Raw genomic sequence first — 57,671 nt, 5'->3', positions numbered from 1 at the left:
ACGGATTCCCGCCTGTTTACATTCTGCAATGGAATCAATTACCTCCGGACGAGGCGGATCGATCATTCCTACCAAACCTCCAAAAATCAGGTCGTTTTCCATCTCTTGGGAGGTAGGCTCGGCAGGAACCTCTTTGATTTCCTTATAGGCGATAGCTAACACACGCAAAGCCTCTCGCCCCATCTGTTCATTTACCGCCGCCGCATTGGCGAGATCGCCTTTGACACAGCGGTCCATGACGATATCAGGGGCGCCTTTGACAATAACAATATTTTTTCCGCCAATCCGGTTAATGGTGGTCATCATTTTTCGATCGCTGTCAAAAGGAATATCCGCCAGACGAGGATACTCTTTTGCAAGCTCTTCCTTGGCCATGCCATTTTTCAGCGCCGCCGCGATAATAGAGGTTTCCGTCGGGTCTCCGATGTGTTTTTCCCTACCGTCTGTCACTGTTACCGATCCGTCGGTACAAAGGGTCCCCATTTTAATCAGATCTAAAATCTTTTCCGGAATTTCTCCATCCAAATCTACCATGTCCCCTCCGGCGTACGCTTTGACCAGCGTCATCCGGTTCTGGGTAAGGGTCCCGGTTTTATCGGAACAGATTACCGACGCGCTGCCTAGAGTCTCTACTGCAGGCAGGCGGCGGATCACTGCGTTTTTAGCTACCATTCGCTGTACGCCAATCGCCAAGACAATCGTCACGATAGCGGGCAGGCCTTCCGGTATTGCTGCGACCGCCAGGGATACGGCAGTCATAAACATATCCATAATAGGCAGTTTATCTATCAATCCGATAGCAAAAATAACCACACAGATTCCTAGCGCCAAAAAGCCAAGATATTTTCCCAGCTGAGCAAGTTTCTGCTGCAAAGGGGTATCTCCCTGTTCTTCCCCTTCCAGCATAGCGGCGATATTCCCCATCTCTGTTCCCATGCCGGTACTTACTACTACTGCCCGTGCCCGGCCGTAAGAAACAGCGCATCCGGAGTATACCATGTTAATCCGATCGCCCAGGGGAGCATCCTGCCGAATTTCGGCCGCCGGCTGCTTATCCACTGGAACAGATTCCCCGGTTAAGGCCGATTCGTCGCATTTTAAACTGGAGCTGGAGATCACACGGCAGTCCGCCGGGACCAAATCTCCCGCCTCTATTTCCACAATATCCCCTGTTACCAATTCTGCGGATGGAACCGAAGCTACCGAACCGTCGCGCACCGCCTTGGCAAAGGGGGCGGACATATTTTTTAACGCTTCCAGCGCCGCTTCCGCCTTGCTCTCCTGAACAACTCCTAAAATACCGTTGATCAGTACGATCAGGACAATCACAATGGGTTCGATCCAGTCCGCTTCCTGACCGATGGACATATTATAAAAACTTAATGCTAAAGAGATCCCCGCCGCTACAAGCAGGATAATAACCATAACATCCTTCATCTGGGCCAAAAAGCGTTGCAAAAATGTCTTCGGGGGTTTTTCATTTAATTTGTTCAAACCATCTCTTTCCAGACGCTCCCGCGCCTGCTGAGAAGTAAGGCCTGTGTCAAAATTAGTATTTAATTCTTTTTCCACTTGAGTAAGCTGTTTGCTGTACCAGTCCAAAAAAACGTCTCCTCCTTAAAAGGCTTTTCTTACTACTTATAATTATGTCACCAAAAAATCCCAAAATACCATTTGGATTTTTCAATATACAAATTATACCATAGGCCCCGAAAGCCATTTATTAATAGGACGTAAACAATTTAAGACCATAAAAAAGTTTTTTGACATAAAAATAAGGACGGATGACACATCCGTCCTTATTTTATAGATTATTGTTATTTAAAGATAGCAAGAAGAAGTTTTTTCTTTCACATGTTCTAATGCGACGTCTTTCTTCTCACGGGATTTTTCCTTCTTCTCTTCCTCTTCTATACTGCGGCAGTATCCATATTCCTCCGCATAGCGGATAGTAAAGAAAATAGAAAACGCTAAAGTTGCTACTTCCGCAAACGGAATAGAAATCCATACGCCGTCTACGCCCATAAACAGAGGCAGAACCAGAATGCCAAGGATTAAAAATCCAAAAGTACGCAGGAAGGAAATCAGCGCAGATACTCTTCCGTTAGAAAACGCGGTGAACATGCTGGATGCAAAAACGTTCACCCCTACAAACAGGAAGCTGATCGCGAACAGGTACATTCCCCGCAGCGCCAAAGTATAAACTTCCGTGCCCGGATCGGAGAATACCATAACCATTTCTTTGGCTCCTAAATAGGAGATTGCCAATACTACAACAGAAGAGATGATAATAAAGACATAACTTGCCCTTACAATCTTTCTAAGCTGCGGCCAGTCTTCGCTGCCATACTTGTAACTGATGATCGGCGCTATTCCGGAAGAATAGCCTGCATACACAGAAACCAACAGCCACTGAGCGTAAAGAACGATAGTAATCGCCGCTACACCGCTTTCTCCAACATATTTGAGCATTGCCAGATTAAACAGCAAGGTGGTAACGCCTTCCGACAGATTGACTACCATCTCGGAAGCGCCGTTTCCACAGCTCTCCAACAGGACACGCCAATTCCAACTTGGCTTTACAAAATAAAGCAGGGATTTTTTGTGGAAGAAATACGCTACCCCCGCAAACGCCGGGATTAAGCATCCCAGGCCAGTGGCCAGGGCCGCACCCGCGATTCCCATCTGCATAGGTTCAATAAAGACATATGCCAAAATCAGATGAGCCGCGCCGCCAAACATACTCAGAGCCAAACCAAGTTTTGGTTTGCCGGCGGTGACCATAAGGTATTCAAACATACTTTTTATGATAATGATTGGTGAAAATAGTAGTAAAACAAATGCATATTCATAGCAATAATCATAAAGAGATGGAGTTGCACCCAAGGCGGTCACGATTGGCTTTAAAAATACCAAACCAACCACCAACACTACAACGCCTATGAGAATCGCAAACAAAACGATCAAAGTAAAGTCTTGTTTCGCCTCATAATCATTGCCTTCCCCCATCTTACGGGCTATAATTGCACTTCCGCCCGTAGCGAACATAATTGCGACACTCCAGAAAACACTGTAGAGCGGCATAATGATATTTACTGCCGATAATGCGTCAGCACCGACGAAACGTGCTACGAATACACCATCTACAATACTGTATAGAGCAGAGATAAGCATCATAATGATGGTGGGTGTCGCGAACTTTAACAGTGTTCCGAAACTATAATTTTTGCCTAATGTGGTACTCATGATTAAAAACTGCCTTTCCTCCGGCGGCGTAAATTTGTATTAATAATTGTTTATCATAACCGCCGGTAAATGATAAACAAAACGACAGGGCCTAGTTGCCCGCGTCTCATTCCCCTTAAAAGTTCCATATTAGATCTTCTCTATTCTATTTTTTGAAGTTAACTACTCTCCTTACTTGATTTATTTCTGCTCTAGGTCTATTATAAAGTATATGGTAACCATACAGTCAAGGGGGTTTTTAGTAAAAATGAGTAAAAAATCAAAAAAAGTTTTTACGACCGGAGAATTTGCCAAGCTGTGCGGCGTCAAAAAACAGACCTTATTCCATTATGATGATATCGGCCTTCTCAGCCCGGACCTAAAAGAAGAGAATGGATACCGTTATTATACCTATCAGCAGATTGATATTTTTGGTATTATCAGCGCGTTAAAAGAGCTGGATATGTCCCTGATGGAAATCAAGGAGTATATGGACCACCGTTCCCCCCAGTCTCTCATCGATCTGTTCGAACGCAAAAGCATAGAGTTGGAAAAAGAAATTATTAAAATGTATAAAATCCGCTCCCTCATGCAAAACCGTATCGAGATTACAAAAAAAGCGGCGGATATCGATTGTGATCTGATTACTATACAGCATCTTCCCCGACAGAATATCGTATTAAGCACATCCTTACAGGATACTAAAGGGAAAAGTTATTTTGATATTATTTCCGAATATATCAGTCGGCAGGACCAGAGCGACGTATACAGCGACTTTTATTCCGGTGGTATGGCGGCTACCAAAGACGTAATCGCCGGCCAGGACGACCCCATCTCCTATTTTTTCGCCAACGCTGCGGATCAAAGCCCTTTTTATCCCGGCTTTTATAAACCGGAAGGCGATTATGCTGTCGCCTATCACAAAGGAAATTACGATACCATCCGTTCTTCCTACCGCAGGCTTCTGGCTTTTTTGAATAAGCATAAATTATCTATTGGCGATTATTTTTATGAAGAATACATCATTGACGAAGTAGCGGTGGCAAATGTAAACGACTACATTATCCAAATCGCAGTAGAAGTAAAACCGCAGCCTGGAGTATAGTGAAAAATATCCTTAAATGATTTTTTGGATAGCTATTAGGTCTAACGTTTAGCAAAACTACCTCCTCTGGAAACAGTCAATCATTAAGCAAAAAACCGGCGGGCTCAAAAATCCGCCGGTTTTCTTTTAACCTTTTATTCTAAATTCAGTTTTTTTGTTAGCAGATAGTTAATTACCAACACAAAAATGGCCACACACGCAATGTCTATTACAATCCCAAGGGGCATAATCCAATTTACAAGAAATTTCAGCGGGTCATATTCAAAGTTTTTTTGTACCCAAGGCATCATGAAAGCTAAAGACAACAAGCTTCCGATAAAATTCCCAGCCACATTGATACCAATATAAGCCCCAAACGAACCTAATATCCGATGGTTATTAAACTGCTGGCCGATGGACATCGCCATATAAATTGCTAAAATTGTGGAGAACATACTGAGCACTACCAACACAATCATTTCGGCGGTAAACGCCCCCAGCCTTGGCCCCATTTCCGCCATTAATTCTAAAATCTCATCCCAGACATATCTCAATCCATAGAAAAATTCTTTGTTGGCGAACCAGATCAAAAGGGAAAGCCCAGTAGTCAGACAGCTGGCTACAATCCACATAACTGAAGTGATTAATTTTGCTATTACATGCTCCATCGGCCGCACCGGCAGGGTGAACATCAAATATCCTTCGTCCCCTAGCAGGCTTTTATAAAACCGCTGAATCATAATCACCAGAGTAAAGATAAAAATAGCAAAGATCATCAAAACATAAGCGGTGATTGTTACATTGGCTGAAACACTAAGAAAGTTGGCGTTCTCTTCCAGATAAAAAGGAGTTTTCAGCATACTGAAAATTCGATTGATAATCGCCAGTAAAAAAACGATCCCATACAAAGGAATAAAAACTCTTGCCGTAGCCTTTATCTCATATTTTAAAAGTTTTCCTAACATCTGAACACCTCCCGGAAAAGCTCATCCACCGATTTCCCCTGTTCTTCCCGGATTTGATCCAATGTAGCGCTCATAGCGATATCCCCTTGATTGATGAATACCACATAATCCAATACCGGTTCGATATCGGCAATCAGATGAGTGGAGATAACCACCGTACTGTCCTCGCTGTAATTGCCGATAATCGTGCGAAGAATATAATCTCTGGCTGCCGGATCTACACCTCCGATTGGCTCATCTAAAAGATAAAGTTTTGCTTCCCGGCTCATTACCAAGATTAGCTGTACCTTTTCCTTGGTTCCCTTTGACATAGATTTTAACCGGTCGTTGGGATTGATATTCAGCCGGCTAAGCATATCATATGCTTTCTCTTTATTAAAATCCCCGTAAAAGTCACAGAAGAAATCAATGATATCCCGCACCTTCATCCAATCGTTTAAATAGGTGCGTTCCGGCAGATAGGATACCAACTTTTTAGTTTCGATGCCCGGCTGTTTTCCATCGATCAATATCTCCCCGCCGGTAGGGGTCAGCAGCCCGCTGGCCAATTTTATCAAAGTGGTTTTTCCGCTGCCGTTTGGCCCTAGCAGTCCCACGATTCTTCCCCTGCCAAGGCTTAAATCAATCGTTTTCAAGGCCTGTTTTCCGCCATAGAATTTGTTTAAGCCTTTACATTCTAATATAGGAGCCATCACTTCTCCTCCTCCATAAACTTATTAATCAGCTGGACCGTTTCGGTTTTTTTGAAACCAAGCTTTGTCATGCTCTGGATAAATTCAGAGATCTGCTCCTGCGCCAATTCCTGCCTTACCTTCTCTATCATCCCGTTATCCTCCGTTATATATCTGCCATTGGTGCGCTGTGTATGGACAAGCCCCTTGCGTTCTAACTCTGTCAAGGCCCGCTGCATTGTATTGGGGTTTACCGCGGCCTGCGATGCTAAATCCCGCACAGACGGCAGCTTTTCACCTATTGGATAATTTCCCGAAACAATACCTATCGCTATCTGTTCGACCAGTTGTGTGTAGATAGGACGGTCATTCTTTAGGTCCCATGCCATATCTTCGCCTCCTTTGTACTATTGTATTAATCAATTAATACAATAGTACAACTACAAATTTCAAATGTCAATACCCTATTTTTAAATTTTCTCAAATTAAAAAATGCCCTGTGCTTCGCAGCACAAGACATTTTTTCAGTTTCATTTGAGCATCAGTGCCTGAACAATCGCTTGTTTAGCCTGTTTTATCGTAGAGAAAGATTTTTCTTCATTTAAAATATAGCTTGCCGCCTCAGTATAGTCTTCAAGCGAATAACTGGTTTCATCCAAATTCATCAGCTCCTGTATCTCCCTGGAGCTCACATGAAGGCTAACAAGTTTCAGGTCTGATAAATACTGGCAGCCAAACAAGTCTGCCAGCCGATCCAGCAAATCCATCCTATCACGTCCTTTTCGACATAATTCATCACATTTCTACCCAATGTGTCAATTTTACCACAAGAATCAAAAATAATCAACAATTATAACTTTAATTTTAGTGGTAAGTATCTGTATATTTGAAGTTATTACTTATAAACTAAGAATAGGTGATAGTGATGAGTGTTGATTATCGCGCTATTGGAAAAAGAATTAAGCAAAGGCGCAAAGACCTGGAAAAAACACAGGATTATCTTGCGGAATCCTTATCGGTATCTGTAGGATATATCAGCCAGATAGAACGAGGAATTACCAAAGTCAGCCTGGACACCTTATCCGAAATCGCTACCCATCTCAACTGTGACATTTCCGAGCTTATTACAGGCGCCGTACCCTCTCATCAGGATTATCTCAACGAAGAATTTGCTCAGATATATGACCGTATGGATACCCATCAAAAGAATATTCTTCTCGAAATAGCCCATGTGATCCTACACTATTAATATTAAAACAGCGGGAGAATGTGACTCACCACATTCTCCCGCTGTTTTCTTTTTTGCTAAATTCCCTGTAGTTCTTCTATACTTTTTTCTACCGAAGGGGAAAGCTCTCTTTCCTCTTCTGATTTTTCTTTTTTATTCTTTTTTCTTTTTTCCTTCTTGGGCTTTTGCGCCTTTGGAAGGAAGATAAGATAAAATACTGGAATCAAAATCAGCGTAAGGAAAGTGGAACTGGTAAGACCGCCAATAACAACAACTGACATTGACTGCATCATTTCCACATCTCCGCCAATTCCCAAAGCCATCGGCAGCATAGACATAATAGTGGTTAAGGTAGTCATCAGAATAGGACGCAGACGGGTACGTCCGGAGGTGACCAATGCTTCTTCCGCAGACATGCCGCTTTCGCGAAGCTGATTGGCGTAATCGATCAGAACAATGGCGTTGTTAACCACAATACCTACCAGCATAATAAAACCAAGCAATGAGGTCATGCTGAAGGTATATCCTCCCAACAACAGCAGGACAAAAGCGCCGATACAGGAGAATGGAATGGAGATCATGACTACCAGAGAAAAACGCATGGATTCAAACTGGATCGCCATTACCATGAATACCAGCAGGATCGCCGTGCCCATAGCGCCGAAGAGATTCCTAAATTCTTCGTTCATCATTTCCGCGTCGCCGCCCATAGCTATGGAAACTCCCTCGGGCAATTCCATTTTATTGACCGCCAGACTAATATCTCTGGAAAGGGTTTTGGGAGCATTCGAAGACGTCTGACCGGAAATTTCTACAATATATTGACGGTCGCTGCGCTGTATCGCTTCCGGCGCATTGGAATATTGAAGCGTCGCCACATCCAAAAGCGGAACCTGTCGGCCGCTGGGAGTAGTAAGCATCAATCCCGAAAGATCTCTCACCTGGTCATAACTGCCCGACGGATATTCTACACGCACTTCATATTCACGGGAATCCTCTGTCAGAGTAGTAGCCTTCGTACCAGTAACCACGCTGTTTACATTGGCCACTACCTGTGCTGGAGTAAGCCCTACTGCAGAAGCTTTTATGGGGTCGACAATCAATTCCGCCTGCGGTGCGCCGTCCGAAAGATTAGAGGAAACGGAGACAATATGCGGATAATCCTGCATGATCGCTTTTACCTGTTCCCCGGCTTCTTTCAGTACGTCTATGTCCTGTCCTTGAATCTGTACTGAAACCTCGGAAGCGCCGCCCATAGACATCATAGAGCTTTGCGACACATCCACATAACAATTTTGCAGCCCTTGTGTCTGCTGGCGCAGAAGATCTACCAGCTGCGCCGTCTCCAACTCCCGGTCGTCTTTCAAATAAACAGAAATGGAGGCGTCCCCTCCTTCGGTAAGGGTCAGCAGGTAATCCTTAACATCCGGCTGCTGAGCCACCAGCTGTTCCACCTGAGAAGTAATCTCATTGGCTTTTTCCAAGGTAAGTCCCTTTTTCATCTGTACCGTTACGCTCAGGGAACCCTGATCCATGGAAGGAATTAATTCTGTTCCGATAAACGGAAGCATACCAACCGAGATCACTAGAAGCAATATAGCTATCAAAACTGTAAGTTTTTTATGGGCAAAGGTTTTTCTTACAAATTTACTATATGCCTGCTCTAATTTATTAACGCCTCTGGAAACCCGGGTGCCAATGCGTTCTTTTGGCTCCAGCTTCATAAACAACAGCGGTACCAAGGTCAGCGCGGAAATCAAAGACGCCAGCAAAGAGAATACAATGGTAAAGCCCACGTTACTGAACATCTGCCCGGAAAGGCCTTTTATCAAGCTGATGGGCAGGAATACCACCACAGTGGTCGCCGTGGAGGCGATAACCGCTCCGGTCACAACCCTGGCGCCTTCCAGCGCGGATTCTTTAAAAGAACGTACCTCATCCCGGTTTCTGAAACAGCTTTCCAGTACAACGATCGAGTTGTCCACCATCATACCCACGCCAATCACCAGGCCGCCTAAGGACATCACATTCAGCCCTATTCCAGCCATAGACATCAGCACCAACGCCGCAAACACTGACAGCGGCATGGATGTAGCTATGATCGCGGAGGCTTTGATATCCCCCAAGAAGAAAAACAATACAAATACAGAAATTACAATACCTAAAAGCAGCGAGCTTACTACGCTTCCAATCGCGGAGTTGATCATATCGCTGGAGTTATATACTACGCTTAGTTTTAAACTAGGATTCTCCTGATTGATCTTTTCCATCTGTTTTACGATGGCTTTGGTAACATCCATCGTATTCGAACTTTGCCGCTTTGTGATCGAGATACCTACGGCGTCGTTGCCGTTATAGCGGCTGATAGTATCTGTGGATTTTATGGATTTGCTTACGTTTGCCACATCCGAAAGATGGATAATATCACCGGTGCGCAGCGGAATAGGGATTGTTTTCAGCCGCTCTACACTGTCATAGGTAACCCCTCCCCGGAAAATCAGCGACTGGTCCCCCATTTGGATATCCCCTGCCGGAATAGAGAAATCCGCCGCTCCTACGATCGAATTGATCGTACTCATATTCAGCCCGTATTGCTGCATACGTTCCTCTATCAACTCTACGCTGATATAATCTTCCTGACCGCCGGAAACGGTGACTTCCGCCACCCCTAAAAGTTTTTCAAACTCAGGCACTACCTCATCTTCGATATAGGTAAGGATATTGGACGTCCCCAAGTTTTCCGCCGCGATCATAATCACCGGCATAGCATTCATGCTCAGTTCCATTATGGTAGGATTCATTGCGGTTTCCGGCAAATTATTGTAGGAACCGTTCAATTTTTCCTGCACATCCATATAGGTTTGATCCATGTTGGTGCCATACTCAAACTCCAACATAACAATAGAGTAATTTTCCTGAGAGATGGATGAAATATTTTTTAATCCACCCGCTGTGGAAACTGCGCCTTCAATCACTTTAGTGACATTGTCTTCCACTTCCTGCGGACCGGCACCCGGATAAACCGTACTGATAATGTACATGGGAAATTCCATATCCGGGGTCAGTTCTACCGGAGTGGAGATAATCGAAGACATTCCAAAGATAATTAACGCCAAAACGCAAGTCAGTACAGCAACCGGTCTTTTTATCGAAATCTTTGTTAAGTTCATAAACTGTCTATTCCTCCGTGACGGCAGCGTTGACTTGTGCCGCTTCCCCTATGGTTCTGATTTTCGCACCGTCGCCCAAGCTTGGGTGCCAGGAGGAAATTACCTTATCCGCCGGAGACAAACCGGAAACTACCTGCGCCTTTTCCCCATCGGTTACGCCCAGTTCAATAAATACCTTTTTCGCCGTATCCCCGTCTGCAACATATACAAAAGGCTTGTAATCTTCATAGTAAACATTGCTTACAGGAAGAAGAAGTCCATCTTCCGCCCGTTCGGTATCCACACTCACTTTAACTGAAATCCCGGAAAGCAAGCTGCCGTCCCCGTCATCGATACGAGCTTTGATTTTAAATAAGCCGCTGGCCTGATCCACCATTGTCGCTACTTCAATAATAGTTCCCTGATAGGCCTGGGAGCCATTTTCCACCGTAACCTTATCTCCTGTTTCCAGATTGCCTACTACATTGGCCGGCACGCTGAAAGTAACCACCATAATCTCTTTGTTGGATACCACGTAAGCCGGGGACTGAGGGGAAGTCATATCCAACGGGTCTACATTTTTCGCTTCAATAACGCCGTCGATAGGCGAATAGATTTTTGTGTTTTCCAACTGCTGTAAAGCGCTGTCATAAGACGCTTTTGCTTGGTTGATCTGGGCCTCCGCGGTCGCTTTTGCTTCCGGAGCGGAACGTTCTTCCAAAATCCGCAGCAATTCCTGGCTGCTCTGGTAAGCAATGCTGGCGTTTTTCTTGGCGGTTTCCAGCTGTTCATAGTTGGAATCATACCCCTCGTCTAACGCTTCATATGCCTTAACTGCCGCTTGATAAGAAGCATTGGCAGCAGTAAAATTATCCTCTGCTTTTTTACGGCTGGCATCCTTTTCCTGCAGATCTTCCCATGCCGCTTTCTGATCAGGATTCGCGTCTCCCGGATCGCTTATATCCTCTCCATAGGTTTGTTTATAATCCGAAAGTGCGGTTTCATACTCCGCTTTCTTTTCTTCCTTTTCCCTCTGTGCCAGATTTACCCCGCCCAGGAGCATATCCTTCTGGTCTTCCAGCGCTTCCAGTTGGTCGTCAAACCTGTCATCATACTCGTGATAGGCGTCCGATGCGTTCAGATAGCTGTTTTTCGCGGACTTAGCCGACGCCTGCGCCTGGACCATCTGACTGTCGGTACCGGTGAGCTGCTGTTGGACGGAAGCCACTGTCAAATTATAGGCCGCCGCGGCCACATTAACCGAAAGTTCAATATCCTGCGGGTCAACTTCATAAAGAAGATCCCCTTTTTTTACGGTCTGCCCCACCTCAAAATAAGTATTCAATACCTGGCCGGACACTTTTGGCAGTACCGACACCGATTCATTTGGTTCAATTTTTCCTATGTACTCTGTGGTTAATACCAAATCTCCCTTTTGAGGAGAATCTGTTTGCACCTCTATGGTTGAATCCACCGCTGCAACCGCATCATTCTCTAATCCGCTTGCGATACGATATACGATCAATCCCAAAACGCTCACTACAATGACGCTTGCCACCGCGACGATGATCTTCTTTTTCTTATCCATTTATAAATAACCTCCATTAGACCAAACTGTTGTGCTCAGGAATGCTGGATAGAATTTCCGTAACCATGTTTCTTTCCTGATCCTTACTTATTAAAACCGATAGATTATGTCGTATGTGCTCTAAAAATCTGCGCAGCAGGACAATTTCTGTCTCAGAAAATTGGAATAACAGCTCCTGCTCCATCTGCATCATCATTCGTTTTACTCGCTCGGCAATTTTCCGCCCTCGTGCGGTCAAATAAATGCGATAAATCCTTTGATCGTTTTCATCATGTTTGCGCTCAATCATCCCCAACCGTTCCATACGTTTAATCATCACAGTAACAGTGGGCGCTTTTACGCACAGCAAGTCTCCCAACTCTTTTTGACTTAGGCCGTCGTGCTTCTCCAAGACATGCAGCACCGGAAGCTGGCCAGGGTGGACATCTACATTTTGAAGCAACACATACGCCCGGGCAAAATATAGCCGCATTATCTGTGAAAGCTGTTCGGCAAATACATAACCGGAAAGGGTATTTTCTTCCATAGAAGGCGATCAACTCCCGCAAAAATTAGTTAGAATGCTAAACATATTTTAATCTCACGTATACAGAAAGTCAACATATTTACATCAATTTTCTATCACATATGGCGAAATAACAACAAAATAGTTTATGCTTAAAACTATTTTGTTCATACCGACGAACACGCTTCCCTCCTTGGTGAAAATGATAAAACAAGCAGGATTCCCCCTTTTATGGTACCATGGGTGAGCGCCAGCCGCAACCGGAAAAAACTTTAAAATATCCTGGTTATAAATGTAAAAGCCTGTGTAAACAAAGGACATTTTTTCCAAAATAACTTCTCTGCTGCGACAGGAAAATATTGGCGCCGAATCTCTCTCAACTATGCGTTTTTTGAGTTTTTACAAAAACGGCTTATATCGTCCGCTCCTTTCATATATTGAACTATAAGGAGCGAACCGCCATCATGAGAAAACTCAAACTTTTTTTAATCAACGCTGCGATTTTAACCCTCACTTCCCTGGTAATACGCACCACCGGGGTTTTCTTCAGCGTCTATATTTCCAATAAAATCGGCGCCCTCGGGATGGGACTGTATCAGTTAATTATGTCTGTTTATTCTTTCGCCATTACCGTGGCCTCTTCCGGCGCCGGCCTGGCCTCTACCCGTCTGGTAGCGGAAGAATTGGCCCATGGCTCCCATACCGGCATTAAGCGCGCTATGCGGCGCTGTGTTTGTTACAGCGCCTTTTTCGGGCTTTTGGCGTGGGCGCTGTTATTTTTTAGCGCGCCTTTTATCGGAGAGGTGTGGCTGGGGGACCACAGAACGATATCATCCTTATATCTTCTTTCTATTAATCTGCCTTTTTTAGCGGTGGCCTCCACCTTCAGCGGATATTTCACCGCTATGCGCCGAATCAGTAAAAATGCCTGTGCTCAGATTGTGGAGCAGTTTATTCGTATTACCGCTACTGTCTGCCTTCTGCAGCTGATGGTTCCTTCTGGACTGGAATATGGTTGTATCGCAGTTGTACTGGGAGGTTCCATTTCAGAAATCGGCTCGTTTTTCTATTTACTTCTGCTCTTTCTTCGCGACAAACGAAAGCTTCCCAACGATGGAAAAAGCGGCAAACGACTGACCCCGCGGTTATTGGGGATCGCTCTTCCCGTAGCTTTAAGCGCCTATATCCGCACAGGTCTTTCCACCATAAAACATCTTATGATTCCTAAAGGCCTGCAAAAACACGGCGGCTCTCCAGAAAGCGTTCTCGCTCAATATGGCATGGTCAGCGGCATGGCGATGCCGGTAATCATGTTTCCCTCCGCTTTCCTGTCTGCATTTTCCAGCCTGCTGGTACCGGAGGTTACCGAATGCAACGAACAAAAGCGCTATGAAAGAATCGATTATATTATCTCGCTGGTTTTCCAAATTAATCTGTTTTTTTCCATTGGAGTGTGCGGTGTTTTGATGTGTTTTTCCAACTCGCTGGGGGATATTATCTATCACAGTCAGGAGGTGGCCGGATATATTAAAATTCTTGCTCCTTTGGCAATTTTGATCTACCTTGACAATTCGGTTGACAGCCTGTTAAAAGGGCTAAATCAGCAGATCAGCGCTATGCGTCATGATATTTTTGATTTGATGGTGAGTATAGTGCTGATTTGGTTCCTGCTTCCCTTATATGGAATTAAGGGATATATTATCGTTATGTTCACCAGTATGCTGATCAACATCTCTCTGAGCATCAACAGCCTAGTCTGTGTCACCAGCTTCCGGATACGTATCTTTCAATGGATTTTAAAGCCTGCCTTTGGCATCATTGGTGCTGTAGCAGTGGTTGAATTGATCGAACGTTTCACCTTTTTAGGAAAAGTACATACCGCCGCTTCCCTCACTTTATCTATTCTTCTGACCTGTCTGATCTATTATTTTTTTCTGCGTGTCACCGGCTCTATAACCTCTGATGAGATTAAAACCATCAAAAAAATGCTCCGATAAAAAAACCAGGATGCTGCGCATCCTGGTTTTATTTTCTTTGTGAGAATATACATCCGCAGTACTCCTGCCGGTAAAGGCCGTATTCCTTGGAAAGCTCCAAGGAGCGTTTGTATCCATTCTTTTTTTTGAAATCAGAATATAAGTAGCTTACCCCCAGTTCCTCTTCCAGACTCCTGCCGATCTCATTGAGCTTTTGCGCGTTTTTATGAGGACTGATTGATAGAGTGGTGGTAAAATAGTCAAAACCATGCTCTTTTGCCAGAACAGCCGCTTCCCGCAGGCGCAGCGCATAACAGCAAAAGCATCGTTCTCCGCCTTCCATTTCCTGCTCCAATCCCCGTACCGCCTCATAAAACCGGACGTCCTCATACTCTCCCGCTATAAATTTTACCGGATATTTCCCTGGCTTTGCCTGTGTTAAAAAGCGCTCCTGTTCCTGCCGCCGGCGGTCATATTCCTCCCGGGGATAGATATTGGGATTATAGTAAAACACGGTAATCTGAAAGAAATCCGACAGGTATTCCAGTACATAACTGCTGCATGGCGCACAGCAGCTGTGAAGCAAAAGAGTCGGCGCTTCCGCCTTCTTTTCCAGCGCAGCTAAGGTCTTGTCCAGCTGCTGTTGATAGTTTATCGTCATCTGCATGAAAGTTCGTCTCCTAAACATATAAAAGCGAAGAACACGGCATACTCCGGGTTCTTCGCTGATTTTTCTGGTTTATATAGCAGCCGCCGCTTCCTGCGGTCTAAGTTCCGGGAGCAGCTGCAGCACCAAATCCACACAGGCAGTTAGTGAATATACGAAATCCACCCCATAGGAAGGCGCCACCTTCACATATTGATCATGGAGATTGTTGATCTGTTCATATAAGGTCGCCTGGCAGTCCAGCTCCGCCGCATTTGCAATTAAATCAATCGCATGCAACATATCCCGCCGTTTATAACCGTAAAACTGCATTTTTACTTCATATTTTAGATGGCCGATTTTGCTTCCGTCAAAATATTCCGCATGGGCATAACAGAAAAAATCGGACATGAAATGACAAAGAATTCCCAAATGTTTGCTGTATTCCTCTACCGTCATATTCCCTTCGTTTTCAATTAAGTCCTGTGCCCGTTCCATTACAAGATCATAAATATCCTTCTTAAAATGGGACAGCTTTAACAGAGATGGAGCAATATCCGGCATGACATTCCAAGTAACAAACGTCTTTTTATCCAGCTCCAAACCCATGGTATGGGTAAAATATTTATACAAATATCTACCCATGGTTACATGTGAAAACAAGTTCAAAATCCATACACCGCTTTCATTGATAGTAAAAGGGATTTATTCCAATTTCGGCGGGAAGCCGCAGGCAGGCTCCTCCTGAAGCACTACCGGTCCAACTATCGGCGCCGTTAATTTCTTTTTTGGCAGGCAGGCCAAGAAACTAGTCACCAAATCCTGTACGCCGTGCCTGTAAAGTATCCGTACCGAGATCCACAAAGTAATTAAATAAACCGCCAAATTAATCATGGACATAACAATAATAATCATATCATAATGTTCCATCCATGTGGTCCATGGGTAAGAGATCATATTTTCCATCACAATAAAATGGCTGATAAACGTAATCACAGTGATCCCCATATAGCTTATAAAAAGCAGAAGGCTTTTGTGTATAAAGCAGGCGATCAGCCCAAACGCTAACACCGGAATTTGATACCGTTCGTGCATCCGGGTGGTAAACATAAAGATCGTCTGCATAAATATAAACCCTAACAGCCAGACGCTTTTTTCACTGGCGGTAAAATAAAAGAACAAGAGCATCATCAGACTCAGCCCGATAATCATCATGCTCAAATTTTCCGCAGTAAGATTTCCAAACAGTACTACGTCTGCATACTCATAGTTCAGGCCATTAGCGCCATAATAGTTAAACGCATTGAGGCAGGCGGCAGGATACTGTTCAAAGCCGCCCATATAAATTTCAAACGGCAATTTCCAGCCGCTTCTCATCATAAACGGCGCAAATATGCCAATCGCTACGCCCGCCCCTGCCGTAATCGTCTGTCCGATCTTTTTTCCGCGGTAGCTGGTAAGAAGATATAATGCGTACAAGGGCGCAAAATACAGCGACTGAAATTTCATCAGACAAGCCAAAGTCATCACAATCCCTGACCATACAGGTTTATGGCCGGTCAAAAGGAAAAATGCCAACAGCAGTAAAAAAATCATAATACTGTCTGTTTGTCCCCAATAAGAGGAGTTCATAATAATTGTTGGATTTACCGTCCAAAGGCTGGCGGCCATCAGCCCAGCCAGTTTGCTGTGCCTGCGGAGAACCAGGTAAAGCAAAGGAATCGTAGCAATATCGAACAGCATCTGCCAGCCTTTGAGCGCCAGCATTTTAAAAGATTCCAGTTCATAGACCCAAGGCATTTCCAGCAATTTTCCCGTGATATAAAGGGGAAAAATAAACAGAGGCGGATAATCTAAATTGGAAACGTTTTCGTATACTCCGAACAGGTCCTTCACAGCCCCTGCGGACCAGTCTACATAAAAACTCAGATCAAAATAATGGACCCTGTGATAAGCCGCCGCAAAACGCACTAACGTACCAGAGAGCACCAAAGCGGCTAAAAACCAAAAAATATGTTTTTTCGTTAAATGAAAATTTAAAACATCTTTATTGTCGTTTAATTCCAATTCTATTCCGCCATTCTTTCGCAGATCTGAAAAAATCCCAGACCTCCGATTATACTGATACTAACATAGGTTTGTGTTAGTGTTCAATAGTATATATGTATTTTCTGTAAACTTTTTGAACGGTTTTACAAATATGCTTAAATTCACGACTGCACAAAGCAAGTTGTTGTGAATATGTACTCATTCTCATAGTTGAGATAGCCATCTATTTCCACGCTGGAAAAATATTCTTCCAACCGCATGCTATCCCGGAAATTCTGCGCCGCTTGCTGGCTGTCCGCCTTGCTTTTGATATAAAAATGACTTCCGTCCTCTTCAAATTCAAAATCCTCAATCACAATATCATTTTCTCTGGCACAGCGGGAAATCGAGCCAAATTGAGCGACGCTCTGTCCTGGAATAAACTCCATGTTGCTCACAACTCCCGCCAGAGCGTCTATATATTTTACAAACAAGTCGGCCGTCTGGGGATCTGTTAACAGCTGGGTTACCTTACCTTTTTCCTGTTGGGTGAAAAAGCGCTCCACAATCTGGCTTTTCATCAGCTCGTCCTTCATTCTTTCCACATGCCACGCAAGAAAGGAGCCGGCAAAAATTATTATAACCAGACATAGCAGCGCAATCCATGGGGCGCCTTTTTTATGTCCGAATATTCCCGCGGCTTTTTCCGCCACTGCGCTTTTGTTCAGCACCAAACACCCTCACCCTTTGCGTTTTGTCTTAGCTTAGGTATTCCTCCAAGCAAAGTCCCTGCTCCTTGATCGCTTTTGCCGCCTGCTGTCCCACATATCGGTAGTGCCAAGGCTCATAATCAATTTTAGTAATTTCCACCTTGTCTGCAGGATAACGAAGGATGAACCCATACTCAACCGCGTGCTCGCTCAACCACTGGAACGCCTTGGTCTGCTCAAATCCGCTATCCAAATTTTGATAGGAGGGCGTCACAATGTCTGCCGCCAGCCCGGTCTGATGCTCGCTGGTACCTGGTTTAGCAATCAATTTAGCGGTTTCTACCACCGCCTGCTCATAGCTTTTCCCGCCGTTCATATAGGCATCCACGCTGTTGTTAAAAATTCTTTCCTGGGAAGAGTAAGGACGGTAAGCCGAACAAACCAACAGATCTACTCCGTCCGCTTTCGCATCGGCGATCATCTCTATCATGATATCCGCCACCCGCTCTTCCATCTTATATCCATTTTGTACTTCCTTGAGTTCCGGTTCATACCCGTCTGGCAACGGATTTTCAAAATTGGCCAAGACCAGCATCCAATCCTCTGTTGTTTCCGGGGCCAGGTCGGTTTCTGAGGACGAGTCTGCCTCTGGCGGCTGAACGGGTTGATTTTCCTGTGAACTGCTAAAGGGCGCTTCCTCAGGTTCACTCTCCGGCGGACTTTGAAGTTCCTGCTTTTCTTCCCCCTGGGAAACAATAAATTCCGAATCAGAAGAAGTTGGCAGCTCCTGTTCCTGGGGGATAGAGCGGAAAGAACAAGCATTCAACGCCAGCATTATTAAAATTAAACCTGCAATTTTCTTTTTCATATTTTACTCCATTCCATTTTCCATGGACAGCCTGGCGTCCATCATTACATTATCCCCTGATGCTGAAATTTTATGTCAGATATTGTTTGTTTCATACATAATGGCCGAAAGAGCGCACAAAGGCGCCGTTTCACACCGTAAAATCCGCCTGCCTAAACTCAGGCATAAAAGTCCCTGTTCTTTGCCCAGGCGGGCCTCCTCTTGGTCAAAACCTCCTTCGCTTCCCACCAAAATGGAAATTGCCCCCTCGCCGCGCTTTTGAAGAGCAGCTTTCAAAGGCTGGTCTGCCAGCTCATAAAACATAATCGGCAGAGCATCCTTTTTCATCTCCTGAACCGCGTCGGAAAATCCCAACAGGGGATCTACCGGCGGCACTTTTCCTCTGCCGCACTGTTTTGCCGCTTCCAGAGCAATCTTGTTATACCGCTCCAGTTTCTTTTCCATAGACTTTTCATTGGGCCGGGAAACACACCTTTTGCTCATCACCGGTACAATCCGGGAAACTCCCAATTCCACCGCCTTTTGAATGATCAGTTCCATTTTCTCTCCCTTGGGCAGCGCCTGGTACAATGTAATATGGATATCCGGCTCCCCTCGGGAAGGGCATTTTTCTTCTAACGCCACTGTTACCTGATTATGCTCAAGCGCAGAGATTTTCCCCTTATAATCCCAGCCCGCCATATCGCACAGGGTAATCTCCTCCCCTGCGCGCATACGCAAAACACGGGAAATATGTCCGGCGTCCTCTCCGGTAATTTTTGCGGTGCCGCCCTCAATATCAGTGGTAAAAAACCTTGGCATTATTGCACCTTCCTCTTAAAGAAGATCTTGCGGCGCGTCGGCAATTCTTTTCACCGCCAGCGCTACCCAGCCGCCTGACTGCCTGCGTTCATCTAAAATATAACCCGCCCCGGCCAGCGCGTCAATCACATCCATCTCCCGGGTATCAATAATACCGGAAGCGATAAACGTCCCTCCTTTTTCTAAAAGGCCGTCCAGTTGAGGGACCAAACGGATAATTACGTCCGCTACTATATTGGCAGAAATCACATGAAACTTTCCGGTAACTTTCTGGGTCAGGTCGCCGCAATGAAACGTAGCTCGCTCCTCCACCTGATTCAGACGAGCGTTCTCTTCGGCCACTTTGACCGCTACCTGATCGATATCGCAGCCTACAGCGCTTTTCGCTCCCAACAGCAGAGCCGCCACCGCTAAAATACCGCTGCCGGTGCCGATATCCAACAAATTGGTATCCTTATCGACATACTGTTCCAACAGCTGCATACACAGCCGAGTGGTATCATGGGTACCAGTGCCGAAAGCCATTCCCGGATCCATCAGCAAAACTACCTCTTCTTGCTCAGGCGTATATTCCTCCCAGGAAGGGCAAACCACCAATCGATCACTGACCTTCGTAGGATTATAATACTTTTTCCAGGCAGTCGCCCAGTCTTCTTCCTCTATTTTATCTGTCTCAATCTCATAAGGAATCTGCTCTTTGTTCAGCCGTTCTTCCAGGAAGGAGATGGCCTCCAAAGGGCTTTCCTGCGGACTGATATATACATGGATTACAGCGGTCTCCCTGTCCCGATCCAAAAGTTCCTGTTCAATCAGGTCCACATGAGCAATCTGGGGAACCTGCTGCTCAATATCAGAATAATCTTCGATATAAATGCCATAGGGCACCACCATGTTAGCAATAGCCGATGCGGTTTCCACCCTCTTTGCGGGGATTTTCACTCTAACTTCACTGTACTGCATAAATTACCTCCGATAATTCTGTCCTGATTTTCATACGCGGCACAACAACCCATAGGATTGATTTTTATTATAGTACAAAACCTCCCGTTAGACAACGGGAGGTTTTGTAAAATTATTTCATCGCGTCCTTTAACTTGTCGAAAAAGGACTTGCGCTTTTCATAGTTTTTGTCGGTCGCCAGCTTTTCAAATTCTTTTAAAGCGTCCTTCTGTTTTGTGCTCAGATTGCGGGGAACCTCGATATTTACCTTCACATACTGGTCTCCCCGGCCCTTGCCGTTTACATATTGGATTCCTTTATTTCTCAGCCGGAATACCGTTCCTGACTGCGTTCCTTCCGGAACATTATATTTCACCTTGCCATCAATGGTGGGTACCACAATTTCATCTCCCAGTACCGCTTGGGTATAGGTGACCGGAATATCGCACCATACGTCGAATCCATCTCGTTCAAAAAGCGGGTCCGGACGAATGGTAACCATAATATTTACATCCCCTGCGGGCCCGCCGTTTAAGCCCTGATCCCCCTGCCCCCGCAGGACAAAGGTCTGTCCGTCGTCGATCCCGGCGGGAACGCTTACTTCCAGGGTTCGGGTTTTTCTAACTCGGCCCATACCGCGGCAGTCGGGACAAGGTTCTTTGGTTATCTTGCCCTTACCATTACATTTAGGGCAAGTGCGGGTAGTCTGAATTACGCCGATCGGTGTTCTCTGTTGTACTCTTACCTGGCCGGTACCGCCACAGTCAGAACAGGTTTCCGCAGTTGTCCCTGCCTTAGCGCCGCTGCCGGAACAGCTGTCGCACTTTTCCAGCCGCTGTATCGTTACCTTTTCTTTGGTGCCTTTTGCGGCCTCCATAAATGACAGGCCAATGGTAATATTTACATCGTTGCCCCGGATCGGCGCATTGGGATTACGTGTACGGGTACTGCCGCCAAAGCCGCCTCCGAAGCCTCCAAAAAAGCTGTCAAAAATGTCACCCATATCAAATCCGAAGCCTCCGGCGCCGCCAAAGCCTCCGGCTCCTGCCCCGCCGGCACCATAGGACGGATCTACACCCGCATGGCCGAACTGATCATATCTGGCACGCTTTTGTTCGTCAGAAAGAACCTCGTAAGCTTCATTGACCTCCTTAAACTTGGCCTCTGCAGTCTTATCCCCTGGATTCATATCCGGATGATACTGCTTGGCTAGTTTCCGGTAGGCCTTTTTCAGCTCGTCATTGGAGCAGCCCTTTTGGACTCCCAGCACCTCATAATAATCACGTTTTTCAGCCAACTGCTTCACCTCTATTTCATACAGGAAATTCTCAAATTAAGTAAACTCGGCGATAAGGCGGAAGCCAAGCTCCGCCTTATCTCCTTTAACTCAGACCTGTTTATTTTATTCTTTCTTGCCATCCTCGTCAACCTCTTTGTAATCAGCGTCTACATAGCCGTCGTCGCCAGGCTGCCCGGAGGTCTGTTCCCCGCCGGCCGCCTGCTGGGCTTCCTGCGCCTGCTGATAGAGTTTCGCGGACATATCATAGAAGTCTTTTTGCAGTTCTTCCTGTTTGGATTTGATCGCTTCAATATCCGTACCTTTCAGCGCTTCCTTTAAAGCTTCAATCTTCGCGGTTACGTTGGTCTTTTCCTCTTCAGACACTTTATCTCCCAGGTCTGTCAGGGCTTTTTCGCTCTGGTAAACCATCTGGTCCGCGCCGTTTCTGATATCAATCTCTTCCCGGCGTTTCTTATCTTCTTCCGCGTACGCTTCCGCATCCTTTACCGCTTTTTCCACATCGTCTTTGGACATGTTGGTAGAAGAGGTGATGGTAATATTCTGTTCTTTGCCGGTACCCAAATCTTTTGCGGTTACATGAACAATACCGTTGGCATCAATATCAAAAGTAACCTCAATCTGGGGAACGCCGCGGGGTGCTGCCGGGATACCGTCCAAACGGAACATACCTAAAGTCTTATTGTCTTTTGCCATCTCGCGTTCGCCCTGAAGCACATGGATTTCTACCGAAGTCTGCCCATCGGCTGCAGTGGAGAATATCTGGGATTTTTTGGTCGGGATTGTAGTATTTCTTTCAATGATTTTGGTGCATACGCCGCCCAAGGTTTCCAATCCCAAAGAAAGCGGAGTAACATCCAAAAGCAACAGGCCTTTTACATCGCCGCCCAGAACGCCGCCTTGGATCGCAGCGCCAGCAGCAACACATTCATCCGGGTTAATTCCCTTGAACGGATCCTTGCCAATAAAGCCTTTTACCGCGTCCTGTACCGCAGGAATACGGGTGGAACCGCCCACCAGCAATACTTTATCAATTTCAGAAACTTTCAAACCGCTGTCCGCCAACGCTTTACGCACCGGTCCCATAGTGGCTTCCACCAGATCGGCAGTCAATTCGTTGAATTTCGCTCTTGTCAGAGTAACTTCCAAATGTTTTGGACCTGTGGCGTCCGCCGTGATAAACGGCAGGTTGATATTGGCGGTAGTCATGCCGGAAAGTTCAATCTTGGCTTTTTCCGCAGCTTCTTTAAGCCTCTGCATAGCCATTTTATCATTTCTCAAGTCAATGCCGCTGGATTTCTTAAATTCATCCGCAAGGAAATTAATCACACGTTCATCAAAATCGTCGCCGCCCAATTTGTTGTTCCCGTTGGTGGCCAACACTTCCTGTACGCCGTCGCCCATTTCGATGATAGATACATCGAAGGTACCGCCGCCCAGATCGTATACCATTACCTTTTGTTCATGCTCTTTATCAATTCCATACGCCAAAGCCGCCGCGGTTGGCTCATTAATAATACGTTTTACATCCAGCCCGGCGATTTTCCCGGCGTCCTTAGTAGCTTGACGCTGGGAGTCGGTAAAGTAAGCCGGTACGGTGATGACCGCCTCCGTCACTTTCTCGCCCAGATAAGCTTCCGCATCGGATTTTAGCTTCTGCAAAATCATCGCGGAGATTTCCTGCGGGGTGTAAGATTTTCCGTCAATATTCACTTTATAATCGGAACCCATATGACGTTTGATAGAAGATACGGTGCCGTCCGGATTGGTGATCGCCTGACGCTTTGCCGCCTGGCCTACCATTCTTTCACCATTCTTAAACGCTACGACAGACGGGGTTGTTCTCGCCCCTTCAGGGTTTGCAATAACAACTGCCTCGCCGCCTTCCATGACCGCTACACAGCTGTTAGTTGTACCAAGGTCGATACCAATGATTTTTCCCATAATCTATTCCTCCAATTAACTTAAATAAAATGTACTCGTTTTATCCTTATCGGCTTTGCGCCGGAAGATACATCAGTTTGCTACTTTTACCATCGCGTGGCGGATAATTCGCTCGCCCAGTTTGTAGCCCTTTTGAAACACTTCCGTGATCGTATTGGCTTGGAGCGCCTCGTCTTCCACATGCATTACCGCATTGTGAAGATTAGGGTCAAACTGTTCTCCCACCTCTCCAAATTCCTCCGCTCCCAACCGGCTGAAGGTTTCTTTAAAAGAGGTTAATATCATTTCCACGCCTTTTTTATATTCCCCATCGCTGCACTCGGCGGCCAGGGCGCGCTCCACAGTATCCACTACCGGTAAAAACTGCGCCAGCACGCTGGCGGTGGTAACGGGAGCCAGAGCATCTTTTTCCCTCTGGCTGCGCTTACGGAAGTTATCATATTCCGCCAGAGTACGCAGAAGCTTATTATTTAAATCTGCAATTTGTTCTTCCAAAAGCTGCTTTTCTGTTTTTTCTGGCGGTTCAGGAGCCTGGGTTTCTTTTGGCTGCTGCGAGGAGTCCTGTTCCTCCATTTGCTCTGCCTGGGGAACCGTACTCTCCGTCTCCTGTTCTAATTCCTCGTTCTTTTTCTTATCAGACAATCTATTCGCCACCTTAATTTATAATTGTAACCTTATTCCTGTTCTTCAAAAGTTTCCGCCAACAATCTTCCCAGGGTGCGGGAGAAATATTCCAAATGAGGAATAAGTTTTGCATAATCCATTCGGATCGGTCCGATAACGCCGATAGCGCCTGAGTTTTGCTCGCCGATTTTATATTTAGTAACAACCACGGAAGTATCCGAAAGCTCCGAGCGGCTGTTCTCCTTGCCGATGGTGATAAATACCGCATCCTGTTTGGATGCGATTACCCCCAGCAGCTCCTCCCGGTTGGACATGGTCACCAGGAGTTCGTGGGCGATTTCCCCTAGTTCCCGGTAGCTTAACAGGTTCTCTGCGCCGGAAGTATAAAACTGTCCGTCATTGATCTCCTTGCACAATTCATAGATCGCCGCCAGAAGCGGAGTAAACAATCTGGAATAATCCCCTAAAGTCACCGCAATGGAGTTGATGTACCACTGAGAAATGTCGTTTAAGGATTTCCCTGCCAAGCGTCCGTTTGCAAAATTATTAATAAAGTTAACAATGTCCATGTTGACATTGAAATCTACCCGGCACACTTTGCTTTTGATAACACCGTTGGTAGCGATAATTAGTATCAGTACGGTCCTAACGCTTACCGGAATGATCTCCACCCGTTTCACCAGCACGGTTTTCGGAGTGATGGTGGTGGAAATAGTGGCGCAGTTAGTATAATCCGCCAAAGCAGCCGCCGCATCTTCCAGCAATTTATCCGGGTCAGGATCGCGTACGTTAAACAAAGCATCAATTTCGCTTTTTTCTTCTTCCGACAGGGGTTTACAATGCATCAGCTGGTCCACATAAATTCGGTAACCCAGATGGGAAGGCACCCGCCCCGCAGAAGTATGCGGCTGTTCCAGAAGTCCCATATCAAACAGCGCGGCCATATCATTTCGGATAGTAGCCGGAGACACCTGAAATCCCAGCTTGGCGCTGAGAGTTTTGGAGCCCACAGGCTCGCCGGTATCAATGTATGTTTCAACGATAGCGGTCAAAATTTGCAGTTTTCTGGGATCAAGCTTCATTGAATACCACCTCGCAACTTCCGCCGCTTGCCCAAGCGTTTCTTAGCACTCCATCATTTCGAGTGCTAACAATTATAATGTACCACACTTTTATAAAAAGTCAAGGGAGTTCACAGAATATTTACACAAAATTAGCACTCGATGTATTCGAGTGCTAATATAGGGCGTTTATAACATTTTTGTAAAAAGTTATTTGTGCATATTGACATTTACCAGGAAATGTTGTTTAATATAAGCGTACAGAAAATGTATATTATTTATTAGGAGGTCGTTATTATGTTTATTAAATCCGTAAAACTAGATACTGCGGAGGACCTTCGCCAGTTTATGTATCTTGCTATGCAGACTCCAGAGGACGTAGGCGTACATACCGCAGACGGAAAAATTGCCGATGCGAAATCCATTTTGGGGCTCATGTCCCTAGATTACACCAAGCCGGTCAAGGTGGTAACCGAAGACTCCCACTTTGTGAAAAAAATAGGCAAGTGGATCGTGGAAGAGTAATCTCTCTTTCATTCATTTCGCGCAACAACACAAAACAGGTATCCCGCATCAGCGGCGATACCTGTTTTTTCACGATGTTCATCAGCATAACTTTTACCTTACCATACAGAACTGTTTGACGTCGAAGTCTTTCTGTACGGTCTCGAAAAGCCGAAACCCGTAATGTTCGTAAATCCGTACATTTTTTTCATTATGAGTTTCCAATGAAGTCGCTAGCTCATTTTGGTCGGCGTATTCAAGCACCGATCTCATAAGCTTACCCGCGATACCTTTCCCCTGCATAGAAGGACGTACCGCAAAGTATTCGATGTGCACGCGTTTGTCATTTTCGATGTCGTCCGTCCATGCGGAATTCAAATAATCTCTGCCTTTGGCAAAGTTCCACAACGTCCGCAGGGAAGTGTCATCTTTAATGAGGGTACGCATGGTTTTGAGCACATAAAGGAACGAAGAATAGCAGTACTTGAGTTTGCTGTACGGCTCAGACTCATCAACAACGACAATTACGCCGTTTACGTCCTTACTATCCGCATATACCTCGCAGTTCTCAAAAATATCGTCCAAATCACAACTGAAAATATCCGGCAGCATTTTTTTTCTTAACTCGCGCTGTGGAATAAGTTGACAGTACAACGGATCTTCTTCAAAACATTCGGTCAATAAAGCCTTGAGTTTCTCCGCATCGTTTCTGTCCAGTTTGACTAGTTGGTCTGTTTTCACAGTTTCACTCACCTTTTAAAATTTTTGGAAAATTGTAATGCTGAAAAGTTAGGCGAGTATTGTTATACCATAGTTCCACCCCTAATTTGTATTACCAGATTAGAGTTGTTCTTTGGACATTAATATTATATCATTTTTTCTTTAAAATGGGCAACTTGCTAATCGTGCAATTTTCCTAAAAAACCTTTACAAGCCTGGACACACTTCCATCTCTTTTTTAAAACCTTTGTTTTTCTCTGTTTTTCCCTGTATTCCTTTTAATTATGTAGATTTTGTGTTTTAATTAGAGAAGGCCGCTAAAATCTTTGGCAGTTTTTCAGGCGCTATTTTAGATAAGAATATAATTTTTCAATATTCTGGCGAATTTCCCTCACATAAGGCGCATAATCCGAGCTTATCAAGCCATGCTCTAATTGAGCGGCCGCCTTATCCATGTTGCAAACACATTCTTTTAATCCTTCTATAGTCTGTCTGCCAGTTCTCTCATCACACATAGCTTATTCCTCATTTTCCATTTCCAGCATAAATAATGCGTCAATAATATCCAGTAACTGCTTTTGTTTTTCTTTAGGCACCCGCATCAAATAGCTGACATATTTTTTAACAAGCATACTTTCCTCCTGAGAAAGTTGCTGAGCCTCATTTTCCACAAGGAATATACTCGCTTCTACATTGAGAACATGCGCTATTCTGTTTATTGTTTCCACCGTAGGATTGCTCATTCCCCGTTCAATGCTTCCAAGGTGGGAAACACTCATTTTCGCGCGGAAAGAAAGCTCTTCTTGGGTAATCCTTTGAGCTTCCCGCAGTTTCTTTATATTTCTACCTATTATTCGCACCATATTCATCACTTATACCTTATACTTAAGATGATTATTCTCCCCTTATAGTATAAGTGAATTAAAATTACCGACCAGACTATATATTACAGGTGATATATAGTGTCCTTGCCCGAGAAACTTTTCTCATTTCACAGCCAAAAAAAATCAGTGCAATCTATTGACAAAATGGGACAAACTAGATATAATTAATAACGCACTGTTTAAGCCAGATACCTTATTCGGGAGCTTAGCTCAGCTGGGAGAGCACCTGCCTTACAAGCAGGGGGTCACAGGTTCGAGCCCTGTAGTTCCCACCATTGTTGGCCTGGTAGTTCAGTTGGTTAGAACGCTAGCCTGTCACGCTAGAGGTCGTGGGTTCGAGCCCCATCCAGGTCGCCATTTTGCCTTTGTAGCTCAGTTGGTAGAGCAGAGGACTGAAAATCCTCGTGTCGTTGGTTCGATTCCGACCGAAGGCACCATTTCTGCGGGTTTAGCTCATCTGGTAGAGCGCCACCTTGCCAAGGTGGAGGTAGCGAGTTCGAGCCTCGTAACCCGCTCCATAAAAAAGAAAAGGGCGCCTTTGTAATTATAAGACGTCTTTTTTCATATAATAGCATATGGCGCCATAGCCAAGTGGTAAGGCAGAGGTCTGCAAAACCTTTATTCACCAGTTCAAATCTGGTTGGCGCCTCCAAAAAAACCATGGATTTTTCCATGGTTTTTTATTTTTGCGGACAAATGAAATGATCCCTTCCTTAAAAAAGCCCCGCTCCTCTCACTATTTATTGATGCGCTCCAGTTCCAGCAAAAATTTTTTCATTTTCAGCCCGCCTGCATAACCGGTTAAAGAACCGTCCTTTCCTATCACCCGGTGGCAGGGCAGAAAGATGGAAAGGGGGTTTTGGGAAACGGCCCGTCCTACTGCCCGGCTGGCGCCGGGGCGCCCCAGGGCCTTTGCAATTTCACTGTAGGTTTTTGTTTCCCCGTAAGGAATTTCTTTAAGTGCCCACCAAACCTGACATTCAAATTCCGTCCCTCGCGGACACAAAAAAATATCAAATTTCTGTCGTTTGCCTGCCAGATACTCTTTTAACTGAGCAGCCGCCTGCTTTAAAAGAGGAGTTTCTTCTTGCGTAAACTCTTTGGGCGATACCGTATTTCCAAAAAACACATTGGTAATTGCCCCATCTTCCTCTGCCAGTCCGATCTTGCCGCAGGAAGTGTCATAAAAATAAGCCCGTTTCATAGAAAACGCCTCCCAATACCTATTCTATTTTCATTATAGTTTTCCGGCGTTAAAAATACAAGATCCCTTACAGCGCCAGAATTTGTTTTCAAATCTCTTCCAATACCGATATTCCATATTCCGTATTTTCTTTTTTATAAATTCCCCTGCGCCCCCGTTGGTAATACCATTCATATTATAGGTTAGAAATCGATTTCTCAATGGAAATTTAGTACAAGATTTACAAGACCCCACGGGTACTTTATCTTCCAATAAGAAGCACCGCTGCCTGGGGGCAGCGGTGCTTCTTTCGCTATTCTTTTTTTAGCGCATTCTGCTTCCACTGAAATTCATATCCTACCTTGCGAAACGTCACCAGACAATTCTGATAATCCTCCAGTTTTTTTCGAAGACATTTTATATGCGTATCGATGGTTCGTTCGTTTCCTATATAGCTTTTCCCCCATACGGCACCCAGTATCTTTTCCCGAGGCACAACGATATTTTTATGACTTACCAGATAATACAGCAGGTTAAATTCCCGCGGAGTAAGCGAAATCTTATTTCCGTCCAAAGAAAACTCATATTTTCCCCGATCCAGGGTAAGTCCGCCAAGGGAGATCCTTTGTTGAAAGTTCACTCCGCTTCTGTGCAGTAGTGCCTGCAGCCGTACGGATAGGATTTCAAGGTTAACGGGTTTTTTTAGACACACGTCCGCTCCGCTTTGGTAACAGGCATATTGCTCTTTATCGCTGTTGGAATTGGTGAGCATAATAATGGGAATCAACGATTTTTTCCGAATTTCACTGCACACGGCACAGCCGTTTCTTCCCGGCAGCATATCGCTGATAATTGCCGCTTCAAACGCTTTGTTCTTTTCATATTTTTCCAACGTTTCCGCGCCTTCCTGGGTCTGTACTACATAATATCCCTGCATAGACAGGTACTGGGATATTTTTTTCCGGGAAATTTCTTCCTCTTCCGCGAACAATATCGGCGCAAGTCGTGCCGGGGTCATCGAAACTCCTCCGGTATCACCGGCATATCGCTGGTTTGAGGCTGTTCTTTCTGGTTGCGGCGAAAAAGGGATTTCCTACCGGATTTATAGCCTTTTTTCCTTCTGTCCTCACCGTCAAAAATCAGATACATCGTAGGAATTAACACCAAGGTTAGCAGCGTGGAAACCGATAATCCGCCGATCACAACCACTGACATGGACTGCATCATTTCCACCTCGCCGCCGATTCCAACGGCTGTAGGCAACAGTCCAAGAACGGTAGTTAAGGTGGTCATTAGAATTGGCCGCAGGCGGGTTCTTCCCGAGAACAGGAGTGCATCCCGGGCGCTTAGGCCCTGTTCCTTACGTAAGATATTGGTATAATCAATCAAAATAATCGCGTTGTTCACTACGATACCCACCAGCATAATAAGACCGATCAAAGAAGTCATACTAATCGACTGACCGGTAATAAGAAGTCCCAAAAATGCCCCGGTCATAGCAAAGGGTACCGACAGCATAACTACCAAAGAAAATTTTATGGATTCAAACTGCATTGCCATAACTACAAATACTAAGAATACAGCTATCGCAAGGGCATTATAAATCTTACTGAACTCCTGATTCATCGTCATCATCGTGCCCCCCTGCTCCACTGTGATCCCATCCGGAAGGTCCATCTGATTTACCCGGGCGGCAATTTGATTGGACAGGTTGGTATCCGATACGCCGGTGGCTGTCTGCCCAGTAATAGATACCTGATAGTCCCCATTGCTTCTCTGAATTTGTGAGGGGCTGTTATTATAGATAATTTCCGCTACATCGGTCAGCGGGACCTTGCCTGCGCTGCCGGTGGAGATCATAAGTCCGCTTAAATCGCTTACGTCCTTATACCGATCTTCTGGATACATCACCTGAACGCTGTATTCCTGATCGCTGGTCTGCAAGGTGGTGGCTTCGATTCCGGAAATCGTATTTTTGACCGCAGTGACAATCGCTGACGGTGTGGTGCCAATGGCTGCCGCCTGGACCGCATCTACTACAATCTCCGCACGGGGACTTCCATCAGAAAGACTGGTCGAGGCTGATTCAATCCCTTCAAAGGAAGTCATCAACGCTTTCACCTCATTGGCTGTCTCTTCCAGCACATCCAGATTGCTCCCCTTCAAATTGATCGTAACCCCTCGGGAACCGAACGACATGCTGCTTTGCTGCTCTACTTCTACGCTGCAGTCATCTATATTGGAAGTGAGGTCTCTCATAGTAGAAACAAAGTCATCCGTACTCATGTCTCGCTGGTCTTTAAGATAGACTGTTAAGCTGGCGGAACCGCCGTTTCCCCGCATAGAGTAACTTTCCACATCTTCCTGGGCCGCTACAATCTCTTCCAGCTGCGTCATAATCTCATTAGTAGCGTCAATATTCAGTCCGGTTTTTGTAGTAACCGAAATGTTGATGGAGCCTTCGTCGGACATAGGCATCAGTTCCATATCAATCTGGGTAAACATAAGCGCCGTACCGGCCAGAAGGCACACGGCGATAATGATTACCACCGTTTTATGACTAAGAGCAATCTTCAGTACAGTACTGTACTTTTCTTCCAATTTATGAAGCCATCTATTAACGAAGATATCCTCTTTCTCTACCGGTCTAAACTTCACAAATAACAGAGGCACCATGGTAAGGGCTGAAATCAAGGAAGCGGTCAAAGAGAATACAATGGTAAAACCAACTTCTTTAAACAGCTGACCAGACATCCCGTTCATTAAAGCGATAGGCAGGAATACCACAATCGTGGTAATAGTAGAGGCAATTACCGAGCTGTTGACCAAATTCGCACCTTCAATCGCCGAATCCTCAAAGCTTCGGTATTCGTCCCGGGAACGAAAACAGCTGTCCAATACAACGATAGAGTTATCCACCATCATACCAATACCAACTACCAGCCCACCCAGGGACATAATATTGAGCGTCATACCGAAAACTGCCATCAAAACTAGCGCCGCGAATACGGACAAAGGCATGGAGGTTGCCACAATCAAAGCGGCTCGCCAATCTCCCAAGAATAAGATCAGTACCAGCATTGAAAGAGTGAGCCCTTGTATCAGGGTGGAAACCACATTCATAATATTCTCATAGATAGTTTCCCCGCTGTTATTGGTAATGGAAATAGCAAGGCCTAGCCCTTCGCTGTTTAACTGTTCCACCTTCTCTTTTACTGCGTTGCAAATCTCAATGGTATTGGCGCTTTGGTTTTTGGATACAGATAAGCTGATATTGTCCATTCCGTTATAACGGCTGATAGAGGACATGGACTGTTCCGCCATCTGAACATTTGCTACGTCGGATACATGGATAATATCTCCGGATTTTAAAGAGATCGGGATATTTTCCAGGCTCTCGTAGGTATCATAACTTACACCGCCCTGCAGAGTAAGATCTACCTCCCCCCGGCTGATCTCACCGGCGGTAATATTAAAGTCGGCAGAGGCGATGGCATTGGAAATATCGCTCATAGTAAGGCCATATTGTTCCATCTCCTCTTCTTTTAGTTCAACTTGGACATATTCCCTGGTTCCTCCCTGCATAGAAACTTCCGAAACCCCAGAAATTTTTTCAATTTCTGGCACAACGGTATTTTCTATATAGGAGTAGATATTGTCATCGGAGGCTGCTTGGATGGAAAGGTCCATAATGGAGGAGCTGTCCATACTCATCTCCATAATAGTAGGGTCATCCGCCGAATCTGGCAGCCGTAATCGGGTCAGGGCCTCGTTGATCTCATCATATTTCTCGTCCATATCCGTATTATAATCAAATTCCAGCGTAGTCATGGAAGAGCCTTCCGAAGAACGAGAGGTCATACTTTCCACATCACTGATCGCGGACAGGGCGGATTCCACCACGTCGGTAACCAAGCTGTCCACCTCATCCGGGCTGGCGCCCTCATAGCGGGTCATAACCATAAACACCGGCATGGACATTTCCGGAGTTGATTCTATTTCCATTCCGAAAATGGAGGAAATTCCAAATACGATCAACATCAGTACGCACATGAGTACCGATACCGGCCGTTTTACTGCTAATCTTGGAAGCGTCATATCCTCTTATCCCTCCTGATCCAGCTCGTTAGAGACTGAGGTATTATCCGAGGGCTGGACCTGAGGTACAGAGGTGGCATCGTCAATGTCTAGCATCGGTTCTTCTACTGATTCTTCTTTTATCGCCTCGCCGTCAGGCTCCGTCTGATCCGCCGCCGGTTCCTGGATGAAAGCGTCCTGTGGGTCCTGGCCCTGTGCCAGCTTGACAGTAGCCCCATCCTTCAGATCCGGATGCCAGGTTGTAATAATCTGACTGTCTGTTGTAAGGCCGGAGGTAACAACTATGGTTTCACTGTTGGACATTCCTGTTTCAATATCTGTACGATGCGCTTTGCCGTCAGAATAAGTAAATACATAAGGCTGACCTTCCTCGTAATATACCAGATCGATAGGAATAAGCATTGCATCCTGCGCTTTCTGCGTGGCCGCTGTTACCTTTACCGCAACGCCGGTAAGCAAGGTTCCATCGTTCTCTTCTACCCGGGCTTTGATCGGGAACAAGCCGGTAGATTCGTCCGCCTTCGTATCAATCTCGATAATCGTAGCGGTATATTCGTTTCCGCCTTTGCTTAAAGTGATACTATCCCCGATAGAAAGGGCGTTGGCCGCGTCTGCGGAAGCGTTGAATTTTACTGTCATGGTATCCTTGTTGGAAATGGTAAACGCCGCGGTATTGGCCGTTGCGGTTTCATAGGAGGTCACCGATTTGGTTTCGATCACTCCGGAGATAGGGGCGTATACCTTGTATTTTTCCAAAGTAGCGGCGCTTTGCTCTAAGCTTAAATCCGCGGCTTTCAGCTCTGCTTCTACACTCGCCTGGGTATCCTCAAGAGAGCCTTCCATAACTAAATTATAATTGGCAAGCGCAGAATTATAGCTGGCCAGGGCATTTTTGTAACTTGTGCGATAACTGCGAAGGGTAGCGTCGTCATCATCCTCGTATTCATTTACCAGGTCCTGGGCCAAATTATGGGCGACTTCCAGTTCCGCTACTTTTTTGGAAAGTTCGGTGGTATCTTCCCCATTTTTTTCCGCCTCTTCCAATTCTTCCAAAGCGGCCTGCAGTTTGGCAAAGGCTTCTTCCTCCTCCTCTTCTGCCTCCAATAAACGGTCATCGTAACCATCGTTATATTCCCTTAAATTATAACGGGCATTGCTGAGGTTTTGCTGGGCGGTCTGTAAACTGGATTTTGCAGAAAGCACCTTGGATTCATAACCGCTGCCCAAGGTGGTGTTGGCGCTGATTACCTTCTGCTCATAGCTTACCTGGGCCATCTCATAGCTAAGCTGGGCATCAGTATCATCCATCTCGAAAAGAAGATCCCCTTTATTTACGGTCTCCCCTGCATCAAAATAAATATTGGTAACCTTCCCGCTTATTTCAGGGTAAACATTAACGCTTTCCGCGGGTTCAATTTTACCAATAAATTCTGTGGTACGGGTAAGGTCTCCTCTTTCCGGCGTCTGTAGTTTTACGCTGATTACGCTTTCGGACATTTCTACCTGTCCCATATTTCCGCCTCCACCTGGGCCCATTCCACCACCGCCCGAGCCCATTCCACCACCGCCGGCTGCAAATACAATGGTTGAGATCATAAGCGCTGCCATTACAATGGCGGCGCTTACTATCATCCCTTTCTTTTCTGATAGCTTTGCCGTATGTATTTTTTCCCATAGTCTTCCCATACTTATGCTCCTATCCCCAGGCTTCCTGGTTAAATTTGTTAAACTTACCTCTCCTTTTTTATTCCTGTAATGTGGGGGAAAGTGAAAAAATATATGAATAAACTGTTAACATTCCAGCCCGCCAAAATTTTTATCCTCCCTTTACAGGAAGGATACAAAACGCTCATAATTATTTCACCCTTTAAACGCAAACAAAAAAGAACCAGGACGAGCCGTCCCGGTTCTTCTTTTTTTATTTCTTAGTCGCCGAAGGAAATCCCCAAACTTCTGGCCGTCTCCACCATCTGATCGTCCGCAGGCACAAATTTTGTTTTGCCCGCTACTTCTCCCAGAGGGGTATGAACCACCTTGTTGTTACGTTCGCCTACCGCGACTCCATAAATTTCTTTGTTCACCAGCGAGGCGGCATAAACGCCAAACTGGCTGGCCAGCACACGGTCATAGGAAGAAGGGGACCCTCCCCGCATAATATGTCCCGGCACCACAATACGGGTTTCAAACCCTGTTTTACCCTCAATTTGTTTAGCTATACGGGAAGTTGCAGTAGTAATGCCCTCTTTCGCTCGTTTTTCTGCGCGTTCTTTCTTTTTCATTTTTGCTTCCTGGATATCAAACGCGCCTTCTGCCACAGTAATAATCGAAAAACCTTTTCCCTGTTCCGCCCGTTTTTCCACCGCGCGGATGACCTTATCAATATCATAAGGAATTTCAGGAATTAGAATAATATCCGCACCGCCGGCAATTCCAGTATACAAGGTAAGCCAGCCAGCCTTATTTCCCATAATCTCAATTACCATTACCCGTTTATGACTGTTGGCAGTGGTGTGTATCCGATCCACTACTTCCGTACCAATATCCACCGCCGTGTGGAAACCAAATGTAACGTCTGTCCCCCAAATATCATTGTCGATCGTTTTGGGAAGGCCGATTACATGCAGTCCCTCTTCATGAAGAAGATAAGCGGTCTTATGAGTGCCGTTTCCCCCCAACGTAAGCACACAATCCAGCTTCATCTTCTTGTAATTCTCTTTCATCAGTTTGACCTTATCAATATCATTTTCTACCACTCTCATATTCCGGTAGGGTGTCCGAGCCGTCCCCAAAATTGTTCCGCCCTGGGTAAGAATACCAGAAAAATCGGAAGGCTTCATCACATGATATTCCCCTTTAATCAACCCTTTATAGCCATCTACAATACCGATGATTTCCACATCATCCATTTTCTGATACAGCGCCTTTGCAACACCACGAATAGTAGCATTTAACCCCGGACAGTCTCCTCCTGCTGTTAATATCCCGATACGTCTTGTCATCCCACTTATACCTCCTACATTTTATTTCAGTCCAAAATAAATTAACAATCCATATTCTACTATGGTTATCATCGGTATTCCGATCACAAACATCCAATGCCGAGTTTTATGATGAAAAAGGTACATTCCGCTCCATATACCTATCCCCGCGCCCAGCAGCGCGACGAAAAATATTGTTTTTTCCGGGATGCGCCATTTTCGTTTTTGCGCTTTTCGCTTATCCGAATAACATAGTAAAAAGCCTATGAAATTTATTACTATAAAGTAAGCAATTATTATCTTTTCCATTCGATCCCACCTTATAAATTATTATATCACTGATAGGCGTTCATTCCAATATGAATAGAAAAATTCCTGCAGGAAACTCTTTTATAACTTTTTATTTTTTCTAAAAAAACAACCTTCGGACGTGCACAAATTTCTAATTTTTCCATAAAAATGATTAATATCATGTATTTTAATTTCACCTACCGCTCCGCGGCAAAGGAGGCTTCTCATGTATTCTCTTCTTATCTGTCTTTCGCTTTGTAACCTGATTTATTTCGCCCTCCATGTAACTGGTTCCGGTTCGTTTCCCCGGCCGCTTTCTGCCAATGAAGAACGGGAATGCTTAAAGAAGATCGCTCAAGGGGATACCGAAGCGAAAAATACTTTAATCGAACATAATCTTCGCCTGGTGGCGCATATTATCAAGAAATATTACTCTAATTTTAAAGATCAGGACGATCTCATTTCTATTGGTACAATTGGTCTTATTAAAGCGGTCTCTACCTTCAACGCGGAAAAAGGGACTCGTTTTGCTACCTATGCCAGCAGATGTATCGAAAATGAAATTCTGATGCATTTCCGAAATAAGAAAAAAAGTGCTCAGGATGTTTATATCAGCGATCCTATTGACACGGATAAAGATGGCAACAGCTTGACATTGATCGATATTATGGCGGATGAAGAAAATATTATCGACTGTATCGATCTTCATATAAAATCAGAAAAATTATACGACTTTATCCGAGAAAATTTAGATTCCCGGGAACAGCAGATTATTTTTATGCGGTATGGACTGCATGGAATGAAGCCTCTTACTCAGCGTGAGGTAGCTAAGAAGCTAGATATCTCCCGTTCTTATGTTTCCCGGATTGAAAAAAAGGCCATTGGTACCCTGCGGGGTATGTTTGCAAAAGAAGGCACATTCTCTTAAGAGAATGTGCCTTCTTTTATCCGGTTATTTCAAAATTTCCATTCGTTCTCGCAGCCCGTCCATATCTAAGCGGTGAATTTCCTGCGGCGGAAATTTCGCGCATACAGAGAGCAGATAGCCGTCCAACTTTTCACTATAAAAAACCACTTCCCGCTGTACTTTGAGTACATCGAAAGAGTTCAGCGGGATCGAAAGCCCTCCGCCGGCCCACTTGATATAGGATTCCTTACGGGTCCATAAGAATATAAAACGTTCATTGGCAGTCTTTGGATCCTCCTGAATATATTCACATTCCTCAAAAGTAAAAAACCGTTTGGCAATCGCTAAATTTGCAGGCTTGATCTTTTCAATATCCACCCCGATGGGGGTATTGCAAATGCCGCATAATACTGCATCCGCAGAATGAGAAATATTAAAATGAGCATTGGGATATCCGGACAAAAAGGGTTTCCCATGATTTCCAATGTCAATAGAAAGCTGTTTATTGGATAAATTGAAATGTTCACAAAGAAGTATGCGAGTTAAAATATCTCCGAGCAGGGAGAGCTGCTTGGCGTTTTTGGAAGATATGCGCCGCAGGCGTTCCTGCCTCTCCGGAGAAAGAAGCTGAAACATCTGCTGATATTCCTGGGGGTCCAGTTGTTTGTCGGCCATCAACAAATAAAGTTTATTTTCCATCGCCGATGTTTCCTTTCAATTTACTGGTTTCATTATAGCATAAATTTCACAGTTTACCTATGAAATTTTGATAAATTCCTTGTTCAATATTACAGCATTTTTAAATAATATCAATTTAGTATACTTTATTGTTTGAAATCCAGGAGAATTGTGGTAATATAAATAAAAAAGGCTGGCAAAACATCGATTTGTTGGGCGCGGCTATAAAAAAATCCCAGCAAAACGTTGTTTTGCGCCCGGACGGTGTCCGGGTATGGTTTCGCAAGCAGCGAAACCATGGGATGCTCTTTGCAGCCTGCGCCCTAAAACGCAAAGCGTTTTTTCCGCCGAAGGCGGGTACAAATCTCCGATTTGTTGGGCGCGGCTATAAAAAATATATTTGTGTTAAAGGAGGGTCTCTATTGGAAAAAACGATACTTTCTATCCGGAATATATCCAAGATTTTTGGCCAAACACAGGCCCTTTGTGATATCTCTATTGATGTGAGCAAGGGGGAATTTCTTACTTTATTAGGGCCGTCCGGCTGTGGAAAAACCACCCTTCTTCGGATTATAGCCGGTTTGGAAACCCCAGATGAGGGTAGTATTTTTCTTGACGGAAAAGATGTCACCGGTTGGGAGCCAAATAAACGCAATGTGAATACCGTATTCCAAAGTTATGCATTGTTTCCCCATATGAATGTATTTCAAAATATTGCTTATGGGTTAAAATTAAAAAAGGTGCCAAAGCTTCAAATAGAAAAACGAGTGGAAGAGATGCTCGCGCTGGTGCAGCTGCCTGGTTACGGACAGCGTATGCCTTCCCAGCTCTCCGGCGGACAGCGCCAGAGGATTGCCATTGCCCGGGCAATTATTAATGACCCGGAAGTCCTTTTACTGGATGAGCCCTTAGGCGCGCTGGATCTTCAACTCCGCCGGCAGATGCAGACGGAGCTCAAACGTTTGCAAAAGCACCTGGGCATCACCTTTATATATATCACTCATGATCAAGAGGAAGCTCTTAATATGAGCGACCGTATTGGGATTATGAATGAAGGCAAACTTATCCAATTGGGGACGCCGGACGAAATATACGAACATCCTCAAACCCGTTTTGCCGCCCAGTTTATCGGGCAGACAAATATTTTCGACGCGGTTGTCACCGGTCAGGAGGAAGATGGCCGGTTGGTATTATCCTTTGCCGGCGGCATTATTAAAGCCCAAGGCAGCGGCCAGACGGGAGAAAAAGTGACGCTATCTGTGCGTACGGAGCGTATTCGCTTTGGGGAAGAAAATAAATACGGCTTTACCCTTTCCGGCAGGGTAAAATCTCATAGCTATACCGGCGGCTTGCTGCGTACTATCCTTCTTCTTTCTGATGGACAGGAACTTACCGTTACCGGTATGGGCGGAGGCTATAGCCGCGCCCCTATAGGGACGCAGGTGCAGATTCACTGGAATCCCGGCTGTGCAGTGATTGTGGAAAGAGGTGGCGCTGGATGAAAAAGCAAAAACTGCCTTCGACCCATGTAAGCTGTCAAGGGGCTTGCGCGGCAAGACTTCCCTTTATACTTTGGACAATGGTGTTTGTGGCGATACCGCTCCTCTATATCCTTTGTATGAGCTTTATGAAAAAAGCGGCCACGTGGGGAATCTTAGCTGAATTTTCTTTGGACAGTTATCAAAAATTGTTCGATCCGGTATATGTAAAAGTATTCGGACAAAGTATGTGGCTGGCTTTTTTAACTACGGTGTTTACTTTGTTAATCGGCTATCCTTTTGCCTATTTTACTTCTAAGCTCCCACCAAAATGGCGTTCCTTGGTGCTTTTATTGATCATCGTTCCCTTTTGGACCAACTCTTTGGTACGGATCTATGGTTGGATGATTTTACTTCGCAGCCAGGGTGTTATTAATTCTCTGCTGATTATGCTGGGGATCATTGACAGCCCCTTAAAACTTTTATATAATTTCGGAGCGGTTTTGGTAGGGATGGTATATGCCTTGATCCCATTTATGATCTTATCTGTTTATAATTCCATCGCTAAACTGGACCCCGCTTTGGTAGAGGCCTCCCGGGATCTAGGGGCTTCCCGCTGGCGGGCTTTCTGGACGGTCACTGTACCTATGACTCGGGCCGGGATTATGGCGGGATGCGTTTTGGTATTTATTCCATCGGTAGGATTGTTTTTTGTTTCCGACTTGCTGGGCGGAGCTAAAACCATGCTGCTGGGCAATCTGATCAAAAATGAGCTTCTTACCGCCCGCAATTGGCCGATGGGAGCCGCACTGAGTATTGTAATGATGACTATGACCATGATTGTTATCGGTATTTATAAAAAGGTTTCCGGCGAAAAAAGTCTGGAGGGGATTGTATGAAAAAACGTTCCAGATTTGCGGAGGTTTATATTACTCTTGTGCTGCTTTTGATGTATCTGCCGATTATTGTAGTGATTGTTTATTCTTTTAATGATACAAAAATGTTCCATTGGGCGGGTTTTACTTTGGACTGGTATAGCAAATTGCTCAATAACATGTCTATTCGAACCGCTTTTTTAAACAGTCTGCAGCTGGCGGCCCTCAGCAGCCTTTCGGCGGCAGTATTGGGAACCCTGGGAGCAGTGGGCCTTACTGGGCGGTATTTTAAGGCTAGGGGAATACTGGAAAATGTATCTTTAATACCAATAATGATCCCAGAAATCATTCTTGGTATGGCGTATCTTGCCTTTTTCTCCTTCCTGCGTCTGCCTTTCGGGATGTTGACCATGCTTTTGGCTCATACTACTTTTTGTATTCCATACATATATATCAACGTCAAGGCCCGGCTGACCGATCTGGACCCGTCTATTGCCGAGGCTGCCAGAGATTTGGGAGCAGGATATGTACGAGTATTTTTTGATATTACTCTGCCGCTGATATTTCCTTCCATCCTGTCCGGGACCTTGCTGGCTTTTGCAATGAGTATGGATGATGTGGTAATCAGTTTCTTTACGACCGGCGCCCAAACCAGTACCCTTCCCCTGCAGGTATATTCTATGCTGAAAATGGGTGTTACCCCGGAGATAAACGCTTTATGTACCGTGATGCTGGGGGCGGTATTCTTTATTGTTGCGATTGCCCGCTTAGTCAGGGCGCGTAAGAAAACGCGTCCCTTGCTATAGATGTTTTTAAGGGAGTGGATGATTAGTGAAAAATAGTAAAAAATGGATAGCTGCGGTTTTGGCAGCAATAATGGTATTGACATTGGGAATGACCGGGTGCTCGCCGAAGGAGGAAAAAGTGCTCAATATTTTTACTTGGGCGGATTATTTCCCAGCGGATATATTGGAAGAGTTTACACAGGAAACCGGCATCAAAGTCAATTACAGTACCTTCGAAAGCAATGAGGAGATGCTGATGAAATTGGAATCTGGCGGCGAATATGATCTTGTCCTTGCAAGCGATTATATTATCGATATCGCTCGAGGGGAAAATCTTCTTGCCAAGCTGGACAAAGAGCAGATCCCTAATTTTGCAAATATCGATCCCGGATTTCAGGGGAAGTTCTATGATGAGGAAAATGAATATACCGTACCTTATGCGGCGGGGATTCCTTTGATTATTTATAATCCGGAGATGACCGATCTGGACATCAAGGGATATGAGGATTTATGGGATTCCTCCCTTGCAGATTCGATTGTCATCATGGATGACGCCCGCAATGTCATCGGTATCACCCTTAAAACTATGGGGGAAAGCTTTAACGTCACCGATGCGGCGGTGCTGGAGCAGGCAAAAGAAAAGCTTCTCCAATTAAAGCCTAATATCCGCGCGCTGGATTACAGTACCCCGTATAACCTGATGATCAGCGGCGAAACCGCCGTAGGGTATATGTTTACTTCCCAGATCATCACTTGTCTCAATGAAAATCCCAATTTAAAAGTCGTCTATCCAGAAGAAGGGCTGGGATTTGGTATTGATAGCTGTTTTGTTCCTGAAACAGCTCCTCATAAGGACAACGCTTTTGCTTTTCTTAATTTTATTTTAGACGGAGAACGCTCCGCCCGTATTTCCGATCAGATTTTCTACATCAGCTGCAATACCGCAGCGGCAGATTATCTGGAAAACAAAGTTCTTAGCATCTCTTCTGAAATGATTGAAGGTGCAGAGTTTATCAAAGATGTCGGTGAAGCTACTGAAATTTATGATAGTATCTGGTCGGAGTTTAAGCTCAATTAAAAAAAGAACCCTTGGCCGCGCAGACGCAAGAGGCCGGTCTCCTCTTTTGCAGGACGGTATATTCGTTTAGAATATAGAAAAAGGATCCTTCTATGTAGCTTGACTCTCATATTTACAATGAATGCCGCTGTAGTGCTTTCGCTGTAAAAAGAAAAGGTGCATGATTTATGTGGTTTATTTACGCATTGCTTTCTGCAGTCTTCGCAGCGCTAACCTCCATTCTGGCAAAAGTCGGAATTGAAGGCGTTTCCTCTAACCTGGCAACCGCGATTAGAACCATTGTTGTTTTGCTGATGGCGTGGGGAATGGTATTGATAACAAATACGCAAAATGGGATAACGGAAATTTCAAAGCGCAGCTGGCTGTTTCTGATACTGTCGGGACTGGCAACAGGAGCGTCGTGGCTTTGTTATTACAAAGCGCTGCAGATGGGCGAAGCGTCCAAAGTAGTTCCCATTGATAAGTTAAGTGTGGTTTTTACATTAATTCTGGCATTTATTTTTCTGCATGAACCATTCACATGGAAGTCCGGCGTAGGCGCGCTGCTTATTGCAGCAGGAACATTATTTATGGTTTTGTAGGCTGCTATCTTTTGCAATGAAGCAGACTCGTCCGGCCTTGCCAATAATGAAACTATCGTTTCTCCGCTATCGATAAGGCCGTCTATCTCTGCCGATACTACAAATTAAGACAGCGCAAGCAGTTTTCTGCTTGCGCTGTCTTTTTAGGATGGAGTTTATATCGTTTATCTCTTTTGCTTTTGCGTTACTGTTCCTCCTTATCCTTCCGTTCCAGCTCCTCGATCTGCCGGTCGTTTATCTTTTTCACAATATACAGCATCAGATAGGTAAGCGCCCCGCCGGTAATGACGACAATTGCCATCCGCAATATATTAAACTCTCCTTCTCCCGCTTGGGATATTCCCACGCCTACTCCCATCCCTAGCATAATCACCAGGATCCGCTTGAGTTTCTGTCCTCTGCTGGCGGATTGCAAATCTGAACCAAAAATTCCGGTTACAATCATTCGGACGTAAATATATAACGAAATTCCTATTACCAGGATAAATTCGGTCAGGTATTCCCTGGTAGGCAGATGCAGAAACAACCCTTTTACCATTACAATTACCCACAAGGCAAAAAACATAATTGCAAACGCTTCATTGACAATCTTATGCCGGATTTCCCGGATCCGCTCGTCTTCTATTCTAATCTGCTTTTTCATTTCTAATCTTCCTCCCAAAAAATTTCATCTAACGTTTTCCCCAATGCCTTGCAGATCGCCCGGCATAGATTGAGCGATGGGTTAAAATTCCCCATTTCAATCATCCCAATGGTCTGGCGGGTAACACCCACCATATCCGCTAGTTGCTGCTGGGACAAATCTTTTTCTACCCGGGCAATTTTCATTCGCTTATTTTTCACGGTCATCCCTCTCCTTTTAAAATTAATATAACATATATTAATCTTTATGTCAAATATATTTGTCATAAAGTAAAATAAAAAGAGCAATCTTGAAAAAGATTGCTCTTTACTTATTCTATTTCCAGCTCTTCCGCCACATTGCCAATCGTCACTTGGCGATGGGGGGTACGGATATATTTTCCCTGGGATAGTTCCGGTACATCCTCTAAAGGGGTACCGTTTGCCAAGGCATAGGCCAGTTTAAAGATGTTTTCCGCCTGTTTTTTAGAATCGTTCACCACCGTCCCAGTTAAGGTTCCGTCCTGGATTGCCCGAAGTGCCGGGGGAGTTCCGTCCACTCCTACGATAATCGGCAGTTGCTGCGTACCCGCCGCTTCCAAAGCGTCAATGGCCCCCAGCGCCATATCGTCATTGTTGCTGAACACCACTTCAATTTTGTCTCCAAACTCCTGCTCCAGCCACTGGGTCATCCTTGTCGCCCCCTGCGCCCTTTGCCAGTTGGCGGTGTCGCTTGCTAGCTTCTCCAGTTTTATTCCCTTGCGGGTGACAGTTTTTACCGCATATTCCGTACGGATTAAAGCGTCCTGATGCCCCGGTTCCCCTTCCAGCATCACATACTGAAGTTTTCCATCACCGTTTTTATCCGCTTTTTCTGGATCGGCGTTATATGCGTCCACCACAATATTCCCCTGCATCGTACCAGATTCTGCAGGAATAGAGCCGACATAATAAAGTTTATCCCACCTCTGCATATCCTCTTCCACCGGTTCCCTGTTAAAAAAGATCACCGGAATACCCGCATTTTTCGCCTTGTCGATAATAGTAGCTGAGGCAGTACGGTCCACCATATTGACACAGATCACATCATATCCTTGCGCAAGAAATTTATCCACCTGGTCGTTCTGGGTCGCCTGTGTTCCCTTGCCATCCACCACGTTGACCGTAATTTTCACCTTGTCTTTTGTTTCAGTTTCCTTGGCTAATTTCTCAATGTTATCTACGATTGTTTCGATAAACGTATCGTCTTCCCGATAAACCGCAACGCCAATTTTGATCTCTGGAATTTTTCCCCGACTGGAGGAATCTTCTCCTAAAGCGCCCTTACATCCGCTAAACAATATTCCTAGCGCCAAAGCCGTTACGATCATGCGTTTCATGATGTCCGCCTCCTATCTAACAAATGGAAACAACAGCCGCTGGTTTTCAATTTTATACATGTTATCTTTATTGATTAACCGATATTCTACCCTAATCTCTTTTTCTACCGGTTTTTTCATAATAGCGTCAACAGCAGATTGCACTCCCAAATAGCCGTTTGCAAAATCGTTCTGTACAATCGTCGCGCTGATTACCCCCTGCTCCACATAATAAGCCACCTTCCCAGTAGCGCCGATCCCAAATAGTACCGTTTCCAACTCATTGTCATCAATCATTTGGGCTGCCAACTCTAAAATAGACAGGTCCAATGCTACGATGGTGTCCACTGGCTCCTGGTTAAGAAGTTCTTGTAATTGGCGGATTCCTTTTGTGCCATCGCTTTTTAAAGTCCAGAAACTAACAGCATTGTTCGTTCGTGACAAGGTGTCCATTAAACCTTCTTTGCGTCTATTGATATTGTCGCAGTCGTTTTCATAGGTGACCACCGCAATATTTTTTCTTACATATCCTTGTTCAATCAGCTCATCCGCCAGCCGCCGACCCATAGCATAGTTGTCCGCGGAAATATAGGAGGTGAAGCTGTCGTCATACACTTTGGATTCTACACAGATCACTGGGATTTCTCTCTGGGCTTCTTTTACCGGATCGATCATTGCCTCGCTGTCCGCGGCGGATACCAAAATCGCATCCGCCCCATTGATTACTTCCCGGTCAAACAATCCCACCTGCTCCTGTGCGTCGTTTTCTTCCGTCAAGGTAATAAAGCTTAAATTTACATTCATTTCACTTGCAGCCTGCTCTGCTCCCTGACGCATACTGGCCCAGCTATCACTGGTCTTTCCCCGCACAACAAAGGAAATATCCAATACCTCTTTAGGCTTTTGCTCTCCAAACACATCAAAGGTCAATACCAGGAAAGAGACGGCAAACACACACAGTAAAAATACAAAAACGATAATATTTCTGCGGGTCATTTCTCCTCCCCCTTTGCAATCGCGTCCTCACAGCTTAATTTCGGCAGATGGATACGGATGGTAGTCCCCACATCTGGTTCGCTGTTAATCATAAGTCCATATTCCTTGCCAAAATACAGCTGGATACGCTGATGTACATTGCGAAGTCCGATACCGGAGCCCTTTCCTCTTACACGGGTTTCATCCGTAAGCAGCACCTGTATTTCTTCCTCAGGGATTCCGATACCATTATCGCTGACATCAATATATAAGTCCTCTCCTTCCAGATAGGCGCTTACTTTAATTTCTCCGTCCCCGTCCATAAATTCCATCCCATGATAAATAGCATTTTCCAAAAGAGGCTGCACAATCAATTTAATCGTGGCCAAAGATAATGTTTCTGGCTGGGCCGAAAATTCTACCGTAAATTTATTTTTATACCTCACCTGCTGGATTTTCATATAATTGCGGGCATGCTCCAGCTCATCCTCCACAGAAATAATATTTTTCCCCTTGCTCAAGCTGATGCGGAATAGCCGCGCCAGCGCGGTTACCATATTGATCGCTTCGGGATAGCGTTCATTTTCAATCATCCACACAATCGAATCCAGCGTATTATATAAAAAGTGCGGATTAATCTGGGATTGCAGCGCGTCCAATTCGCTTTTTCGTTTGGATTCCTGCTCCGCTACAATATCCTCCATCAACTGACGCATCTGCTGTACCATCTTGCGGATGGTTTTCCCCAGATGCTGAATTTCATAAGAACCCCCAACCGCGATGTCCACATCCAAACTGCCTTTTTCCAGTTCCTTTACGGAGCGTTCCAGACTCTTAATAGGATTGGCAATGCGAGAGGATACAAACAGGTTGGCAAAGATCATCAGAAAGATAGTAAACAGTAAAATGAACACCACAAACGAACGGATATGATAATAATCCGCTGTAATATCCTGCATTGGTGTAATTCCGACGATTTTCCAACCGGTATAACCTACCGTCTTTACAGTTACCAGGCGTTCCTCTCCTAAAAAGGTTTCTTCATGATTGCCATCATCATAATTTACCGCCTGCAGATTATTCTCCTCCAAAAGGCCAGAATAAATCAGCTGCTGACGAGGATGATAAATGATTTCTCCCTCATCGCTCATCAGATAAAGATAGCCCGACGCTCCCAGATTCACATCCTTAAATAACTGTTCAATCCCACTGAAATTCATATCTACCAGCAAAACCCCATGATGAATTTCTCCATCCTGCGTCAGCTCTACTGCACGGCTTAAAGAAACTACCCACCGGTAGCGATAATCTGGGTCCTCAAACAAATTTTGCACATGGGGAGCGGAAAAATGCAAATTTTCAATCTTATTCATAGCGCTGACAAACCAATCCTGCTGGTTTGCTTTTACCGTTTTTTTCATCCGGGAAACCGGGGATGCTTCTACCAGTTTTCCGCTTTCACTGAACACGCAGATGCTGACCAACTGATCACGGTTGGTCTCATAAAGCAGGTTCATTTCCTGATCCATGCCTTCCACCGCAAGATCGGTATTTTTAATTACTCGGTAGTACATAGAATCCGATACTCGCATCATATTGCGAAGATAACCGTCCAGATTTAAATTCACCTGATCGATTACCCGGATATTATCCTCTTTGATCATTTTTTCCGTAGAATCAATAAAGCGCAGGTATAAAGCCAATCCCATGAAGATCATCCCCACTAGAGCTACCATCGTAAAGGAAATGGAAATCATGTATTGGATACTTTTTTTCTTGTAATATTTTGATATTCGATGAAATCTCTCTTTCATAAAATCAACCATGATCCTGTGTTTTATTGCTTCTATATTTTGTCGGAGACATCCCAAACTGTTTTTTAAAAACGTAGCTGAAATAGTTTGGCTCTGTATAACCTACCTTCAGCGAGATCTCATACGTTTTATCCTCCGTGGTATTAAGCAGTTTGATCGCTTCTTCCATACGCACATGCGTAAGATAGGCCACAAAACTCATACCGGTTTCCCTCTTAAAAATAGTAGAGAAATAGGCTGGGCTTACATGAAGGTAATCGCACAGCATCTCAACGGAAATATCATAATTTCCATAATTCTCTTCAATAAACCTCTTGGCTTTTTCAGCAATCATCTTTGTAGAATTGGTCCGTTCTCTTCGGATTAATCCGCTTATTTTAAAACAGGTTTCACTAAACCACCCGGAAAGGTCCTCCAAACTTTCGAAATCCGACAGATGAAACGTTCCGTCAAAATTTTTGCCAAAGACTTCTTCCATATCCAGCTGATAGGTTCTTATCACCTTGAGCAGTTCCGCCATCATTTCCATTAAAAACAACTGATATTGTCCTATAGGAAGCTTAGAATCCCGGAAACGGGCGATCAGCCTGTCCACTGCCTGTTTAATATTCTCAGGCGTACCCAATTTAATCGCCGATAGCAGTTCTTGTTCATCCTGCTCATTAAACTGCAGCTGTATAGCCCTGTCCGGCTCCACATCTTCAATATAAATCGCTTTATTCGGTCCCATAATTACTCGGTAATCCAGCGCATTGCGCGCTCCCTGGCAGCTGTAGCGCAAGTCGGCGGCATTTTGGCATACCGAACCTATTCCCGCCGAACAGTTCACCTCTAAAAATCGCCGTGCTAATTTACATATCTGATTTAAGGCGTCAATGAAATCAATTACCTTATTTTTAGTATCAAACATAGCGATCACCGCTACGTAATCGCTGAATAAAAAGCTCAGAAACCGGCAGCAGCGCCCTAAGTTTTCATCTGCAATCTGTTTTACAGAAAGGGGAACCAGCTCCTGCTGGCCTTTCAGAGAGTTTCCCCCCTCCTCCGCGCTGAGTAGCGCTACCGCCCAATATTCAGCGGTAATATCCACATCATAAAGCTGCGCCTGTTCCTTTATCCTGTTCTGTGGGATTTTTCCCTCTACCAGACCGGATAGAAACTGCTGGCGCATAATCGGCAAGCTTTTTTGATAATGCACCCGCAGATTTTCCACATTACGCTTCTCGGCGATCTCTTCGTCCAGCTGGACCTTTAACTTTTGCAATACCCCGGTCAATTCCACCGCATTGACCGGTTTCAAAATATACTCCGCCACATTGAGCTTAATCGCCTGCTGAGCATATTCAAATTCATCAAAACCTGAAAAAATCACCAACCTGGTAGCGGGCATAATTTCCGCCAGGCGTCTGCCTAAGGTCAGCCCATCCATAAAGGGCATTTTAATATCGGTCATGACCACATCCGGATGGAGAGATTCCGCCATTTCCAGCGCTTCCTGACCATTTTCCGCCGCTCCTACCAGACGAAAGCCTATTCCTTCCCAATCAATTTTGCGGATAATCCCATCCCGTATTTCCTCTTCGTCGTCCGCTAACATAATCCGATATAAGGCCATCTGGTTCACCCCACCCTGCTCTTCTGAACAATAATAGTAATAGTATTATACCATTTTTATAAAAAATAGGCAACAAAACAAAAATCCCCTGTGCTGGCTGCACAGGGGATTTGATACTTTTATTTTCAGCGCAGAGCGATAATAAACACAACCACCAGCGCTGCAACCAATATGCCGATTATAATATCCATAGTCCGTTTGGATACGGTAATCCTGCCATAAAGATTGTCTCTTGCCGTAGACTTGGGCGCCGGGTTTTCTTTGTTTCCCGAAGCGTCTTCTTGAACGGTAGAAATCGGTTGAGGGATGGTCTGTGGATCTTCCCGTAATGGATTATTTTCGCTCACTTTCACACCTCATTACTTCTTAGCAATGTATTTTCTAACGTCGATGGATACCGCCAGGATGATGATCAAGCCTTTGATAATATACTGTAAATAAGCGTTAACTCCGATAAAGTTCAAACCATAGTTAATAAACTGAAGAATTACAGTACCGATCAGCACGCCCGGAATTGTCCCAACGCCGCCGGAGAAAGATACGCCGCCGACTACGCAAGCGGAAATCGCATCCAACTCGTAGTTGATACCAGTATTACTGGTCGCAGAACCAACACGTCCCGCCTCCAGGAAACCAGCCAGGCCGTATAAAATACCAGAAATAAGGAAGATGATCATAATATTCTTAACAATATTTACGCCCGATACCGCAGCCGCTTCCGGGTTGCCGCCGATGGCAAACATATTTTTACCCAAGGTGGTCTTATTCCAAATAAACCACATAACAACCGCTACAATCGCCAAATAGAAAATCAGATATGGGATTTGTACCGAACCAAATTTAATAGAACCGGTGACAAATTTTGTATACCGCTCGTCAAAGTTCGCGATCGGCTGAGCGCCCAGAGGAGGACGGTCAATATAAATACACGATACGCCGTATGCAATAAGCTGGGTACCCAAAGTAATAATAAACGCATGCAGGTGCAGCTTTGCAACGCCGAACCCATTAATCAATCCAAATACCGCGCCGATAATTACCGCTACAACCATCGGTACAATCAGCGGCAGCGCCGGCAGATCCGGATACATTCTGGAAGCATAGGTGGTGGACTGCAAAAGGGAAGCGGATACAATCGCCGTAACACCCAAAATTCGTCCGGCGGAAAGGTCCGTGCCCTGAAGTACAATAAGTCCCGCCACGCCAAGCGCCAAAATACCACGGGTAGAAGCCTGGCTTAAAATGTTTGTAATATTCTTAAGGGTCAAGAACCGTGGATCCACTATAATTACAACCACGATCATTAAGCCCAGAACAATATACAAAGAATAATTCAGTAGCCATTCGCCTATATTTTTCTTATCTATTGTTTTATCCATTGATGCACACCTCTATCCTTAAATATATTTGGCCGCTAGTTTCATAATCTTTTCCTGATCCAGATTCTCTGTGTTTTCCACCCCGGCCAGACGGCCGTTGGACATCACGGCGATCCTGTCGCAGATCCCTAATAATTCCGGCATTTCCGAAGAAACCACCATTACCCCCTTACCCTTATTAGCAAGGTCGATAATCAGCTGGTAGATCTCATATTTTGCGCCTACGTCAATACCTCGGGTAGGTTCGTCAAGGAGGAGTACTTCCGGATCCGTAAGCAGCCAGCGCCCGATAATTACCTTCTGCTGATTACCGCCAGAGAGGGATTTAATCTGTGTTTTCGCACTTGGAGTTTTTACGTTCATGCTGTCAATGACCCACTGAGTATCCCCATCCATCTTTTTGTCATTGAGCACGCCCGCCTTTGCGTAATGATTGAGGTTGGCGATAATAGAGTTAAACTTGATGCTCATTCCGCCGAAAATACCGGTAGCCCGGCGCTCCTCTGTCAGAAGGGCAAATCCATTTTTAATAGCGTACCGGGAGTCTTTGTTGTTTACCGGCTTGCCGTGAAGGATAATTTCTCCTTGACTGTGGTGAGCAATCCCAAAAATTGTCTCCAAAAGCTCTGTTCTTCTGGATCCTACCAGCCCCGCTACCCCCAGGATCTCTCCTGCTTTCAGCTCCAGGGATACGTCCTGAATAGAAGGCTGATAAGTAGCCGTAAGGTTTTTCACTTCCAGGATCACTTCTCCAGGCTTGTTGGTTTTGGGCGGAAAGCGGTTGGTCAGATCACGCCCTACCATCATCTGGATGATCTTATCTGTGGTCAGCTCGCTAGCTGGCTTTGTGCCTACCCATTTACCGTCGCGCATGACGGTAACCTCATCTGAAATTTGCAGTATTTCCTCCATCTTATGGGAGATATATATAATGCCGCAGCCTTTATCTCTAAGTTTATTGATAATCTTAAAAAGATGTTCCACCTCTTCTTGCGTTAAAGAAGAGGTCGGTTCGTCCAGAACCAAAATCTTCGCGTTATAGGAAACCGCCTTGGCTATTTCCACCATCTGCCTCTGAGAAACGGACAGTCTTCCTATTTTCATCTTGGGGTTGACGTCAATGTCAAGTTCATCGAATACTTTCTTGGTTTCGTCAAACATTGTTTTTTGATCTACGATACCCATATTTTTCGGGTAACGTCCCAGCCAGATGTTATCCATAATATCTCTTTTTAACACCTGGTTCAATTCCTGATGCACCATGGCCACACCGTTGTCCAGCGCCTGCCGCGGGTTATCAAAATGCACCTTTTTTCCCTCTATGAATATCTCTCCGCCGTCCTCAATATAAACGCCAAACAGGCATTTCATTAAAGTGGATTTACCGGCGCCATTTTCGCCCATCAATGCATGTACAGTACCGGGCCGCAGTTTTAGCTGTGCGTTATCCAGCGCTTTTACACCGGGGAACTGCTTGCATATATCGATCATTTCCAATAGGTACTTATTATCTGACATCACTGATTCACCACTTTTCCGCTTATTCAAATCGCACAATGACGATATTTTATTATCATCATTGTGCGATCCATTTAGTCTACGGGCCTATCTTTTCGCTAATTGTAAAATTAGCCTTTGTAAGCCTGGTAAGGAATACGAACCGCAATACCGGTATCATCGTACTGGTAGTCGGTGCCGTCCAGATAGTCTTTTCCGCCAGCCACGTTCATAGCCAGCGCGAAAATCGCATTCGCCATGCCAGGGCCATCCTGCAGAACGGTACCGGACATTTTACCCGCGCCGATCAATTCTTTTGCAGCATCGGTAGCGTCAACGCCTACTACCGGAACAACTTTAGCCCCTTCTTCACCGGTGTTGTAACCAGCAGCGATCAGAGCATTTACCGCACCCTGCGCCATACCGTCGTTGTTAGCAATTACAAACTCAATGCTGTCGCCATGTTTGGACAGCCAGCTTTCCATCGCCTGGTAAGCAAGCTCGGTATCCCAGTTAGCAATCTGAAGTTCCAGTTGTTCGGTCTTCACGCCTTTTTCTTCCGCAGTCTTTACAGACCATTCGGTTCTGGCAATCGCTTCCGGGTTATTCGGTTCGCCCTGGAACATTACATACTGCATGGTGCCGTCGCCATTTTTATCAAGCGCCGGATCAGCCGCCCACATTTCAGCAATGATTTCGCCCTGGATAACGCCAGCGTCTTTAGCGTTGGTTCCTACGAAGCGGGCTTTGTCATAAGTCTTCAGAACTTCTGCATCCGGTTCTCTGTTGAAGAAGATAACCGGGATGTCCGCAGCTTTGATTTTGTCAACAACTGTCTGAGCAGCGCCGATATCAACCATGTTTACCAGAAGAACGTCAACACCCTTTTCGATCAGCAGATCGATCTGGTCGTTCTGAGTCGCCTGGTCGCCCTTACCGTCGTTGAGGATCAGGTTCGCTTTGCCTTCAGCGGCAGCTTCCAGAGCCTGACGCACGGTAGAAATGTAGGTGTCGTCATATTTGTAGATACATACGCCGATGGTCGGCAGATCGCCTTCTGCTGCATCGTCAGCAGGAGCGGCGTCGTCCGCGGGGGCGTCACTTGCAGGTGCGTCAGTAGACGGAGCATCTGTGGCAGGTTCGCTTGCACAGCCCGCTACCAATGTAGCAATCATAAGAGTTGCCAACACGAGAGCAAGAATTTTTTTCATGTAATTTTCCTCCTAATTTCTGTTTGCATTTTTGTGGTAGGCATGTTCTCCCAACATGTCTTGTTCCCACTACCTGCAGTATACAGGAACCAAGTAGCTAATACTATAAAAAATTCTTCTGTTTTTCTTAAAAAATCTTCGCAAAAAATCTATATTGTACTAATAAATTTGATTTCATTTGTATAGTTTTCACATATTTTATTAAATTAAATCATAAAATCAACAACTTTCTTATGCGTATGCCCGCTCTACTTTTATCACGGCATTATAATTGGGATCGATTTGTTTTACCTTATCCCATACCTGCTGCGTGACTTGCTCATCCGTGAGCCGAAACTTAAACGGTACTACTACATCAAAAATCAAATTCGTATGGGTCAGTCCCTGCACCATTCGAAAATCGTGTAAACTAAGCTGCCCATCAATAGATCTAAGCAGTTCTACTATTTTTTCCCGCAGATCCTGAGTCACTTTGTCGTCCACTGCAATAGGATCCATATGAATCGTTGCCTCACAGTTGAACCGATGTTTTAATTCTAATTCAATCAAATCAATCGTATCATGGATCGCCAAAATATCCGCATCGCAGCGCACTTCTGCATGCAGAGAAATCATGCTTCGCCCTGGGCCATAATTATGAATGATCAAATCATGAATGCCTTCAATGTCTTCATGGGCCAATACGGTTTTTCGAATTTCCTCTACAAATTCCTTATCGGGGGCCTGCCCTAAAAGCGGTGAAAGACTGTCTCTGGCAGTGGTAAACCCCGTATAGGACACAAACAGAGCAACTACTAAACCAATATAGCCATCGATAATAATATGTGTAAAATAGGAGAATCCTATTCCTAACACAACCGCCCCTGTAGCTATACAGTCGCTTAAACTATCCATAGCCGTAGCCATCATCGCTGTAGACCCGATACGTTTACCTAGGCCGCGGTTAAACAAGCTCATCCATCCTTTGGCCAATATGGAGACCAATAAAATAACCACTGAAAAAAGGCTGAACGTCACCGCCTCAGGGTGAAGAATTTTATCCACAGAAGATTTTATCAGCTCTACACCCATAAGGATAATCGCCATAGATACCGCCAAACCGGAAATATACTCAATTCTTCCATGCCCAAAGGGATGTTCGCTGTCCGCCGGCATTCCCGCCATTTTGAAACCAATGAGCGTCACTACCGACGAGCCCGCGTCAGATAAATTATTAAAGGCATCCGCTGTAATTGAGATGGAAGAGGTAATAAGACCTGCAATAAATTTTAAAGAAAAAAGCAGAACATTCAGAAAAATTCCTACTCCGCCGCCTAACATTCCATATTTTTGACGGACTTCTTGATTATGTATGTCATCATGATTTTTAATAAACAGTTTTACTAATAGGCTTGTCATCCAATACCCCCGAAACCTTAAAATCTAACTCATTCCCACAGGGCATCCATCTTTTTACGGATCGATTCTCTGCGCTTTTGAGTTTCTTCCTTTAATAGAACATATTCCCCATTTTCAAAAGTAAGAATGTCTCCTTCCGCCGCATCCTGGGGCAAAACAGCTCGCTCAATAGTAGCCATGGTTCTATCCGGGGCTTCGCATACGGCGAAATTTCCTTCAAAACGATCAATAATATATCTCATAAGTTCCCTCACTATGGTTTACACTTCCCGCACGGTTCATACCCGCTGTCAATCGCTTCCTGTCTGGTTGAAAAAGTCACTCGGTTTTCTTCCTTGGGTAAACCGCTACAAGTAGTTTTGTGAAATTTTAGACTGTTTTTGTTTCCAATATACACTGTTCCAGACGGCTGAGACGCCACAGGCGCTTTGGAAGGTTTTATATCTTGGTTTACTGTTAAGCTTTCCCCATCGCTGGTGAAAATAATCGTACCACATTCATCCGTGCGCAAGGTCTGCACCCGCAGATTTGAAAGCCGTTGCAAAATCTCTTTATGCGGATGTCCGTAACTGTTGTTTTCCTCTACGCTGATTACCGCATATTCAGGAGAAACTTTCTTTAAAAAATTAATCCCAGAGGAAGTAGAGCTTCCATGATGCCCTACCTTGAGAACCTGGGCGCTGACATCCGCCCCATTATTAAGAATGTCTTCCTCCGCCTTTGTTTCCATATCGCCCGTAAATAAAAAGCTAGTCTTTCCATATACCATCTTCAGAACGATAGAGTTGTTATTGGCGTCGTCATAGGTTTTTGTTGGTCCTAAGGCAGTAAACTCCGCCTCCCCTAAGGTAAACTGATCCCCCGGTGCAAAAGAGGAAATTTTCATCTCCTTTTCCGCGACAGCGTCCAGTACATCTTCAAAAGTTTTTGTGTTGCTCTGTATCTTTGGCATTAGGATCTTTTCAATATCAAACGCTTTAATCACATTATCCAAACCGCCGATATGATCCTCATGGGGGTGGGTCCCCACCAAATAATCTAACTTTTCTATTCCCTGTTCTCTAAGATAATCTACCACGAAATCGCCATCGTCATTGTTGCCGGCATCGATTAGCATAGCATGATCGCCAACTTTAATTAAGATGCTGTCCGCCTGGCCTACATCGATATAATGCACTGACAAGGCTTGTGGATCATCAGAGGAGGCGGGCGCTGGTTTTGCTTGAGCAAAACTGGCGGCAGCCGCCGCTGAAGTATCAGCGGCAGCGCCCGCCGGGTCCGCGTTTTTCCCGCACCCAGTAAATATAAGGCAAAGCAGCAGTATCCATGCTGCTGCTTTGCAAAAAATATTCCGCCTCATATTGCACCTTGATAGGACGCGCGAAGCGCCGCGAAATCTTCTATAATTTTTACCGCGCCGTCGATACCCACTACTCCGCTGTCCACTGTAAGATGGTAGCTGTCAATATTTCCCCATTTTTTTCCTGTGTAGGAATTATAGTAGCTAGCGCGTTTTTTATCAATTTTTAACGCTTGTTCTTTGGCTTGCGGTTCCGTTAATTTTTCTGTACGCATCAGCCGTTTAACCCGCGCTTCCAAATCCGCGTGAATAAACACATTGATCGCCTGCGGATGATTACGCAGTGCATAATCTGCACAACGTCCCACGATAATGCAAGAGCCCTGCTGCGCTAGTTTCTGTACTGCCTCAAACTGAGCTAAAAATAATTTATTGTTCAAAGGCATATCCGTCATTGCTGAATATCCGCCTACTCCATAGGGATTCGTGGATAAAGAATACAGCAAGCTGCTTGTAGGTTTTTCATCATTTGTTTCAAACAATTCCTCGCTGATTCCGCTCTCTTTTGCTGCAATTGTCAACAGTTCCTTATCGTAAAAAGGGATCTCCAATTTTTCCGAGAGCTTTTTACCAATCTCCCGGCCCCCGCTGCCGAACTGTCTTCCTATTGTAATTACTGTATTGCTCATAAAGATCGCTCCTTTCGTCATGGGCAGTAACCTCAACATACGTTTAAAAAAGCGAATGTTTTGCACTATTATTATATCACGCCAAGGAATATCGGTAAACTATTTTTTCTGTAGCCTTCGCGCAAAATAAATCGCTGCCCATATAATAAATATACCAACAGCCGCCCCGATAGTATCAATAAAAACATCGCTTATCCGGGCGCTTCTTCCTGGAATAAACGACTGATGCCATTCGTCCCCCGCCGCCCACAAAAAACTTAATAAAAGTGCGATTGCTGCTGTTTTTCGATAGTTTTTTATTCCACATAAACGTAGCACCCCAAAAAAGAGCGTTCCTAAAACAGCATATTCACCCAAATGGGCAATTTTGCGGATAACAAATTCCAGTTTTAGTTTTGTTTGTAGCGAAAGCATATCAAAGTTATCAACAAATTTCCCTATGATTCCTTTGGTAGTTTCCGTACTTAAATAAGAGGATTCTGCCCCTGATTGATGGGACATATAGAAAATAATCCCCATCCAAGTCAGCAGCAACAGAATGGCCGCCAGCAAGAAAATCCATTTTCTTTTCATTTTCGTCCCCTTTTTCTGCATCTAATATTGTTTTCATCGCCGCGCCTAGCAAATCAAAGATTTGCTCCGCCGTTGGCGGCAAAACGCTCTGCGTTTTAAGGCGCAGGCCGCAAAAATTCTATAATTTCGCAAAAAGCGAAACCAGTCCCGGACACTGTTCAAAGACAAAACTGTGTTTCATCATTACTTTTTATTATATCATAAATCGAGCCCTATTTCAAAGCCCGCAAACACCGATGTTTTCAGGGTTTTTCAATTTTCAATGCTGTGTAAATCTAGCCAAAATGATGGCAATTAGTAACAAATTAGTAACACAATTTTCCCTATCTCAAGGTTGGTTTTGCTGACAGCAGCCGATTACTACACAATCCCCATTAACCTGAAGAAAATCATAGGTGTCATATTTTTCGGTGCGTCTATTTTTACGTAATATTACGTATATTTTTCATAAAATATATTGACGCCACGTAATAATACGTATATAATATAAATAAGAGGTGAGCAAATTGACGGAAAGAGAAATTCTCAGGATACTTAAATCAAATGGTTGGAAAGTAACAGAAGGCGCTAATCATCACCTTGCAACAAACCCTAAAAAGCCTGGTATCAAAATTCCGATCCCCAGGCATAAAGGCGATATCCCCATCGGAACGGCAAGAAATATCCTAAAAGCTGCGGGGCTGAAATAGGCCCCCTCTTTGGGAATAAATATATAAATGTTAACTAGAGAGGTGTATGTCATGAAATATGTATATCCAGTAATCTTTACACCGGAGGGTACAGATTATAACGTGGTAGTTCCTGATCTTCCAGGATGTGTAACGTTTGGAAAAAATTTGCCAGATGCAATCCAAATGGCTAGAGACGCAATGTCCATGTGGTTATGTGACGC

57 protein-coding genes and 5 tRNA genes (1 of these 62 running past the window's edge) are annotated in these 57,671 nt (G+C 44.9%); 17 read left to right on the top strand and 45 right to left on the bottom strand.

Annotated elements, in window-relative coordinates; genetic code table 11:
• Both H8705_RS00310 and H8705_RS00305 read right to left on the bottom strand, forming a co-directional pair.
• Window positions 1-1,602: the 5' portion of a calcium-translocating P-type ATPase, PMCA-type gene (locus H8705_RS00310; protein ID WP_262393887.1), read on the bottom strand. It extends 1,035 nt beyond the left edge of the window; only the first 1,602 of its 2,637 coding nucleotides appear in the window; it begins with the start codon at window positions 1,600-1,602; its stop codon lies beyond the left edge, outside the window.
• Between the two features lie 219 nt (window positions 1,603-1,821).
• On the bottom strand, window positions 1,822-3,246 hold the full coding sequence (locus tag H8705_RS00305) for an MATE family efflux transporter (RefSeq protein ID WP_262393886.1): 1,425 nt from the start codon (window positions 3,244-3,246) through the stop codon (window positions 1,822-1,824).
• A gap of 247 nt (window positions 3,247-3,493) precedes the next feature.
• Here H8705_RS00305 and H8705_RS00300 point away from each other — a divergent pair, with 247 nt between their 5' ends.
• Entirely contained in the window at window positions 3,494-4,330 is an 837-nt protein-coding gene (locus H8705_RS00300) for a MerR family transcriptional regulator (protein WP_262393885.1), read from the top strand.
• A gap of 134 nt (window positions 4,331-4,464) precedes the next feature.
• On the opposite strand, the gene H8705_RS00295 is transcribed toward H8705_RS00300, so the two are convergent.
• The 4 genes from H8705_RS00295 to H8705_RS00280 form a co-directional block, all read right to left on the bottom strand.
• Complete coding sequence (locus H8705_RS00295) at window positions 4,465-5,274, bottom strand: hypothetical protein (protein WP_262393884.1); 810 nt, start codon at window positions 5,272-5,274, stop codon at window positions 4,465-4,467.
• Window positions 5,268-5,966 carry an ABC transporter ATP-binding protein gene (locus H8705_RS00290; RefSeq protein ID WP_262393883.1) on the bottom strand — a complete coding sequence of 233 codons (699 nt, stop codon included), beginning with the start codon at window positions 5,964-5,966 and terminating at the stop codon, window positions 5,268-5,270. The genes H8705_RS00295 and H8705_RS00290 overlap by 7 nt, the downstream gene beginning before the upstream one ends.
• Complete coding sequence (locus tag H8705_RS00285; protein ID WP_262393882.1) at window positions 5,966-6,334, bottom strand: GntR family transcriptional regulator; 369 nt, start codon at window positions 6,332-6,334, stop codon at window positions 5,966-5,968. Before H8705_RS00285 ends, H8705_RS00290 begins: the two co-directional genes overlap by 1 nt.
• A gap of 141 nt (window positions 6,335-6,475) precedes the next feature.
• Window positions 6,476-6,712, bottom strand: a complete 237-nt coding sequence (locus H8705_RS00280; protein ID WP_262393881.1) for a hypothetical protein — start codon at window positions 6,710-6,712, stop codon at window positions 6,476-6,478.
• A gap of 158 nt (window positions 6,713-6,870) precedes the next feature.
• Here H8705_RS00280 and H8705_RS00275 point away from each other — a divergent pair, with 158 nt between their 5' ends.
• Window positions 6,871-7,194 (top strand): helix-turn-helix domain-containing protein, encoded by a 324-nt coding sequence (locus tag H8705_RS00275; RefSeq protein ID WP_262393880.1) that lies wholly within the window; start codon window positions 6,871-6,873, stop codon window positions 7,192-7,194.
• A gap of 56 nt (window positions 7,195-7,250) precedes the next feature.
• On the opposite strand, the gene H8705_RS00270 is transcribed toward H8705_RS00275, so the two are convergent.
• The 3 genes from H8705_RS00270 to H8705_RS00260 are packed head-to-tail and all read right to left on the bottom strand — an operon-like array spanning window position 7,251 to window position 12,436.
• Window positions 7,251-10,343 carry an efflux RND transporter permease subunit gene (locus H8705_RS00270; RefSeq protein WP_262393879.1) on the bottom strand — a complete coding sequence of 1,031 codons (3,093 nt, stop codon included), beginning with the start codon at window positions 10,341-10,343 and terminating at the stop codon, window positions 7,251-7,253.
• Window positions 10,344-10,350: 7 nt separating this feature from the next.
• Window positions 10,351-11,910 carry an efflux RND transporter periplasmic adaptor subunit gene (locus H8705_RS00265; protein WP_262393878.1) on the bottom strand — a complete coding sequence of 520 codons (1,560 nt, stop codon included), beginning with the start codon at window positions 11,908-11,910 and terminating at the stop codon, window positions 10,351-10,353.
• Between the two features lie 16 nt (window positions 11,911-11,926).
• Window positions 11,927-12,436, bottom strand: coding sequence for a MarR family winged helix-turn-helix transcriptional regulator (locus H8705_RS00260; RefSeq protein ID WP_262393877.1), 510 nt, complete (start codon window positions 12,434-12,436; stop codon window positions 11,927-11,929).
• 443 nt (window positions 12,437-12,879) lie between these two features.
• Between H8705_RS00260 and H8705_RS00255 the strand changes: the two genes are divergently transcribed.
• Window positions 12,880-14,412, top strand: a complete 1,533-nt coding sequence (locus tag H8705_RS00255; RefSeq protein WP_262393876.1) for a putative polysaccharide biosynthesis protein — start codon at window positions 12,880-12,882, stop codon at window positions 14,410-14,412.
• A gap of 28 nt (window positions 14,413-14,440) precedes the next feature.
• Here H8705_RS00255 and H8705_RS00250 read toward each other — a convergent pair whose 3' ends face one another.
• From H8705_RS00250 to hrcA, 11 genes are all read right to left on the bottom strand, one after another.
• Window positions 14,441-15,058, bottom strand: a complete 618-nt coding sequence (locus H8705_RS00250) for an epoxyqueuosine reductase QueH (protein ID WP_262393875.1) — start codon at window positions 15,056-15,058, stop codon at window positions 14,441-14,443.
• 72 nt (window positions 15,059-15,130) lie between these two features.
• Window positions 15,131-15,706, bottom strand: coding sequence for a zinc dependent phospholipase C family protein (locus H8705_RS00245; protein WP_262393874.1), 576 nt, complete (start codon window positions 15,704-15,706; stop codon window positions 15,131-15,133).
• Between the two features lie 36 nt (window positions 15,707-15,742).
• A complete protein-coding gene (locus H8705_RS00240; protein WP_262393873.1) occupies window positions 15,743-17,104 on the bottom strand; it encodes a glycosyltransferase family 39 protein in 1,362 nt (453 codons plus the stop codon).
• 143 nt (window positions 17,105-17,247) lie between these two features.
• Window positions 17,248-17,796 carry a hypothetical protein gene (locus H8705_RS00235; protein ID WP_262393872.1) on the bottom strand — a complete coding sequence of 183 codons (549 nt, stop codon included), beginning with the start codon at window positions 17,794-17,796 and terminating at the stop codon, window positions 17,248-17,250.
• 28 nt (window positions 17,797-17,824) lie between these two features.
• Window positions 17,825-18,643, bottom strand: a complete 819-nt coding sequence (locus H8705_RS00230) for a M15 family metallopeptidase (RefSeq protein ID WP_262393871.1) — start codon at window positions 18,641-18,643, stop codon at window positions 17,825-17,827.
• Window positions 18,644-18,718: 75 nt separating this feature from the next.
• The gene (locus tag H8705_RS00225) at window positions 18,719-19,444 is read right to left on the bottom strand and encodes a 16S rRNA (uracil(1498)-N(3))-methyltransferase (RefSeq protein ID WP_262393870.1); all 726 of its coding nucleotides are present in this window, start codon (window positions 19,442-19,444) and stop codon (window positions 18,719-18,721) included.
• A gap of 15 nt (window positions 19,445-19,459) precedes the next feature.
• Window positions 19,460-20,404: a 50S ribosomal protein L11 methyltransferase gene (gene prmA, locus H8705_RS00220; RefSeq protein WP_262393869.1), complete on the bottom strand. Its 945-nt coding sequence runs from the start codon at window positions 20,402-20,404 to the stop codon at window positions 19,460-19,462.
• Between the two features lie 112 nt (window positions 20,405-20,516).
• Window positions 20,517-21,680 (bottom strand): molecular chaperone DnaJ, encoded by a 1,164-nt coding sequence (gene dnaJ, locus H8705_RS00215; RefSeq protein WP_262393868.1) that lies wholly within the window; start codon window positions 21,678-21,680, stop codon window positions 20,517-20,519.
• A 105-nt stretch (window positions 21,681-21,785) separates the two neighbouring features.
• Window positions 21,786-23,624 carry a molecular chaperone DnaK gene (gene dnaK / locus H8705_RS00210; protein ID WP_262393867.1) on the bottom strand — a complete coding sequence of 613 codons (1,839 nt, stop codon included), beginning with the start codon at window positions 23,622-23,624 and terminating at the stop codon, window positions 21,786-21,788.
• A gap of 72 nt (window positions 23,625-23,696) precedes the next feature.
• Window positions 23,697-24,266 (bottom strand): nucleotide exchange factor GrpE, encoded by a 570-nt coding sequence (grpE, locus tag H8705_RS00205; protein WP_262393866.1) that lies wholly within the window; start codon window positions 24,264-24,266, stop codon window positions 23,697-23,699.
• Between the two features lie 32 nt (window positions 24,267-24,298).
• Window positions 24,299-25,330: a heat-inducible transcriptional repressor HrcA gene (gene hrcA / locus H8705_RS00200; protein ID WP_262393865.1), complete on the bottom strand. Its 1,032-nt coding sequence runs from the start codon at window positions 25,328-25,330 to the stop codon at window positions 24,299-24,301.
• A 276-nt stretch (window positions 25,331-25,606) separates the two neighbouring features.
• Here hrcA and H8705_RS00195 point away from each other — a divergent pair, with 276 nt between their 5' ends.
• Window positions 25,607-25,834 carry an HPr family phosphocarrier protein gene (locus H8705_RS00195; RefSeq protein ID WP_262393864.1) on the top strand — a complete coding sequence of 76 codons (228 nt, stop codon included), beginning with the start codon at window positions 25,607-25,609 and terminating at the stop codon, window positions 25,832-25,834.
• Window positions 25,835-25,927: 93 nt separating this feature from the next.
• Here the strand turns inward: H8705_RS00195 and H8705_RS00190 are convergent, their stop codons facing one another.
• From H8705_RS00190 to H8705_RS00180, 3 genes are all read right to left on the bottom strand, one after another.
• On the bottom strand, window positions 25,928-26,554 hold the full coding sequence (locus H8705_RS00190; protein ID WP_262393863.1) for a GNAT family N-acetyltransferase: 627 nt from the start codon (window positions 26,552-26,554) through the stop codon (window positions 25,928-25,930).
• 323 nt (window positions 26,555-26,877) lie between these two features.
• Window positions 26,878-27,048 (bottom strand): hypothetical protein, encoded by a 171-nt coding sequence (locus H8705_RS00185; protein WP_262393862.1) that lies wholly within the window; start codon window positions 27,046-27,048, stop codon window positions 26,878-26,880.
• A 3-nt stretch (window positions 27,049-27,051) separates the two neighbouring features.
• A complete protein-coding gene (locus tag H8705_RS00180; RefSeq protein ID WP_262393861.1) occupies window positions 27,052-27,402 on the bottom strand; it encodes a helix-turn-helix domain-containing protein in 351 nt (116 codons plus the stop codon).
• Window positions 27,403-27,616: 214 nt separating this feature from the next.
• Between H8705_RS00180 and H8705_RS00175 the strand changes: the two genes are divergently transcribed.
• From H8705_RS00175 to H8705_RS00155, 5 genes are all read left to right on the top strand, one after another.
• Window positions 27,617-27,692, top strand: a tRNA-Val gene (locus tag H8705_RS00175).
• 5 nt (window positions 27,693-27,697) lie between these two features.
• Window positions 27,698-27,774, top strand: a tRNA-Asp gene (locus H8705_RS00170).
• 4 nt (window positions 27,775-27,778) lie between these two features.
• A tRNA-Phe gene (locus H8705_RS00165) sits at window positions 27,779-27,854 on the top strand.
• Between the two features lie 5 nt (window positions 27,855-27,859).
• Window positions 27,860-27,935: transfer RNA gene (locus H8705_RS00160), tRNA-Gly, on the top strand.
• 59 nt (window positions 27,936-27,994) lie between these two features.
• Window positions 27,995-28,069 (top strand) — tRNA-Cys (locus tag H8705_RS00155).
• 84 nt (window positions 28,070-28,153) lie between these two features.
• Here the strand turns inward: H8705_RS00155 and H8705_RS00150 are convergent.
• The 6 genes from H8705_RS00150 to H8705_RS00125 form a co-directional block, all read right to left on the bottom strand.
• A complete protein-coding gene (locus H8705_RS00150; RefSeq protein ID WP_262393860.1) occupies window positions 28,154-28,621 on the bottom strand; it encodes a methylated-DNA--[protein]-cysteine S-methyltransferase in 468 nt (155 codons plus the stop codon).
• Window positions 28,622-28,913: 292 nt separating this feature from the next.
• The gene (locus tag H8705_RS00145) at window positions 28,914-29,618 is read right to left on the bottom strand and encodes a response regulator transcription factor (protein ID WP_262393859.1); all 705 of its coding nucleotides are present in this window, start codon (window positions 29,616-29,618) and stop codon (window positions 28,914-28,916) included.
• Window positions 29,615-32,698, bottom strand: coding sequence for an efflux RND transporter permease subunit (locus H8705_RS00140; RefSeq protein WP_262393858.1), 3,084 nt, complete (start codon window positions 32,696-32,698; stop codon window positions 29,615-29,617). The genes H8705_RS00145 and H8705_RS00140 overlap by 4 nt, the downstream gene beginning before the upstream one ends.
• Before the next feature lie 6 nt (window positions 32,699-32,704).
• Window positions 32,705-34,384 carry an efflux RND transporter periplasmic adaptor subunit gene (locus H8705_RS00135; protein ID WP_262393857.1) on the bottom strand — a complete coding sequence of 560 codons (1,680 nt, stop codon included), beginning with the start codon at window positions 34,382-34,384 and terminating at the stop codon, window positions 32,705-32,707.
• 239 nt (window positions 34,385-34,623) lie between these two features.
• Window positions 34,624-35,697 (bottom strand): 6-phosphofructokinase, encoded by a 1,074-nt coding sequence (locus H8705_RS00130; protein ID WP_262393856.1) that lies wholly within the window; start codon window positions 35,695-35,697, stop codon window positions 34,624-34,626.
• Between the two features lie 21 nt (window positions 35,698-35,718).
• Window positions 35,719-35,985, bottom strand: a complete 267-nt coding sequence (locus tag H8705_RS00125) for a DUF1294 domain-containing protein (RefSeq protein ID WP_262393855.1) — start codon at window positions 35,983-35,985, stop codon at window positions 35,719-35,721.
• 208 nt (window positions 35,986-36,193) lie between these two features.
• On the opposite strand from H8705_RS00125, the gene sigK reads away from it, so the two are divergent.
• Entirely contained in the window at window positions 36,194-36,895 is a 702-nt protein-coding gene (sigK, locus tag H8705_RS00120) for an RNA polymerase sporulation sigma factor SigK (RefSeq protein WP_262393854.1), read from the top strand.
• A gap of 24 nt (window positions 36,896-36,919) precedes the next feature.
• Here sigK and H8705_RS00115 read toward each other — a convergent pair whose 3' ends face one another.
• Window positions 36,920-37,573, bottom strand: coding sequence for a 4'-phosphopantetheinyl transferase family protein (locus H8705_RS00115; protein WP_262393853.1), 654 nt, complete (start codon window positions 37,571-37,573; stop codon window positions 36,920-36,922).
• A 401-nt stretch (window positions 37,574-37,974) separates the two neighbouring features.
• Between H8705_RS00115 and H8705_RS00110 the strand changes: the two genes are divergently transcribed.
• From H8705_RS00110 to H8705_RS00090, 5 genes are all read left to right on the top strand, one after another.
• Window positions 37,975-39,054 carry an ABC transporter ATP-binding protein gene (locus H8705_RS00110; RefSeq protein WP_262393852.1) on the top strand — a complete coding sequence of 360 codons (1,080 nt, stop codon included), beginning with the start codon at window positions 37,975-37,977 and terminating at the stop codon, window positions 39,052-39,054.
• On the top strand, window positions 39,051-39,929 hold the full coding sequence (locus H8705_RS00105) for an ABC transporter permease (RefSeq protein WP_262393851.1): 879 nt from the start codon (window positions 39,051-39,053) through the stop codon (window positions 39,927-39,929). The genes H8705_RS00110 and H8705_RS00105 overlap by 4 nt, the downstream gene beginning before the upstream one ends.
• The gene (locus tag H8705_RS00100; RefSeq protein WP_262393850.1) at window positions 39,926-40,711 is read left to right on the top strand and encodes an ABC transporter permease; all 786 of its coding nucleotides are present in this window, start codon (window positions 39,926-39,928) and stop codon (window positions 40,709-40,711) included. Before H8705_RS00105 ends, H8705_RS00100 begins: the two co-directional genes overlap by 4 nt.
• A 25-nt stretch (window positions 40,712-40,736) precedes the next feature.
• Window positions 40,737-41,768, top strand: coding sequence for an ABC transporter substrate-binding protein (locus H8705_RS00095; RefSeq protein ID WP_262393849.1), 1,032 nt, complete (start codon window positions 40,737-40,739; stop codon window positions 41,766-41,768).
• A gap of 167 nt (window positions 41,769-41,935) precedes the next feature.
• Window positions 41,936-42,349 carry an EamA family transporter gene (locus tag H8705_RS00090; protein ID WP_262393848.1) on the top strand — a complete coding sequence of 138 codons (414 nt, stop codon included), beginning with the start codon at window positions 41,936-41,938 and terminating at the stop codon, window positions 42,347-42,349.
• Window positions 42,350-42,533: 184 nt separating this feature from the next.
• Here the strand turns inward: H8705_RS00090 and H8705_RS00085 are convergent, their stop codons facing one another.
• From H8705_RS00085 to H8705_RS00015, 15 genes are all read right to left on the bottom strand, one after another.
• Window positions 42,534-42,992, bottom strand: coding sequence for a DUF6773 family protein (locus tag H8705_RS00085; protein ID WP_262393847.1), 459 nt, complete (start codon window positions 42,990-42,992; stop codon window positions 42,534-42,536).
• A 2-nt stretch (window positions 42,993-42,994) separates the two neighbouring features.
• Window positions 42,995-43,192, bottom strand: a complete 198-nt coding sequence (locus H8705_RS00080; RefSeq protein WP_262393846.1) for a helix-turn-helix transcriptional regulator — start codon at window positions 43,190-43,192, stop codon at window positions 42,995-42,997.
• Between the two features lie 110 nt (window positions 43,193-43,302).
• The gene (locus H8705_RS00075) at window positions 43,303-44,349 is read right to left on the bottom strand and encodes a galactose ABC transporter substrate-binding protein (RefSeq protein WP_262393845.1); all 1,047 of its coding nucleotides are present in this window, start codon (window positions 44,347-44,349) and stop codon (window positions 43,303-43,305) included.
• 12 nt (window positions 44,350-44,361) lie between these two features.
• Window positions 44,362-45,324: a substrate-binding domain-containing protein gene (locus tag H8705_RS00070; protein WP_262393844.1), complete on the bottom strand. Its 963-nt coding sequence runs from the start codon at window positions 45,322-45,324 to the stop codon at window positions 44,362-44,364.
• Window positions 45,321-47,129, bottom strand: a complete 1,809-nt coding sequence (locus tag H8705_RS00065; RefSeq protein ID WP_262393843.1) for a histidine kinase — start codon at window positions 47,127-47,129, stop codon at window positions 45,321-45,323. The genes H8705_RS00070 and H8705_RS00065 overlap by 4 nt, the downstream gene beginning before the upstream one ends.
• A complete protein-coding gene (locus tag H8705_RS00060; protein WP_262394231.1) occupies window positions 47,122-48,732 on the bottom strand; it encodes a helix-turn-helix domain-containing protein in 1,611 nt (536 codons plus the stop codon). Before H8705_RS00060 ends, H8705_RS00065 begins: the two co-directional genes overlap by 8 nt.
• Window positions 48,733-48,857: 125 nt before the next feature.
• A complete protein-coding gene (locus H8705_RS00055; protein WP_262393842.1) occupies window positions 48,858-49,079 on the bottom strand; it encodes a hypothetical protein in 222 nt (73 codons plus the stop codon).
• A gap of 12 nt (window positions 49,080-49,091) precedes the next feature.
• Window positions 49,092-50,111 carry a galactose/methyl galactoside ABC transporter permease MglC gene (gene mglC / locus H8705_RS00050; RefSeq protein WP_262393841.1) on the bottom strand — a complete coding sequence of 340 codons (1,020 nt, stop codon included), beginning with the start codon at window positions 50,109-50,111 and terminating at the stop codon, window positions 49,092-49,094.
• Window positions 50,112-50,129: 18 nt separating this feature from the next.
• Entirely contained in the window at window positions 50,130-51,629 is a 1,500-nt protein-coding gene (gene mglA / locus H8705_RS00045; RefSeq protein ID WP_262393840.1) for a galactose/methyl galactoside ABC transporter ATP-binding protein MglA, read from the bottom strand.
• Window positions 51,630-51,739: 110 nt separating this feature from the next.
• The gene (locus H8705_RS00040) at window positions 51,740-52,819 is read right to left on the bottom strand and encodes a galactose ABC transporter substrate-binding protein (protein WP_262393839.1); all 1,080 of its coding nucleotides are present in this window, start codon (window positions 52,817-52,819) and stop codon (window positions 51,740-51,742) included.
• 231 nt (window positions 52,820-53,050) lie between these two features.
• Complete coding sequence (locus tag H8705_RS00035; RefSeq protein WP_262393838.1) at window positions 53,051-54,217, bottom strand: cation diffusion facilitator family transporter; 1,167 nt, start codon at window positions 54,215-54,217, stop codon at window positions 53,051-53,053.
• A gap of 29 nt (window positions 54,218-54,246) precedes the next feature.
• Window positions 54,247-54,459 (bottom strand): DUF3006 domain-containing protein, encoded by a 213-nt coding sequence (locus H8705_RS00030; protein WP_262393837.1) that lies wholly within the window; start codon window positions 54,457-54,459, stop codon window positions 54,247-54,249.
• Window positions 54,460-54,470: 11 nt separating this feature from the next.
• On the bottom strand, window positions 54,471-55,577 hold the full coding sequence (locus H8705_RS00025; protein WP_262393836.1) for a ComEC/Rec2 family competence protein: 1,107 nt from the start codon (window positions 55,575-55,577) through the stop codon (window positions 54,471-54,473).
• On the bottom strand, window positions 55,574-56,206 hold the full coding sequence (locus H8705_RS00020) for a cytidylate kinase-like family protein (RefSeq protein ID WP_262393835.1): 633 nt from the start codon (window positions 56,204-56,206) through the stop codon (window positions 55,574-55,576). The genes H8705_RS00025 and H8705_RS00020 overlap by 4 nt, the downstream gene beginning before the upstream one ends.
• Window positions 56,207-56,305: 99 nt before the next feature.
• On the bottom strand, window positions 56,306-56,779 hold the full coding sequence (locus H8705_RS00015; protein WP_262393834.1) for a VanZ family protein: 474 nt from the start codon (window positions 56,777-56,779) through the stop codon (window positions 56,306-56,308).
• A gap of 506 nt (window positions 56,780-57,285) precedes the next feature.
• Here H8705_RS00015 and H8705_RS00010 point away from each other — a divergent pair.
• Window positions 57,286-57,468: a type II toxin-antitoxin system HicA family toxin gene (locus tag H8705_RS00010; RefSeq protein ID WP_262393833.1), complete on the top strand. Its 183-nt coding sequence runs from the start codon at window positions 57,286-57,288 to the stop codon at window positions 57,466-57,468.
• Between the two features lie 27 nt (window positions 57,469-57,495).
• Window positions 57,496-57,671, top strand: a 176-nt coding sequence (locus H8705_RS00005; protein WP_316248637.1) for a type II toxin-antitoxin system HicB family antitoxin, incomplete at its 3' end; no start/stop codon positions are given.

This window comes from Youxingia wuxianensis (assembly GCF_014385085.1).
GTDB lineage: Bacteria > Bacillota > Clostridia > Oscillospirales > Ruminococcaceae > Youxingia > Youxingia wuxianensis.
This window is presented reverse-complemented; position numbering and strand designations above follow the sequence as displayed.

What these genes read in the sequence shown, in the direction of transcription:
- sigK (WP_262393854.1), top strand. Translation starts at nt 36,194, where the DNA reads ATGTATTCTCTTCTTATCTGTCTTTCGCTTTGTAACCTGATTTATTTC.
- hrcA (WP_262393865.1), bottom strand. Translation starts at nt 25,330, where the DNA reads ATGAAGCTTGATCCCAGAAAACTGCAAATTTTGACCGCTATCGTTGAA.
- H8705_RS00025 (WP_262393836.1), bottom strand. Translation starts at nt 55,577, where the DNA reads ATGAGGCGGAATATTTTTTGCAAAGCAGCAGCATGGATACTGCTGCTT.
- H8705_RS00290 (WP_262393883.1), bottom strand. Translation starts at nt 5,966, where the DNA reads ATGGCTCCTATATTAGAATGTAAAGGCTTAAACAAATTCTATGGCGGA.
- H8705_RS00185 (WP_262393862.1), bottom strand. Translation starts at nt 27,048, where the DNA reads ATGTGTGATGAGAGAACTGGCAGACAGACTATAGAAGGATTAAAAGAA.
- H8705_RS00130 (WP_262393856.1), bottom strand. Translation starts at nt 35,697, where the DNA reads ATGACAAGACGTATCGGGATATTAACAGCAGGAGGAGACTGTCCGGGG.
- mglC (WP_262393841.1), bottom strand. Translation starts at nt 50,111, where the DNA reads ATGGATAAAACAATAGATAAGAAAAATATAGGCGAATGGCTACTGAAT.
- H8705_RS00075 (WP_262393845.1), bottom strand. Translation starts at nt 44,349, where the DNA reads ATGAAACGCATGATCGTAACGGCTTTGGCGCTAGGAATATTGTTTAGC.
- H8705_RS00280 (WP_262393881.1), bottom strand. Translation starts at nt 6,712, where the DNA reads ATGGATTTGCTGGATCGGCTGGCAGACTTGTTTGGCTGCCAGTATTTA.
- H8705_RS00250 (WP_262393875.1), bottom strand. Translation starts at nt 15,058, where the DNA reads ATGCAGATGACGATAAACTATCAACAGCAGCTGGACAAGACCTTAGCT.
- H8705_RS00060 (WP_262394231.1), bottom strand. Translation starts at nt 48,732, where the DNA reads ATGGCCTTATATCGGATTATGTTAGCGGACGACGAAGAGGAAATACGG.
- H8705_RS00150 (WP_262393860.1), bottom strand. Translation starts at nt 28,621, where the DNA reads ATGAAACGGGCTTATTTTTATGACACTTCCTGCGGCAAGATCGGACTG.
- H8705_RS00065 (WP_262393843.1), bottom strand. Translation starts at nt 47,129, where the DNA reads ATGGTTGATTTTATGAAAGAGAGATTTCATCGAATATCAAAATATTAC.
- H8705_RS00015 (WP_262393834.1), bottom strand. Translation starts at nt 56,779, where the DNA reads ATGAAAAGAAAATGGATTTTCTTGCTGGCGGCCATTCTGTTGCTGCTG.
- H8705_RS00100 (WP_262393850.1), top strand. Translation starts at nt 39,926, where the DNA reads ATGAAAAAACGTTCCAGATTTGCGGAGGTTTATATTACTCTTGTGCTG.
- H8705_RS00180 (WP_262393861.1), bottom strand. Translation starts at nt 27,402, where the DNA reads ATGAATATGGTGCGAATAATAGGTAGAAATATAAAGAAACTGCGGGAA.
- H8705_RS00145 (WP_262393859.1), bottom strand. Translation starts at nt 29,618, where the DNA reads ATGACCCCGGCACGACTTGCGCCGATATTGTTCGCGGAAGAGGAAGAA.
- H8705_RS00275 (WP_262393880.1), top strand. Translation starts at nt 6,871, where the DNA reads ATGAGTGTTGATTATCGCGCTATTGGAAAAAGAATTAAGCAAAGGCGC.
- H8705_RS00225 (WP_262393870.1), bottom strand. Translation starts at nt 19,444, where the DNA reads ATGCCAAGGTTTTTTACCACTGATATTGAGGGCGGCACCGCAAAAATT.
- H8705_RS00135 (WP_262393857.1), bottom strand. Translation starts at nt 34,384, where the DNA reads ATGGGAAGACTATGGGAAAAAATACATACGGCAAAGCTATCAGAAAAG.
- H8705_RS00020 (WP_262393835.1), bottom strand. Translation starts at nt 56,206, where the DNA reads ATGAGCAATACAGTAATTACAATAGGAAGACAGTTCGGCAGCGGGGGC.
- dnaK (WP_262393867.1), bottom strand. Translation starts at nt 23,624, where the DNA reads ATGGGAAAAATCATTGGTATCGACCTTGGTACAACTAACAGCTGTGTA.
- H8705_RS00030 (WP_262393837.1), bottom strand. Translation starts at nt 54,459, where the DNA reads ATGAGATATATTATTGATCGTTTTGAAGGAAATTTCGCCGTATGCGAA.
- H8705_RS00295 (WP_262393884.1), bottom strand. Translation starts at nt 5,274, where the DNA reads ATGTTAGGAAAACTTTTAAAATATGAGATAAAGGCTACGGCAAGAGTT.
- H8705_RS00265 (WP_262393878.1), bottom strand. Translation starts at nt 11,910, where the DNA reads ATGGATAAGAAAAAGAAGATCATCGTCGCGGTGGCAAGCGTCATTGTA.
- H8705_RS00105 (WP_262393851.1), top strand. Translation starts at nt 39,051, where the DNA reads ATGAAAAAGCAAAAACTGCCTTCGACCCATGTAAGCTGTCAAGGGGCT.
- H8705_RS00300 (WP_262393885.1), top strand. Translation starts at nt 3,494, where the DNA reads ATGAGTAAAAAATCAAAAAAAGTTTTTACGACCGGAGAATTTGCCAAG.
- H8705_RS00270 (WP_262393879.1), bottom strand. Translation starts at nt 10,343, where the DNA reads ATGAACTTAACAAAGATTTCGATAAAAAGACCGGTTGCTGTACTGACT.
- H8705_RS00125 (WP_262393855.1), bottom strand. Translation starts at nt 35,985, where the DNA reads ATGGAAAAGATAATAATTGCTTACTTTATAGTAATAAATTTCATAGGC.
- H8705_RS00260 (WP_262393877.1), bottom strand. Translation starts at nt 12,436, where the DNA reads ATGGAAGAAAATACCCTTTCCGGTTATGTATTTGCCGAACAGCTTTCA.
- H8705_RS00115 (WP_262393853.1), bottom strand. Translation starts at nt 37,573, where the DNA reads ATGGAAAATAAACTTTATTTGTTGATGGCCGACAAACAACTGGACCCC.
- H8705_RS00305 (WP_262393886.1), bottom strand. Translation starts at nt 3,246, where the DNA reads ATGAGTACCACATTAGGCAAAAATTATAGTTTCGGAACACTGTTAAAG.
- mglA (WP_262393840.1), bottom strand. Translation starts at nt 51,629, where the DNA reads ATGTCAGATAATAAGTACCTATTGGAAATGATCGATATATGCAAGCAG.
- H8705_RS00285 (WP_262393882.1), bottom strand. Translation starts at nt 6,334, where the DNA reads ATGGCATGGGACCTAAAGAATGACCGTCCTATCTACACACAACTGGTC.
- prmA (WP_262393869.1), bottom strand. Translation starts at nt 20,404, where the DNA reads ATGCAGTACAGTGAAGTTAGAGTGAAAATCCCCGCAAAGAGGGTGGAA.
- H8705_RS00090 (WP_262393848.1), top strand. Translation starts at nt 41,936, where the DNA reads ATGTGGTTTATTTACGCATTGCTTTCTGCAGTCTTCGCAGCGCTAACC.
- H8705_RS00230 (WP_262393871.1), bottom strand. Translation starts at nt 18,643, where the DNA reads ATGAAAAAGAAAATTGCAGGTTTAATTTTAATAATGCTGGCGTTGAAT.
- H8705_RS00140 (WP_262393858.1), bottom strand. Translation starts at nt 32,698, where the DNA reads ATGACGCTTCCAAGATTAGCAGTAAAACGGCCGGTATCGGTACTCATG.
- H8705_RS00035 (WP_262393838.1), bottom strand. Translation starts at nt 54,217, where the DNA reads ATGACAAGCCTATTAGTAAAACTGTTTATTAAAAATCATGATGACATA.
- H8705_RS00255 (WP_262393876.1), top strand. Translation starts at nt 12,880, where the DNA reads ATGAGAAAACTCAAACTTTTTTTAATCAACGCTGCGATTTTAACCCTC.
- H8705_RS00040 (WP_262393839.1), bottom strand. Translation starts at nt 52,819, where the DNA reads ATGAAAAAAATTCTTGCTCTCGTGTTGGCAACTCTTATGATTGCTACA.
- H8705_RS00070 (WP_262393844.1), bottom strand. Translation starts at nt 45,324, where the DNA reads ATGACCCGCAGAAATATTATCGTTTTTGTATTTTTACTGTGTGTGTTT.
- H8705_RS00195 (WP_262393864.1), top strand. Translation starts at nt 25,607, where the DNA reads ATGTTTATTAAATCCGTAAAACTAGATACTGCGGAGGACCTTCGCCAG.
- H8705_RS00085 (WP_262393847.1), bottom strand. Translation starts at nt 42,992, where the DNA reads ATGAAAAAGCAGATTAGAATAGAAGACGAGCGGATCCGGGAAATCCGG.